31 protein-coding genes, 1 tRNA gene, 3 rRNA genes and 1 pseudogene (2 of these 36 only partly in view) are annotated in these 57,671 nt (G+C 62.1%); 16 read left to right on the top strand and 20 right to left on the bottom strand.

Annotation, left to right across the window (positions count from 1 at the left end; genetic code table 11):
• Window positions 1-778: the 5' portion of a porphobilinogen synthase gene (gene hemB, locus LU688_RS00910; RefSeq protein WP_094011618.1), read on the bottom strand. Its footprint begins 233 nt before the window's first position; 778 of the gene's 1,011 nt are visible here — the first part of the coding sequence; its start codon is at window positions 776-778; the stop codon falls past the left edge of the window.
• Window positions 779-986: 208 nt separating this feature from the next.
• On the opposite strand from hemB, the gene LU688_RS00905 reads away from it, so the two are divergent.
• Window positions 987-1,631 carry a DedA family protein gene (locus tag LU688_RS00905; protein WP_081941314.1) on the top strand — a complete coding sequence of 215 codons (645 nt, stop codon included), beginning with the start codon at window positions 987-989 and terminating at the stop codon, window positions 1,629-1,631.
• 501 nt (window positions 1,632-2,132) lie between these two features.
• Here LU688_RS00905 and LU688_RS00900 read toward each other — a convergent pair.
• A pseudogene (locus LU688_RS00900) lies at window positions 2,133-2,759 on the bottom strand (sterol desaturase family protein); the annotation flags it as partial.
• A gap of 113 nt (window positions 2,760-2,872) precedes the next feature.
• Between LU688_RS00900 and elbB the strand changes: the two are divergent.
• On the top strand, window positions 2,873-3,541 hold the full coding sequence (elbB, locus tag LU688_RS00895; protein ID WP_094011619.1) for an isoprenoid biosynthesis glyoxalase ElbB: 669 nt from the start codon (window positions 2,873-2,875) through the stop codon (window positions 3,539-3,541).
• Window positions 3,542-3,630: 89 nt separating this feature from the next.
• Here elbB and LU688_RS00890 read toward each other — a convergent pair whose 3' ends face one another.
• Entirely contained in the window at window positions 3,631-4,083 is a 453-nt protein-coding gene (locus LU688_RS00890; RefSeq protein WP_023630873.1) for a YaiI/YqxD family protein, read from the bottom strand.
• A gap of 94 nt (window positions 4,084-4,177) precedes the next feature.
• Window positions 4,178-6,121, bottom strand: a complete 1,944-nt coding sequence (locus LU688_RS00885) for a cytochrome c/FTR1 family iron permease (protein WP_094011620.1) — start codon at window positions 6,119-6,121, stop codon at window positions 4,178-4,180.
• A 289-nt stretch (window positions 6,122-6,410) separates the two neighbouring features.
• On the opposite strand from LU688_RS00885, the gene LU688_RS00880 reads away from it, so the two are divergent.
• Genes LU688_RS00880 through LU688_RS00865 form a run of 4 tightly spaced genes read left to right on the top strand, consistent with a single transcriptional unit; the run spans window position 6,411 to window position 9,542 of the window.
• Window positions 6,411-7,802 carry a COG3014 family protein gene (locus tag LU688_RS00880; protein WP_094011621.1) on the top strand — a complete coding sequence of 464 codons (1,392 nt, stop codon included), beginning with the start codon at window positions 6,411-6,413 and terminating at the stop codon, window positions 7,800-7,802.
• A gap of 14 nt (window positions 7,803-7,816) precedes the next feature.
• Window positions 7,817-8,185 carry a YcfL family putative periplasmic lipoprotein gene (locus LU688_RS00875; RefSeq protein ID WP_038707145.1) on the top strand — a complete coding sequence of 123 codons (369 nt, stop codon included), beginning with the start codon at window positions 7,817-7,819 and terminating at the stop codon, window positions 8,183-8,185.
• 22 nt (window positions 8,186-8,207) lie between these two features.
• Entirely contained in the window at window positions 8,208-8,795 is a 588-nt protein-coding gene (gene lpoB, locus LU688_RS00870) for a penicillin-binding protein activator LpoB (RefSeq protein ID WP_023632455.1), read from the top strand.
• A 3-nt stretch (window positions 8,796-8,798) separates the two neighbouring features.
• Window positions 8,799-9,542, top strand: a complete 744-nt coding sequence (locus LU688_RS00865) for a hypothetical protein (protein WP_046857545.1) — start codon at window positions 8,799-8,801, stop codon at window positions 9,540-9,542.
• A 74-nt stretch (window positions 9,543-9,616) separates the two neighbouring features.
• Here LU688_RS00865 and LU688_RS00860 read toward each other — a convergent pair whose 3' ends face one another.
• From LU688_RS00860 to LU688_RS00835, 6 genes are all read right to left on the bottom strand, one after another.
• Complete coding sequence (locus LU688_RS00860) at window positions 9,617-11,035, bottom strand: efflux transporter outer membrane subunit (protein WP_094011622.1); 1,419 nt, start codon at window positions 11,033-11,035, stop codon at window positions 9,617-9,619.
• On the bottom strand, window positions 11,032-11,907 hold the full coding sequence (locus LU688_RS00855; protein ID WP_094011623.1) for an efflux RND transporter periplasmic adaptor subunit: 876 nt from the start codon (window positions 11,905-11,907) through the stop codon (window positions 11,032-11,034). The genes LU688_RS00860 and LU688_RS00855 overlap by 4 nt, the downstream gene beginning before the upstream one ends.
• Window positions 11,904-12,116: a DUF1656 domain-containing protein gene (locus LU688_RS00850; RefSeq protein WP_011531590.1), complete on the bottom strand. Its 213-nt coding sequence runs from the start codon at window positions 12,114-12,116 to the stop codon at window positions 11,904-11,906. Before LU688_RS00850 ends, LU688_RS00855 begins: the two co-directional genes overlap by 4 nt.
• Entirely contained in the window at window positions 12,113-14,200 is a 2,088-nt protein-coding gene (locus tag LU688_RS00845; protein ID WP_038707142.1) for an FUSC family protein, read from the bottom strand. The genes LU688_RS00850 and LU688_RS00845 overlap by 4 nt, the downstream gene beginning before the upstream one ends.
• On the bottom strand, window positions 14,197-14,634 hold the full coding sequence (locus LU688_RS00840; RefSeq protein WP_023630816.1) for a MarR family winged helix-turn-helix transcriptional regulator: 438 nt from the start codon (window positions 14,632-14,634) through the stop codon (window positions 14,197-14,199). Before LU688_RS00840 ends, LU688_RS00845 begins: the two co-directional genes overlap by 4 nt.
• 126 nt (window positions 14,635-14,760) lie before the next feature.
• Window positions 14,761-15,573 carry a tetratricopeptide repeat protein gene (locus tag LU688_RS00835; protein WP_094011624.1) on the bottom strand — a complete coding sequence of 271 codons (813 nt, stop codon included), beginning with the start codon at window positions 15,571-15,573 and terminating at the stop codon, window positions 14,761-14,763.
• A 206-nt stretch (window positions 15,574-15,779) separates the two neighbouring features.
• Here LU688_RS00835 and LU688_RS00830 point away from each other — a divergent pair, with 206 nt between their 5' ends.
• Window positions 15,780-16,337 (top strand): WYL domain-containing protein, encoded by a 558-nt coding sequence (locus LU688_RS00830; protein WP_094011625.1) that lies wholly within the window; start codon window positions 15,780-15,782, stop codon window positions 16,335-16,337.
• Window positions 16,338-16,441: 104 nt separating this feature from the next.
• Here the strand turns inward: LU688_RS00830 and LU688_RS00825 are convergent, their stop codons facing one another.
• From LU688_RS00825 to LU688_RS00815, 3 genes are read right to left on the bottom strand one after another with little or no spacing between them, the layout of a single operon-like run.
• Window positions 16,442-17,800 (bottom strand): HlyD family type I secretion periplasmic adaptor subunit, encoded by a 1,359-nt coding sequence (locus LU688_RS00825; protein ID WP_031315213.1) that lies wholly within the window; start codon window positions 17,798-17,800, stop codon window positions 16,442-16,444.
• Between the two features lie 7 nt (window positions 17,801-17,807).
• Window positions 17,808-19,964, bottom strand: a complete 2,157-nt coding sequence (locus LU688_RS00820) for a type I secretion system permease/ATPase (protein WP_038707141.1) — start codon at window positions 19,962-19,964, stop codon at window positions 17,808-17,810.
• A 45-nt stretch (window positions 19,965-20,009) separates the two neighbouring features.
• Window positions 20,010-21,347, bottom strand: a complete 1,338-nt coding sequence (locus LU688_RS00815; protein WP_094011626.1) for a TolC family outer membrane protein — start codon at window positions 21,345-21,347, stop codon at window positions 20,010-20,012.
• Window positions 21,348-21,816: 469 nt separating this feature from the next.
• Between LU688_RS00815 and LU688_RS00810 the strand changes: the two genes are divergently transcribed.
• The gene (locus LU688_RS00810) at window positions 21,817-23,943 is read left to right on the top strand and encodes a retention module-containing protein (RefSeq protein ID WP_094011627.1); all 2,127 of its coding nucleotides are present in this window, start codon (window positions 21,817-21,819) and stop codon (window positions 23,941-23,943) included.
• Between the two features lie 63 nt (window positions 23,944-24,006).
• Here the strand turns inward: LU688_RS00810 and LU688_RS00805 are convergent, their stop codons facing one another.
• On the bottom strand, window positions 24,007-25,344 hold the full coding sequence (locus LU688_RS00805; protein WP_094011628.1) for a TolC family outer membrane protein: 1,338 nt from the start codon (window positions 25,342-25,344) through the stop codon (window positions 24,007-24,009).
• A gap of 348 nt (window positions 25,345-25,692) precedes the next feature.
• Between LU688_RS00805 and LU688_RS00800 the strand changes: the two genes are divergently transcribed.
• The gene (locus LU688_RS00800; protein ID WP_289678293.1) at window positions 25,693-42,585 is read left to right on the top strand and encodes an immunoglobulin-like domain-containing protein; all 16,893 of its coding nucleotides are present in this window, start codon (window positions 25,693-25,695) and stop codon (window positions 42,583-42,585) included.
• Between the two features lie 160 nt (window positions 42,586-42,745).
• Window positions 42,746-43,087 carry a hypothetical protein gene (locus LU688_RS00795; RefSeq protein WP_023628881.1) on the top strand — a complete coding sequence of 114 codons (342 nt, stop codon included), beginning with the start codon at window positions 42,746-42,748 and terminating at the stop codon, window positions 43,085-43,087.
• Window positions 43,088-43,141: 54 nt separating this feature from the next.
• Here LU688_RS00795 and lapD read toward each other — a convergent pair whose 3' ends face one another.
• Window positions 43,142-45,088 (bottom strand): cyclic di-GMP receptor LapD, encoded by a 1,947-nt coding sequence (gene lapD, locus LU688_RS00790; RefSeq protein ID WP_094012622.1) that lies wholly within the window; start codon window positions 45,086-45,088, stop codon window positions 43,142-43,144.
• 10 nt (window positions 45,089-45,098) lie between these two features.
• Entirely contained in the window at window positions 45,099-45,800 is a 702-nt protein-coding gene (gene lapG / locus LU688_RS00785) for a cysteine protease LapG (RefSeq protein WP_232888295.1), read from the bottom strand.
• Between the two features lie 271 nt (window positions 45,801-46,071).
• Between lapG and LU688_RS00780 the strand changes: the two genes are divergently transcribed.
• From LU688_RS00780 to LU688_RS00755, 6 genes are all read left to right on the top strand, one after another.
• Window positions 46,072-46,764 (top strand): GntR family transcriptional regulator, encoded by a 693-nt coding sequence (locus LU688_RS00780; RefSeq protein WP_023628878.1) that lies wholly within the window; start codon window positions 46,072-46,074, stop codon window positions 46,762-46,764.
• A gap of 72 nt (window positions 46,765-46,836) precedes the next feature.
• Window positions 46,837-47,403 carry a hypothetical protein gene (locus LU688_RS00775; protein WP_023628877.1) on the top strand — a complete coding sequence of 189 codons (567 nt, stop codon included), beginning with the start codon at window positions 46,837-46,839 and terminating at the stop codon, window positions 47,401-47,403.
• A 601-nt stretch (window positions 47,404-48,004) separates the two neighbouring features.
• On the top strand, window positions 48,005-48,781 hold the full coding sequence (locus LU688_RS00770; protein WP_023628876.1) for a DUF3050 domain-containing protein: 777 nt from the start codon (window positions 48,005-48,007) through the stop codon (window positions 48,779-48,781).
• On the top strand, window positions 48,778-49,707 hold the full coding sequence (locus tag LU688_RS00765; RefSeq protein ID WP_160291358.1) for a diiron oxygenase: 930 nt from the start codon (window positions 48,778-48,780) through the stop codon (window positions 49,705-49,707). The genes LU688_RS00770 and LU688_RS00765 overlap by 4 nt, the downstream gene beginning before the upstream one ends.
• A gap of 10 nt (window positions 49,708-49,717) precedes the next feature.
• Complete coding sequence (locus LU688_RS00760) at window positions 49,718-53,149, top strand: amino acid adenylation domain-containing protein (RefSeq protein WP_232888294.1); 3,432 nt, start codon at window positions 49,718-49,720, stop codon at window positions 53,147-53,149.
• Window positions 53,150-53,180: 31 nt separating this feature from the next.
• The gene (locus tag LU688_RS00755; protein ID WP_023630620.1) at window positions 53,181-53,648 is read left to right on the top strand and encodes an SRPBCC family protein; all 468 of its coding nucleotides are present in this window, start codon (window positions 53,181-53,183) and stop codon (window positions 53,646-53,648) included.
• Between the two features lie 343 nt (window positions 53,649-53,991).
• Here LU688_RS00755 and rrf (LU688_RS00750) read toward each other — a convergent pair.
• The 4 genes from rrf (LU688_RS00750) to LU688_RS00735 form a co-directional block, all read right to left on the bottom strand.
• A 5S ribosomal RNA gene (rrf, locus tag LU688_RS00750) occupies window positions 53,992-54,107 on the bottom strand.
• Between the two features lie 110 nt (window positions 54,108-54,217).
• Window positions 54,218-54,333, bottom strand: a 5S ribosomal RNA gene (rrf, locus tag LU688_RS00745).
• A gap of 134 nt (window positions 54,334-54,467) precedes the next feature.
• A 23S ribosomal RNA gene (locus LU688_RS00740) occupies window positions 54,468-57,361 on the bottom strand.
• A 245-nt stretch (window positions 57,362-57,606) separates the two neighbouring features.
• A tRNA-Ala gene (locus tag LU688_RS00735) sits at window positions 57,607-57,671 on the bottom strand (it continues 11 nt past the right edge of the window).

Below are 57,671 nucleotides of genomic sequence, written 5' to 3'. Positions count from 1 at the left end.
TGACCATGACCATGTCGGCGCCTTCGGCAAGGTCGGTGGCCACTTCGTGCAGGGCCTCGTCGCTGTTGGCCGGATCCATCTGGTAGGAGGCCTTGTTGGCCTTGCCCAGGTTCAGCGCCGAGCCGACCGCATCACGGAATGGGCCGTAGTAGGCACTGGCGTACTTGGCCGAGTAGGCCATGATGCGCACGTTGACGTGGCCGGCCACTTCGAGGGCTTCACGGATCGCGCCGAGACGGCCGTCCATCATGTCCGACGGGGCGACCACCTGGGCGCCGGCCTCGGCATGGGACAGCGCCTGACGCACCAGGGCGTCGACGGTGATGTCGTTCTGCACATAGCCTTCCTCATCGAGGATGCCGTCCTGACCGTGGGTGGTGAACGGGTCAAGGGCCACGTCGGTGATCACCCCCAGTTCCGGGAAGCGGGCACGCAGGGCGCGGGTGGCACGCTGGGCGATGCCGTCCGGGTTCCAGGCTTCGGCGCCATCGAGGGATTTCTTTTCGGTCGGGGTCACCGGGAACAGCGCCAGCGCCGGAATGCCCAGCTCTACCCAAGCCTGCGCGGCTTCCAGCAGCAGGTCGATCGACAGGCGCTCGACGCCCGGCATGGACGGCACTTCTTCGCGGCGGCCCTCGCCGTCCAGTACGAATACCGGAAGAATCAGGTCATCGACAGTCAGGGTGTTTTCGCGAACCAGACGACGGGAGAATTCGTCCCGACGGTTGCGACGCAGACGGGTGGCAGGAAACAGACGATTGGCGGGGGTAAAGCTCACGGCAGACTCCTGAGCCCGCGCAGGCGGGCGAGCGCGACAGTTATAAGCGGCCATTATGACGCCTGTGTGACACCCGAGGGCAACCCTGCGACTTGTGGCCGCAGTCATTGTCCTTGTAGGAATTGTTCACGTCGAGACACATTTGGACACTTTCCCGAACGCGCCCGAAGGGGTAGGCTGCGCGTTCATTTCGCCAGCACGCCAGAAAATGCTTCAACAATTCCTGAACGATTTCGGCTACTTTGCCCTTTTTCTCGGCACGTTCTTCGAAGGCGAGACCATCCTCGTGCTCGCAGGGTTTCTTGCGTTTCGCGAATACATGGATATCAAGCTGGTGGTCCTGGTGGCCTTCTGTGGCAGTTATGCCGGTGACCAGTTGTGGTATTTCATGGGTCGACGCCACGGGCGCAAGATCCTCGCCCGCAAGCCTCGCTGGCAAGCCATGGGCGACCGCGCGCTGGAGCATATCCGCCGCCATCCGGACATCTGGGTGCTGAGCTTCCGCTTCGTCTACGGCCTGCGCACGGTGATGCCGGTGGCCATCGGCCTGTCCGGCTACCCGCCACGCCGCTACCTGCTGCTCAACGGCATCGGCGCCGCAGTCTGGGCCCTGGCCCTGGGCCTGGCCGCCTATCACTTCGGCGCCATACTCGAAGGCATGCTGGGCAGCATCAAGAAATACGAGCTATGGGTGCTCGGCGGCCTGCTGGTGCTGGGCCTCGCGCTCTGGCTGCGCCGGCGCTTTCGCAACAGCCGCGCCGAGCGTCGCGCGGCGGCAGAGGGCCAGGCCGCCGAGGCTGAGCAGGCTGTAACCCAGGAGCAGCAGCCAGAACAGGGGCGTGACCAGCACTAAGCCCAACGCGCCGGCCAGGTACAGCGCTGGCGCATTCGATAGCAGGCGCGCCAGCTCCAGGCGCGCTGCCCAGGGTCGATCCTCGAGCGCCACGCCCAGCACGAACAGCCCGAACGCCATTACCGTCCAGCCCAATGCCAGGGCTGCGGGCGTCACCTGGTCCGCCATCTCCATCAGATAACTGCCCAACGCCACGTAGACCGCGAACTGCGCCGTGACGTACAACTGCTGTGCACCGCCCAGCGGGATCGCGAACTTGCGAAACGCGGCGAGGTCCTGCTTGGCCTGTGGATAAGCGGCGGTCACGTCCGCTGGCCGCCAGCCAGTGGGCATGAACCAGATACGCAGCTTGTCCCACCAACGGGCCGTTCGCCGGGCGTCGTCCCACAGCTGGGCGTAGAACTGCACGTTGGCCCACAGCGGGTTCCAGCTCGCCAAAGGCGTGGTCACGCCGAAGATCACCGGCTCGCGATCGTCCTCTTCCTGGAAGGTGCCGAACAGCCGGTCCCAGATTATGAACACGCCGCCGTAGTTGCGATCCAAGTACAGAGGATTCTGCGCATGGTGGACGCGATGGTTGGACGGCGTAATGAAAATCCACTCGAGCCAGCCCAGCTTGGGCACATGGCGAGTGTGCACCCAGAACTGGTAGAGCAGGTTCAGCGAGGCCACGGTGAGGAACACCAGGGGCGGCACGCCCAGCAACGCCAGCGGCAGGTAGAAGATCCAGGAAAACAGAAAACCGCTGCTGGTCTGGCGCAAGGCGGTGGTGAGGTTGTACTCCTCGCTCTGGTGATGCACCGAGTGCGCGGCCCACAAAACGTTGCGCTCGTGGCCCAGGCGGTGCAGCCAGTAATAGCAGAGGTCGTAGAGCACGAAAGCGACCACCCACACCCACCAGGCACCCGCCGGCAGCCGCAGCCAGGCCAGGTGCTCCCAGGCCACGGCATAGGTGATCAGCCCCACCCCTTTGGTCAGAAGGCCGGTGCTGGTGGACAGCGCACCGGTGCTCAGGCTGTTGATCGAGTCGGCAAGCTGGTAGTTGCGGCGCCCGCGTACGCGGTCGGCGATCAGCTCCACCGCGATCAGCACGAAGAAGAACGGCACGGCCAGCAGAATCAGGTCCATGAACGGCCCCCTCCAAGGTTGTCCACGAAGATTAGGCCCGCACTGGGGCAAATCCCATGGCTACATCTGCCAAACTAGAGGACATTTAGCGCCTCGACACTGGAGTATTGAGCATGACGAAAAAAGTTGCGGTGATTCTGTCCGGTTGCGGCGTGTACGACGGCGCCGAAATCCACGAGAGCGTGATCACCCTGCTGCGCCTGGACCAGCGCGGCGCCCAGGTGCAGTGCTTCGCGCCGAACATCGCGCAGATGCATGTGATCGACCACCTGACCGGGGAAGAGATGCCCGAATCGCGCAATGTGCTGGTGGAGTCGGCGCGCATCGCCCGTGGCGAGGTGAAGGACATTCGCGAAGCCAAGGTCGAGGACTTCGACGCCCTGATCGTGCCGGGAGGCTTCGGCGCGGCGAAGAACCTGTCGAACTTTGCCGTCGAAGGCGCCAACTGCACCGTGCAACCGGACGTGCTGGCGCTGGCCGAGGCCTTTGCCGGCGCCTGCAAGCCGGTCGGGCTGATCTGCATCTCGCCGGCCCTGGCGGCGAAGATCTATGGGCCGGGCGTGGTCTGCACCATCGGCACTGACGCCGATACCAGCGCGGCGGTGGTGAAGATGGGCGGCACCCATGAAGAGTGCGATGTGCATGACATCGTCGAAGATACCCAGCGCAAGCTGGTGACTACCCCGGCGTACATGCTGGCCAAGTCGATCAGCGAGGCGGCGGGTGGCATCTACAAGTTGGTGGATCGGGTGCTGGAGCTGACCCACGAGGGTGACAAGTAAGGCCTCGAAGGCCTGCTACGCAGGCCATCGCCGGCAAGCCGGCTCCCACAGGATCACCTACACATGCGGGAACCGGCAACCCCACGTACTCAACGCTTGGAAAGCCGTCCCAGAATCCGGTCCAGGGCATTGGCGAACGCCTGCTTCTCGCGTTCGCCATAAGGTGCCTGCCCGCCACCCACCTGCCCCTGCTCGCGCAGTTCGGTGAACAGGTTGCGCACCGCCAGGCGCTCGCCCATGTTGCGCTCGTCGAACTCGCGGCCACGCGGGTCCAGCGCGGCTACGCCTTTCTTGATCAGGCGGTCGGCCAGCGGCACGTCGCTGCAAATCACCAGCTCGCCGGGCTCGGCGTTGTCCACCAGGTAGTCGTCGGCCGCGTCCATGCCGCTGGGCACCACGATAAGCCGCACGCAGGCGAAAGCCGGCTTGATCTGCGGCTGGCCGGCCACCATCACCACCTCCAGCTTGCGCTTGAGGGCGAACTTGACGATCAGGTCCTTGGCCGCCTTGGGGCAGGCGTCGGCATCGATCCATACACGCATGAGATTAATCCTGTGCTCCGGGCGGACATTATGCCAGCCCCAGCCTCATTGCGGGGCGGGGTGGCGGCACACCACCCCTTCCCACTGCACAGACTCAGCTGGCCGCCGCCCGGCGCTTCTCGGCCAAGCGGCTGCGCCCATAGAGGAACACGATAGCCAGCAACGCCACCGCCTGCGCGCTCAGTGAGTAGAGATCGGCGTGGATCCCCAGCCAGTCGAACTCGAAGAACGCCACCGGCCGCGTACCCAGGACGCCGGCCTCCTGCAGCGCCTTGACGCCATGCCCGGCGAACACCACCGACAGCGCACAGAGCAAAGCCGCGTTGATGCTGAAGAACAGCGACAGCGGCAGCTTGGCCGAGCCGCGCAGGATCACCCAGGCCAGGCCCACCAGCAGCACCAGCGCCGTGGCACCGCCTGCCAGAACCGCCTGGTGGCCAGCCGGCCCGGCCTGCAGCCACAGGGTCTCGTAGAACAGGATCACCTCGAACAACTCGCGATACACCGAGAAGAACGCCAGCACGGCAAAGCCGAAGCGCCCGCCGCCACTGACCAGGCTGCTCTTGATGTAGTCCTGCCAGGCGGCCGCGTGGCGGCGGTCGTGCATCCACACGCCGAGCCACAGCACCATCACCGCGGCGAACAAAGCCGTGCAGCCTTCGAGCAGCTCACGCTGCGCGCCACCGACATCGATCACGTAGGCCGCCAGGGCCCAGGTGGCGAAACCGGCGACCAGCGCCAGGGCCCAGCCGACGTTGACGCTACGCACCGCAGACTGCTGGCCGGTGTTGCGCAGGAAAGCGAGGATCGCCGCCAGCACCAGGATCGCCTCCAGGCCCTCGCGCAGCAGGATCAGCAGGCCGGAGATGTAGCTCAACGACCAGCTAAGGCCATCGCTGCCCAGCAGCTTCGAGGCCTGTTCGAGCTTGACCTTGGCTTCAGCCAGGCGCTGTTCGGCCTGGGCCACCGGCAGGCCGTCCTGCAGCGACTGACGGTAGGCCATCAGCGACTTCTCGGTGTCCTTGCGGGCCTGGGTGTCGATGTTGTCAAGCGAGCTTTCCACCAGCTCGAAGCCTTCCAGGTAAGCCGCCACCGACAAGTCGTAGGCCTGGTCGTGGTCGCCGGCACGGTAAGCCGCCAGGCTCTTGTCCAGGGTGCTGGAGGTGTACTCGAGCAGCTGCGCCGGGCCACGCTTGACCTGCGGCGGTTGCGCCCGCTGGGCGCGGAACGCGCCCACGGCGTTTGCGCCTTCATTGGCGGCAACCTCGGCCGGGGTCTGCCGGGCCAGGTCGGCGAGGTTCCAGGTCTTGTCGCTCTTTGCCGCCTGCGGATCGGCGGTGAAACTGGCGATGTAGGCCGCCACGTCCCAGCGTTGGCGCTCGTCGAGCTGGTCAGCGAACGAGGGCATCTCGGTGCCCTCGATGCCCAGCCCGAGGGTGTTGTACAGGTCGAACAGGCTGAGCTGGTCGAGGCGCGCGGCATCGCGCAGGTTGGCCGGCGCAGGCTCCAGGCCGACGCCGGCCGGGCCATCGCCCAGCCCGGTATCGCCGTGGCAGATCGAGCAATTCTGGGCATACAGCGATGCGCCGCGGGCCGGGTCCGGGGTGATCACCGGTGCCTGGCTTACCTCGTAGGCCACGGCCAGCCGCGCACCCAGCTGGCGGGCCTGACGGGCAACGCCGGCGCCATCCTGACGCTGGTCGATGGCCTGGCGCAGGCTCTGGACACCCTGCTCCAGCGCGCCGCGCTCGGCATGCTCGGGCAGCCCCTTGACCAGCTCGGCCAGCACCCCGCTGAACTCCTGTTGCTCGCGGTATTCCCCGTCGTCCACCACCTTGCCGTCGCGCACGGTCGGTGGGTAGTCGGCACCGATGTAATCCAGCAGATGCAACGCCTTGGTCGCCTCGGCGGGTGCTTCGGCCAGCGTCGGGGTGCTGCACAGCGCCATCACCGGGCCAAGCAACAGGGCAGGCAGCCAGGCAAGCAGACGGGAACGGGAAATCATGGCCAATCTCGACGGAAATACGAAAGAGAACATTGTTCACTTCCACTCTCTCCCGCTCAAGGCTCACTGGCAGATTTCATGAAAAATCTTGCGACAAATTGACCTGTCAACAGCCTGGAAAGCGCTTTTTCGACCGATGGCACGCCTGCAGAAAATGCGAAGCAATTCGCCATCACATAGCTACTACTTTGGGTATAATTCCGCGCCGCCGTAATAGCCATTAGCAATCAAGGCGCCTCCATCGAGAGGTTCTGGCGATAAAACAGAGGGATCTGCCGCCCCCGCCCACGCGGCCAACCGTTTCAGGGAAAGAAGAAGTCCGATGGTATCCCGCGCCCTCACCCTGGCGACCCTGGTCGCCGCCGTGCAGCTTACCGGCTGCTCGGTGTTCCGCAGCTACGACAGCGAACTGCAGGAGACCAACAAGCAGTTGGCCGCCGGCAATGTCGACGCCGCCCTCGCCCTGCTGGAAAGCAACAACAAGGGCGACAAGAAAGACCTGCTCTACTACTTCGAGAAAGGCGAGCTGCTGCGCTCCAAGGGCGACCTCAAGGGCAGCCAGGACGCCTGGCGCTCGGCCGACAGCGTGGTGTTCCAGTGGGAAGAGTCGGTCAAGCTCGACACCGACAAGTACCTGAGCCAGTTTGGCAGCTACTTGGTCAACGACAAGGTGCGCCGCTACGAAGGCTACGACTACGAAAAAGTCATGTTGACCACGCAAATGGCCTTGAACCTGCTGGCGCAGAACGACTTCGACGGCGCCCGCACCGAGATCAAGAAGACCCACGAGCGTGAGGCGATCATCGCCGAGCTGCGCGACAAGGAATACCTCAAGCGCGAGGAAGAGGCCGAGAAGGAAGGCATCAAGACCGAATACAAGGACCTGCAGGGTTACCCGGTCGCCAGCCTCGACGCCCCTGAGGTGGTCGGCCTGAAGAACAGCTACCAGAGCGCCTTCAGCCATTACCTGTCCGGCTATGTCTACGAAGCCCTCGGCGAGAAGGGCCTGGCCGCGCCGGGTTACCGCAAGGCCGCCGAGCTGCGCCCGAATACCCCGCTGCTGGACCAGGCGCTGCTGGAGCTGGACAAGAACAGCGCCAAGGCCGGTGAAAGCGACGTGCTGATCGTGGTACAGACCGGCCTGGCCCCGGCTCGTGATTCGATCCGCATCCCGCTGCCACTGCCGATCCAGGACAACCTGGTGATCACTCCGTTGTCGTTCCCGATCATCAGGGAGGACACTTCGACCGCGCACCTGAGCGAGATTCAGCTCAACGACAAGGTCCTGGCCCTGACCGCGCTCAACAGCACCACTGCCATGTCACGCCGCGCCCTGCGCGACGACATGCCTGGCATCATCCTGCGCACCAGCGTGCGCGCCATCAGCCGCGGCGTGGCGCAGAAGAACTTGAACCAGACCAACCCGATGGCCGGGCTGGTGGTGGGCATTGCCTCCACCGTGCTGGAAGGTGCCGATACCCGTACCTGGCGCACCCTGCCAAACGAAACCCAGGTGGCCCGTGTACGCCTCAAGCAGGGCGAACACCACGTGAGCCTGCCGTCGAGCCTCGGCGGTACCCAGGTCACGGTGAAAGTCGATCGCCCCTACCAGGTGGTCAGCCTGCGCGTGGTCGGCAACCGCGTGTTCGCTGGCGGCCCGTCCGTCGAAGTCGCCCCGCAGGCCGCAGCCACTGCTGTCGCCAGCCTCAAGTAACCCAAGGATCGAACATGCGCAAAACATGCCTCGCCCTGGCCGCCGTCGCCCTCCTGGCCGGCTGCGCCACCCCGCCCCCTGCCCCGGGCAGCGCCGCCAGCAAGGTGGTGACCATGGGCCAGCTGGATGACATCGAGATCGGCCAGATGCGCGTCGCCCGCGAAAACGGCTATCTCACCGTCAACGTGGCGCTGACCAACAGCAGCCGCAGCAACCAGACCCTGTTCTACCGCTTCGCCTGGCTGGGCAGCGATGGTTTCCCGGTGGCCGATGAAGAGAGCTGGAAGGCCCTGCCGCTGTACGGCAAGCAGGCCAAGTTCCTGCCCGCCATCGCACCGACCCCCGCAGCCCGTGACTTCCGCCTCGAAGTCCACACCCGGTAACCCCCTTTCAGGAGCACGTTCGATGTTTGCACGCCTTTCCCTCGCCGCCCTCGCCATCGCCCTGGTCAGCGGCTGCAGCACCCCTTCGCCGGTTCTCGGCGGCAAGAACATCAGCTACGGCGACAGCAAGGCCGTCGAACTGGTGACCAACGAGTTCGGCTCCACCGACCTGCAGATGATAGCCGAGAGCATGACCCGCTCGCTGGCCCAGTCCGGCGTGCTGCACGGCCGCCCGGTGGTGCAGGTGTACGACGTGAAGAACAAGACCAGCGAGTACATCGACACCCGCGAGATCACCACCTCGATCAAGACCCAGCTGATGAAATCCGGCGCCGCCCGCTTCGCCAGCGACAACACCGACATGCAGAGCCAGGTCGACCAGCTCAAGCTGCAGAACCAGAGCGGCCTGTACAAGAAGAAGACCGTGGCCAAGACCGGCAACATGATAGCCGCCAAATACCGCCTGGAAGGCTCGATCAGCTCGATCGTCAAGCGCAGCAGCGACTACAAGGACGTGTTCTACAAGTTCAGCCTGCAGCTGATCGACGTGGAAAGCGGCCTGGCCGAGTGGATGGACGAAAAAGAAATCCGCAAGACCACGGAGCGCTGATCGATGCGTGCATGGATGGCAATAATCGGCCTGGCCTGCGCCTTCGGCGCGCAGGCGGCCCCCAAGGTGGCGGTGACCGACCTGGCCTACCAGGCGCAGGTGGAGGAATACATCCACACCATCAACGCCCAGAGCAGCGGCCAGGCCGGCATGTACCACGCCAGCGGCCAGTCGAGCTACAGCGAGTACGAGAGCCTCAACAGCTACATCGAGCAGACCGAGCTGCGCAAGTTCGGTGGCGACATCAAGGGTGAGATCCTCAAGACCGGCATGTTCCAGCTGGTCCAGGGCCGCCCCTACACCGCCGACTCGAAGGAGGACGTGTACGACGTGATCCGCCGCATCAAGAACGGCGCGTTCAAGGGTGCCGACTACGTGCTGTTCGGCACCCTGTCGGACATCGACTTCCAGCAGGACATCAACTCGCTGGACCACACCGACAGCTACTCGGCGGTGCTGGGCCTGACCGTGGTCGCCGACTTCAGCCTGATCAACACCCGCACCTACGAGATCACCTCGGCGTTCACCGCCATGGGTGAAGGGCAGGACACCAAGCTGGTGAAAAGCCAAGACCGCCGCGTGACGTTGAACCGTCCGCGGGTGGTGCGCGATGTATCGAAGGCACTGGGCGAGGATGTGGCGCAGCAGTTGGCCGAGCAGTTGGGCGGCTCGGTGCCCGGGCAGGCGAAGCAGCCGCGTGGGCGGGACAACCTGCCGCCGGATGAGCCGGCGCGGGTGCTGAACTAAGCCTCTCCCCTAAGGGAAATGGGGGCTTCATAGGGGTTCGTGGGAGCGGCGATGCGTCGCTCCCACACTCTTCCTCAAGGTCTGGCACTGCTTTTCCAGCCGCCACCCAAGGCCAGGAACACGCCTATCTGCCCCATCGCCACCTGACTGTTGGCCGCCGCCAGCTGCGCCCGTGCATCGGTGTAGGTCCGCGTCGCTTGCAGATCCGCCAGGAACGACTCACGCCCCACCTGATAGCGCATGTGGGTCTGGTCCGCCGACTCCTTGGCGGAGCGCTCCGCCTCGGCCAGCGCGTCGCGCCGATCCAGCAGCGCGCTGTATTGCGCCAGGCGGGTCTGGGTTTCGCGAATGGCATTCAGTACCACCCCATCGAAATGTGCCAGCGCCGCTTGGGTCGAGGCCTCGGCCATGCGGATGCGCGCGCGGGTGCCGTTGGTGGGGATGGCCCAACTGACCTGCGGGCCGAAGCCCCAGCGGTTGGTGGCCGGCTCACCGAGGTTGTCGAGGATGCCGATGGTGCCCACCTGGGCGCCGATGCTGATATCCGGGTACAGCGCGCCGGTGGCCACACCGATGGTGGCAGTGGCTGCCGCCAGCTGGCGTTCGGCCTGACGCACATCCGGGCGGCGCTTGAGCAGAGCGGCGCCATCGCCGACCGGAACCAGTTGTGACAGCTGTGGCAGCTCGGCGCAATCGGCGGTGCCGGCAGGCAATTGCTCGACAGGCCTGGCCAGCAACGCGGCCAGCGTGTAGAGGCCCGCCTCGCGCTCGGCCTTGAAGCGCGGCAGCTCGGCGCGCAAGGACTTGAACTGGGTCTGCGACCGGGTGACCTGGCTCTCGTCGCCACGCCCGGCGTCGCGCAGACGCTGGGTCAGTTGCACGCTCTGCTGCTGCAGGTCCAGCGACTCGCGGGCGATGTGGTACTCCTCGTTGGCCGAGCACACCTGGGTGTACGCCTTGACCACATCGGCCACCAGGGTGATGCGCGCGGTGTCGGCGGCGGCTTGCACGGCATCGGCATTGGCCTTGGCGGCCTCGGTGCCGCGCTTGAAGGTGCCCCAAAGGTCGAACTGGTAGCTGGCGCTGATGATCGCCTCGCCAATGTTGGCAACCGGCACTTTCTCCGGCAGCAGGAACGCTTCGCCGGACTCCTGTAGGCGCTGGGCACCCAGCTTGACGCCACCATTGAAGCCACCCTGCGACTCGGCCACCTCCACCTGGGCGCGGGCCTTGGCGATGTTGGCGGCAGCCACGCGCAGCTCGGTGTTGGCGCCGAGCGCCTCGCGCACCAGCTGGTTGAGCCGTTGATCCTGGTACAGCTGCCACCAGTCCTCGGGCACTGGCGCCGAGACCACGCTATCGGCGTCCTGGCGCAGCGGGCCGTTGAGGTCGCCGCGCTGCACGGCGGCCTCCTTGGGCAGCTCGTAGTCCGGGCCGACCATCATGCAGGCGCCAAGGGACAGGCACAGCCCCGCCAGGATCAGCTGTTTCATGGGCGTTGGCCCTCTACGATCGACACCGTGGCGGTGCGCCCGGCGATCATGCGAAAGTCCGCCGGCACTTCGTCGAAGGTGATGCGTACCGGGATCCGCTGGGCCAGGCGCACCCAACTGAACGCCGGGTTGACGTTGGGCAGCAGGTTGGCGCCGCTGCTGCGGTCGCGGTCCTCGATACCGGCGGACAGGCTCTGCACTCGGCCGCGCAGGCGGGTGGGGTCGCCCATCACACGGATATCCACGGCGTCGCCGATATGGATCCCGCCCAGCTTGGTTTCCTCGAAATAGCCATCGACGTGATACGAGGCGCTGTCGACCACCGACAACACCGGGCGCCCGGCGCTGACGAACTCATGAGCGCGCGGGGCGCGGTCGTTGAGGTAGCCATCCACCGGGCTGCGCACCACCGAGCGGTCGAGGTTGAGCTGGGCGACATCCACCTGCACCTGGGCCTCGCTCACCGCCGAACGGGCGCGGGCCTCGCGCGACTGGCTCTCTTCCAACTGCTCGGCCGCCACCAGGTTGCCCAGCTTACGGTTGCGCTGGGCCTCGCGGGAGGCCTGGGCCAGGGTTTCCTGGCGTTCGGCCAGGGTTGCCTTGGCCTGGCGCAGGGCCAGGGTGAAACGGTCCTGGTCGATGGTGAACAGCACGTCACCGCGCTTGATGGTCTGGTTGTCGCGCACCTCGACCTGCTGGATCAGCCCGGAGACATCCGGGGCGATCTGGATCACGTCAGCGCGGATATGGCCGTCGCGGGTCCAGGGGGCGAACATGTAGTACACCACCATCTGCCACACGAGCACGGCGGCGAAGGTCACTACCAGCAAGGTCAGGACCACGCGGCCCAAGGTCAGCAAAGGTTTTTTCATGGCAGCATCAGGCTTCGGCAAAAGTGGTCCACCGCGCCAAGCAGCACGGCATACAGGGCAACGTTGAACAGCGCCCGGTGCCAGACCAGGCGGTAGAAATGCAGGCGCACCAGCACTGCGTGCACCCCCAGGTACAACAGGTAGGTGCCAAACATCATCACCAGCAGCGTGGGCAGGAACACCCCGCTGATATCCAGTTCACCGATCACAGGGGTGCTCCGTCGAGGCCCGGGGGCAGTTGCGTTTGTTCGGCGGGCTCGAGCATCACCTCGACACCTGGCAGCAGCGCCAGGCGCAAACCGGCCAGGGCGTGCAGCAGGTGGGTGCGGGCATCGCCGCGCTCGTAAAGCTCATCGAGGTTCAGCGCCAGGCGCGCGCGCTCCATGTTGCGCAGCAGTGCCGCCGGGGCATGCAGGCGCTCGCCGGCGCGCAGGCAGGCGGCATAGTGCGCGCCGACTTCCTCGATCACCGTCTGCAGGCGCTCGCGAGCCTGGGCGCCGGCGCGCGGCATGTACGCCAGCAGGTCGAGCAGATTCAGGCCCACGCGCAGGTCGCGCAAGGCCACGCCACTGTCCTGGCCGGTCTGCGACAGGCGAGGCAGGTGCTGCATCAGGCGGTCGAGCATCTGCACGCCGACCTGGCGGTGCTCGGCCAGGGTGGCCGGCGCGGTCATCTCGACAATGTCGCGCCAGGCGAAGCGGGTCATGCGCTTGGCCGCCAGTTCCACGCCGAACGGGCGTACCACCAGGGTCCAGATGAAGGCGAACAGCAGCCCCACGGGACCGGCCAGGTTGGAATTGAGGAAGGTGAAAAAGTCAGCGTCGTAGGCACCCTGGATGCTGATGAAGGTCGAGGTGTTGACGATGGTCAGCAAGGTGCCGAGGTAGAAGCGCGGCTGCACGGTCAGGGTGCCGACGCAGATGAACGGCACGGCAAACGCCAGCACCAGCATGGCGAAATCATGCAGGTTGGGCAGCACCAGGAACAGGTACAGGCTGGAGAAGATCACCGACATCAGCGTCCAGAAGAAGAACCGGTAGATCTGCGGCGCCGGGTCGTCCATGGCGGCGAAGAAACTGCACGACACGGCGGCGAGGATCACCGCGCTGGCGCCGTCGTTCCAGCCAAGGCCGATCCACAGGCCGCAGGCGACGACGATGGCGGTGACGGTGGAAAACACCGAGTAGAGCATCAGGCCGCGATCGAAGAACGGCGTCAGCCGGCCCAGGCGCCAGTGACGATAGACCGCGCGCCAGGGCGTGGCGTCGTCCTTGCGCAGGGCGTGCTGCAGGCTGCAGCAGTCCTGCCAGAGGTCGGCCCATTCGGTCAGGCGATAGAGGGCGTTGGACAGCAGCAGCTCGGCGCGCTGGTCGAGGGCGGCGGCGCCCGGCTGCAGGCGGTCGATCTGCTCGTGCAGGGCGGTCCAGCGTGCCACCGAGGCGCTGTCGGCGGTGCCTTCGAGCCATTTACGGGCGCTGTCCAGCACCGGTTGCAGCAAGGCGAACTGCGCCGGGGCACGACCTTCAAGGGCGATCAGGGCATCGTCGAGCGCGTCGATCACCGGCAGCAGATGGATCATCCGCCCGCGCAATTCGCGGGCGTTCTTCAAGGTATGCGGGCCGGCGCCTTCATGGCCGAGCTGGCCGATCATCAGCTCCAGCGAGTTGAAGGTGGCGACCATCGCGCCACGCATGCCGCCGACCTTGTCGGCGCCGGCTTCGCGGGCCAGGTAGGTGTCGCAGTAGCGAATCGCTTCGCCGAACCAGCTGCCGGTGGCGCCGACCACCACAGGTGCCAGCCGGCGCGGCCAGAACACCGCGCCAACCACCGCCGCGCAGACGATTCCCAGGCAGATTTCCTGGGCCCTGGACGAGGCCACGTCAAACACTGCCAGCGGGTTATCGACCACCGCCAGGGCGATCATCGGCAGGGTGTAGCCGGCCAGCATCAGCACGTAGTTGTTGGCCGTGCGCAGGTTCAGCGAGAGGAACAGCAACGTGCCGGTCCACAGGGCGATGGCGATGCTCAGCAGCAGCGGCGATTGCACCAGCGGTGGCACCAGCAGGATCGCCCCGCCAGCGCCCAGCAAGGTGCCCAGGGCGCGGTACAGCGCCTTGGATGTGGTCGGGCCGAGGAATGGGCTGGAGACGATATAGACCGTGGCCATGGCCCAGTACGGGCGCGGCAGCTGCATCAGCAGGGCGATATACAGGGCAATCATCGAGGCGGCGAAGGTGCGCACGCCGTAGAACCAGTCGCGGGCAGGCGGGACCGAGCTGAAGAAGCCACTCATGGCTGCAGGCCTGCCTGTTCGAAGGCATGGATGACCCGCAAGGTGGCCTCCAGGTCGGCCTGGTCTATGCCTCCAAGCACCTCACGACGCAGGCGCACCAGCTCGCCTTCGATGGACTCGGCCAGGGCGCGGCCCTCGACGGTCAGGCTCAGCGCCTTGGCACGACGGTCCAGCGGATCCTCGCTGCGGCATACCAGGCCAGCCTTGCACAGCTGGTCGAGCAGGCGCACCAGCGACGGGCTTTCCAACCCGGCCGCCTGGGCCACCGCCACCTGATGCACGCCATCGCCCAGGCGCACGATCATCAGCAAGGGGACGGCGCAGGCTTCGGAAATACCGTAGCCGGTCAGGGCGCCCTGGCACAGGCGGCGCCAGTGCCGGGCAGCCACAACCATGCCGCTGCTGATTTTCAGGTGCAGTGCGTCGAGGGACATGTGAGAACCGAGGATATTCATAGTTTGCTAACTATCAATATACGCCCTGCCCTCCCCCTGTCGTCAACCGCAGGTGACGGAGGGAAAACATGAAAGGTTGTTCATGATCCCGGCAGGCGCGCTGCGCTAAGGCTGGATCTGGTCTTCCAGCTTCATGGTCAGTGCCAGCGTGCTGCCCAGTTGGATTGCCTGGTCGCGCCAGCCCAGGTAGCGCGCCGCGTCGCGGCTGCTGAAATGCACAGCCAGCTCCTCGGCGGCCTGCATCACCCCGGTTGCCGCCGCCAACTCCAGCCAGTACAGACCGGCCTTGATATCGGCCTCGACGTACAGGCCGTGCAGCAGTCGGTACCCCACTTCGAAGCGGCAGCGCTTCTCGCCACGCTCGGCGCCACGCAGAAACCATTGGTAAGCCTCGAGAGGGTCGACCTGCCACTCCTGTTCGCCGTCGCACACCTCTTCCTCGTACAGATCGCCCAGCGCCGCAGCGGCATGCACCATGCCCCGCTCGAAAGCATGGCGGTAGTATTCGGCCGCGTTAACGTAGGAAACATCGACGCCCTTGCCGAAGTATTGCTGCTGGCCGAGGTTGAACCAGGCGGCAGCGTTGCCCTGCAACGCCGCCATGCGCAACAGGTGCCCCGCCAGCACCGTGTCGCCGCGCCAGTACTTGCCATTGAGCCAGACCCAGCCCAGGTCGTTGAGCGCCGCGACATTGCCCAGCAGGGCCTGGCGGCAGAGGTCGTGGTAGACCGCCTGCAGGTCGACTGCCTCGTCCAGGCGGTCGATCAGGCCAAAGCGCTCGCCGCTCAGGGCCTGTTGGGCGGGCATGCCGACCCCGGCGAACAGCCGGTGGCGCTGCCCCGGGCGAGCCGGCGCCGGGACGATCCGCTCCGGTAGAAGCCGGGCAAGCAGCGAGTGGATATTGCTGGCGGCAGACATGTTCATCCTCATTGAACGACCCACAGCTCCAACCTCCACTGTGATGAGGCGTGATTCTGCGCGATGCCACGACAAAACCTGTCGCGAACGAATTGATCCCAGGCAACCAATTGCATCTTCCTTGATCTGAGCAGGCTGTGGCCAATTGCCATGCCCTGCACGTGCCGCCATCCTATGCCCGCAAGCCTAGACAAGGACGTTTCCTTTTGCCGTTCGCCACCACCCGTGCCACCCTCAGCCGCCAATGGGCATTGCTGCGCCAGTTGCCCAGCCGCTCCCCCGGGATCACCAGTGCCGAACTGGTGTGGCGCCTGCGTGACGTGGGCTTCAATGTCAGCAAACGCACGGTCGAGCGCGACCTCAACGAGCTGTCGCTGATCTTTCCACTGGAGCGCAATGACAAGAGCATCCCGTTCGGCTGGCACTGGTCGGCCAACGCCGGCGGGGAGTTACGCGGAAATTTCGACCTGCAGGGGTATCTGCGCGGCGATACTTTGCAGCCTGGACAAGGTCAGGGCATCGAACTGCAGGCGTGGATCAGCGATTTGCTGGCCCGCCGCCTGCGCGAGACACCGCTGAGCGCGGATATGCGGTTGACCGCCCTGGATCAGGGGCACCGACTGCGAGCGACGGTGGCGGACGGTTGGCCCTTGCGCTGGTGGTTGCTGAGCCAGGGCGATGGACTGGTGGTGGAAGCGCCGCAGACGCTACGTGAAGAGATTGCACGGACATTGGTCAACGCGGCGGCGCAATATCTGGAATGACTGACTGCCCCACCATGGCATCGGACCAAGCAACATCTCTGCTTGCACTTACGCCATCGCGGGCGCAGCCCGCACACAAGCACTGCTGATGCCCCTTGAGGCGATCAGCGCTCACGCAGCGCTTCGCTGCGCGCCTTGATGATCGGCTTGAGCAGGTAGCTCATGATGGTCTTCTTGCCGGTCATGATGTCTACCGTCGCCACCATTCCCGGGATGATCAGCAGCGGCTTCTCGTCGCTGCCCAGGTGGCTCTTCTCGGTGCGCAGCTTGATCAAGTAGTAGGTGGTCTTCTTGTCTTCGTCGGTGATGGTATCAGCGCCGATCTGCTCCAGCTTGGCCTTCATCCCGCCATAGATGGTGTAGTCATAGGCTGTGAACTTGACCGTGGCTTCCTGGCCTGGATGCAGGAAGGCGATATCCTTGGGCAGGATCTTCGCCTCGATCACCAAGGTATCGTCCAGCGGCACGATCTCGATGATGTCGCTGCCCGGTTGGATCACTCCACCGATGGTGTTGACCAGCAACTGCTTGACGATACCTCGCACTGGCGAAGTGACCATGGTGCGGTGCACGCGGTCATCCAGCGCCTTGCTGGTGGCGGTGGCCTTGTTCAGCTCGGTGCGGGCCTCGTTGAGCTGGGTCAGCGCCTCGCTGCGGAACTTGCCGCGGGTCTCCTCGATCTTGCTCTCGACCTCCTTGATCGCCGCCTCGGCCCGCGGGATAGCAAGGGCGGTGGAGTCCATCTGCCCACGGTTCTCAACCTCGGCCCGGCGCAGCCGCAGCACCTCGACCTGAGAGATAGCGCCTTGGGCCACCAACGGCTCGGACATGGCGATCTCCTGGCGCAGCAGCTGCAGGCTGTTGGCGTACTGGGCGCGCTTGGAGTTGAACTCGCGTAGCTCTTGTTGCTTTTGCACGAGTTGCTGTTGCAGACCGCCAATCTCGTCCTGCAGCTGCTGACGCCGACTCAGGTACAGCGACTGCTCGTTGGCCGCCTGGCTTGGGGCGGCTTTGCGCAGTTCCTCGTCAATCTGCAGCGGCTTGTCCTCGACCTCGGCGTTCAGACGCTGCACACGCAGAGCCATGGCCAAGCGCGAGGCCTCGGTCTCGTCGACGTTGGAGGCAAAGCGGGTCTCGTCCAGGCGCAGCAGCGGCTGGCCGACTTCGACGATCTCCCCCTCCTTGGCGAAGATCTCGGCAACGATGCCACCTTCAAGGTTTTGGATTTTCTGCACCTTGGATGACGGGATGGCCTTGCCCTCCCCACGGGTCACCTCGTCGATGGGCGCGACGCTGGCCCAGACGATGAGAAACAAGAAGAACGCGATCACGCCCCAGATGGTCAGACGCACCACTCGCGGCGCGTCCTCGATCAGCGCCTTGTTGACCTCGGGCAGCGGCTGCCCGGCCAGCGACTCGGAGCCCTTGAAGTAGCGGCGCAGGTTGTCCTTGAAACGCCCCATATCCAGCTTATGCAACACTGATCTGCCCCTTCTTCAGCGCATCCATGACGGCGGCTTTCGGGCCATCCGCGACGATCTGTCCACGATCGATGACGATCAATCGATCCACCAGCGACAGCAGCGACGCCCGGTGGGTAACCAGCAGCACGGTCTTGTTCTCGACCACTGCGGCGAGGCGCTGCTTGAGCCGCTCCTCGCCGGTGTTGTCCATGGCGCTCGTGGGCTCGTCGAGCAGCAGAATCTGCGGGTTGAGCAACAACGCACGACCCAGAGCGACGTTCTGCCGCTGGCCACCGGAAAGATTTTGGCCGCGCTCGCCGACCTGCAATTCGTAGCCGTCGGGGTGCAGGCGGGCGAACTCGTGCACGCCGGCCAGTTCCGCGGCCTGGAGAATCAGCTCGTCCTCGATGTAGCGGGCGCCGCTGACCAGGTTGTCGCGCAGGGTGCCGGCCAACAGCTGGATGTCCTGGGGCACGTAGCCGATGTTATGGCGCAGTTCGCTGACGTCGATCTGGCGGATATCCACGCCATCGACCAGCAGCGAGCCGTTATCTGGTTCGTACAGGCCGACGATCAGCTTGGCCAGGGAGCTCTTGCCCGAACCACTGCGACCGATGATGCCAACCTTCTCACCCGGACGGATATTCAGGTTGATGCCCTTGAGCGCCTGGTTCTGCTGGTTTGGATAGGTGAACTCGACGCCGCGGAACTCGATCGCGCCCTGCAGCACCTGACGGCTCAGCGGACGCTCTTCGAAATTGCGCTCCTGGGGCAACTCCATCATCTGGTCGGTGGCAACCATGGTCACCTTGGCTTGCTGATAGCGGGCCAGCAGGCCGTTCAGCGAGCCCAGTGGGCCAAGGGCCCGACCGCTGAGCATGTAGCAGGCCACCAGGCCACCCATGCTGAGATTGCCGTCGATGATCAGGTAGACGCCCACGCAGATCATGGCCACGCCCGCCAATTGCTGGACCAGCGCGGTAATGTTCATGGCCAGGCCCGACAGCACCTTCACCCGCAGTTCCAGTCGGCTTAAGGTGCCTAGGGTCTGCTCCCACATGTACTGACGCTCACTCTCGGCGTTGTTGACCTTGATCCCGTCCAGTCCGGCCAGGGTCTCGATCAAGCTCGACTGCCGCTCGGAGGCCAAAGCCATGGTGCGTTCCATGGTCGCCATCAGCGGTTTCTGCAAGGCGTAGCCAATACCCAAGGCAAGGGGGAACGCCAGGATCGGAATCCATACAAGGTGCCCCCCGATGATGGCGATGACCACCAGGATTAGCAGAGTAAACGGTAGGTCGATCAGGCTGGTCAGTGTCAACGAGGCAAGAAAGTCACGCAGGCCCTGAAACTCATGGATGTTCTGGGCGAAGCTGCCGACCCGCGCCGGCCGGTACTTCATGGCCATGCCGACGATACGCTCGAACAGCGTCGCCGATATGATCAGGTCGGTCTTCTTGCCGGCCAGGTCCAGGCACAGGCTGCGTAGTCCTTTGAGGATCAGGTCGAACACATAGGCCCCGGCGATACCCACCGCCAGCACCCACAGGGTCGAGGTGGCCTGGTTGGGCACCACGCGGTCATAGACGTTCATCACGAACAGCGGCGCTGCCAGGGCGATCAGGTTGATCACCAGGCTCGCGGCGATGGCATCGATGTACAGCCATTTGCTGCGCAGCAGCGTGTCGCGGAACCAGGAGCGCGCGCGAGGGATCAGGTTGCCGTGGTTGACGTCGAACTTGTGCTGGGGCTGGGCGAAGAACACCTTGCCGCTATAGTCGCCCAGCAACGCCTCACGGGTGACATGCACTTCGCCGCCGTCGCTTTCGCTGAGCAGCAGCCGCGCGGTGTCTTCATTTTCCCAGCCCAGCAGCACCGCGCAGCGGCCTTCCTTGAGCAGCAGCATCGCCGGCATGGCGATGCTGGGTATCTGCTCCAGCTTGCGCTGCAACAGGCGCCCCTGCAGCCCGGCCCGTGCGGCCGCACGCGGCAGCAACTCGGCGGTCAGGCGTTGTGAGGGCAAGGGCAGCCCGGTGGTCAGCATGGCCCGGCTGGCGGGTTTCTGATGCAGGACACACAGGGTCAGCAGACTGTCCAGCAGCGGGTCGTCATGCTGACTGCGTGGATCGTGGCTGAGTTGGACTCGACTGACTTCGGATTCCACGCGGCGCTCTCTTCATCCTTGCGGGGGGTGGGTTCAAGGCGCCTTTCAGTTCATGCCTGGCAGGTTCACCTTGGGTTTCAGGTCGTTCTGCACAACGGTGGCCATCGGGGCTACAACACCCTGGCTCTTGAGCAGTTGGCCAATGGTCGCCTTGATTCGGTACTGAGTAAACATTTGTATGTTCTTCACTTCCACCAGACGACGCTGGGCGGTGAAGGTTTCATTCTCGCTGTCGAGCAAGTCGAGCAGGGTTCGCTCGCCCAGGCCGAACTGCTGCTGGTAGGCGCTGCGCACCCGCTTGCTGTGATCGACGTACTGCTGGGCGATCGGCACCTGGGTGTTGGCGTTGTCCAGAGCATTCCATGCCAAGCCTAACTCCTCATTGAGTTGGCGCAAGGCGTTGTTACGAATGTCCAGTGCCTGGTTGGCCAGGTACGACTTCGATTCCAGGTCCGCCTTGTTGCTGCCGCCTGCGTACAGGTTGAAGTTCATGCGCAGCATCGCCTGCCACTCGTTGTTGTGGCCGGTCGCACCGTCTAGGTTGTTGGCTACCGTTCGTCCAATTTCGGCATCGAAGCGCGGATAGAACGTGGACTTTGCCGCTTCGTATTGTTTTTCGGCGGCGGCGATGTCCGACTCGGCCGAACGCAGAATCGGACTGTTCTTGATCAACTGATGACGGGCCTCCTCAAGGGTGGCCGGCAGCAGGTCCAGAAATGGCGCAGGCATGCTTAATTCGTCGGGCATCTGCCCGACGACGCTCAGGTAATTGATATTGGCATCAGCCAGGTTGGTCTGCTCGGTGGTCAGGTTGTTGCGGGCCTGGGCCAGGCGCGCCTCGGCCTGGTCGAGGTCGGCAAGACGGCCGACGCCACGGCTGGTTCGCAACTTGATCTGGTCAAGGATGCGTTCGTGGTTTCGCAGGTTATCTTCGGCCAGGCGCACCATCTCCCGGCGCGACAGCACATCGAGGTAGACCTGGGCAACTGTCAGCGCGGTGCGCTCAGAGGTGCCCAGCAGGGAGTAGGCGCGAGCGTTGACGGTAGCCTGTTGACGCCCGACCTCACTGGAAGTGGCGAAGCCGTCGAAGACCATCTGCCGCAGGCGGATCGCCGATTCGCCACGGTTGAGCGTCTCCCAGCGATTGCGGGTGCCTGGGCTGTCGCTGCCCTCGCGGCCATAGCCGGCGGTCACTTCGACCCGCGGCAAATAGCCGCCTTGGGCTGCACGCAATTGATGGTCCACAGCCGCGCGTGCGTTCACGCCGGCCTGGATTTCCGGGTGCACCTCAAGGGTTTTCTGCATGGCTTCGGGCAACGTCTGGGCTTGAACAAGCGTAGTGATGAAAGTGAAAGGTAGAGCGGCGAACAAGAACACACGCATTCAACTGATTCCCGGAAAAATACTGTCACGACTATAAGAGCTAATTCCTCCTAACCTTTTAAGATGAAAGCTCACTTGTAGCAGTAGGAATATTTACCCAATCATGTACGGCATGTAGGAATACTCTTCAGAAACACGATTTCCGATATGAAGTGCAAAAATTATTGATTAGCATCATCCGAAACATGCCAAGGACTCAGGCAAACCCTAGGGGCATAGTCAGGCCTAGGGTTATCACGAATAGTTGTCGCGCGGCGATCAGGCAAGGCAAAAAAAGGCGAAGAGCGGTCGGGCCGTGCTCGAACCTACAGGCTGTAAAAGTTCAACTCGAGCCTATTTCAACGCAGCATGCCCATCGAGCAGGCAAAGCCTAAAGCTTGCGCCACATATTCAAGCACACCAAGCCCAAGTGACATAACCACATGGCCGCCACTATGGCAGACCCCTGCATAAAAGTTTGGAGAGTTAAATGAGCACTGTTGCCGCCATCGTAAAAAGCCTTGTTGGCCAGGTTATCGCAGTTTCTCCAGAGGGTATCCAGCGTATATTGATCGAAGGCGACCGCTTGCTTGCCGGAGAGCAACTCGACACTGGCATCGGCGGCTCGGTGACCCTTGAACTGGCCGATGGTCGCATCTTCGAACTGGGTGGCGACACCCGGTGGACCGGCACTCCTCCAGGCAGCAGCGACCTCAGCACAGCCGCATCGTCGAGCGAAGCACTGCAGCAAACCACCACGGTGGGCGCAGACGCGACTATCGAATTCGATATCCCAATCGTCGCCCCAAACGCCCCTGATGACGGTGGCCACAGCAGCGTCATGCTAGAAGAAACCGCAGGGATGGTTGCCCCGAGAATCGGCTTCCCAACCGATACTGGCACGCCATCGAGTTGTAGCGATCTCCACGAATCCCCTGGCAATGCATATACCTCAGGCGCTCGGGCGCTCAACACGATCCATGCACCTAACGCGACGTCATCCTTTACTGATCAGCCGCAGGCCTACGTCGGCATCAATCTGAACGAGGGAGATGACACCTACGCCCTCACCGCTGATCACAATATCGTTGTGGCAGACATTGCGGGCTGGCGTGTCCTGCCCGGGCAGAACTACAACCTTGCGTTCATCGTGGACACCTCTGCCAGTATGAAAGAAGAAGGCGTCGGTGCAGCGAAAAAGTCTCTCGAGACAGTGTTCAAGGTATTGGCCGCCAGCGCCCAGAGCGCCCACTCAGGCAGCGTGAACATCCTCCTGGTGGACTTCTCCTCCAACGTCAACAGCATCGTTTCGGTTACCCTGAACGAAGAAGGCTTAAAGCAATTGCTCGATGCCTTGAACACCCTCAAACCGGGAGAGGGCGATAACGCTGGCACAAACTATGAAGATGCATTCAAGACAACTGCCAATTGGTTCAATAATCTCCAGAGTGCTGGCAGCTGTGCCAGTAACCAGACGTTCTTCCTCACCGATGGCGTACCAACCCATTATCAAGAAGAGCGCATCAACCCGATACTGGGTGACTCAGGCACTACTCTGGATAGTTTCCTGAGCACTATAGATTATCAGAAGGGCATGACATACAACGGCCACCTTGGCAGCGGCACTTCCACTATAAATATCGATAGCGATGGCAGCCTGACGCTGAGCTATTACAGCGATAAAACATGGAAGCATGAGCCACTTGGGAAATTGTACGCAAATGGCCATGGCGGTTACGAACTGTCTACTGTCGTACATGAAAACCCAAAGCAGGGCCCTAACTCCCTCCTCAACGCACTTGCCAGCTTCGAACTGCTGAAAGACCTGTCCAATGTCGAGGCCATCGGCATAAATGACAGTATCCAGCTTGTGGAACTGAACCCTTTTGATTCCGACGGCGTGCCGCAGGCCAATATCGACCCGAGCAAGCTGGCCGAGGCTATCTTCGGAACCACCGAGTCTGTCCGACCGGGTAACGATACCGTCAATGGTGGTGGCGGCAACGACATTCTTTTCGGCGACCTGATCACCTTCGACGGCATCGCCAGCGCTGGTGTTCATGCAATTCAAGATTACGTCGCCGACAAATTGAACATGCCGGTGAATGCTGTAAATACCGAAACCATGCACAATTTCATCACCGAGCACAGCGCCGAATTTAACGTTTCGGGCAGAAATGATGGAGCCGACACACTGCTGGGCGGTGCTGGCCAGGACATTATCTTCGGCCAGGGTGGCGACGATCACATAGAGGGTGGCAAAGGTGACGACGTGCTGATCGGAGGCAAAGGGGCCGATACCTTCGTGTGGAGGGCCGGCGACGAAGGTAACGATGTGATCCGGGACTTCAACGTCCAGGAAGGCGACCGACTCGACCTGCGCGATCTGCTACAGAGTGAGGAGGACATTGCCATCGACAACTTCCTCAGAATCACCACTGTCGACGGCGAGACCACGCTACAGGCGAGCAGCGACGGCAAACTGAACGCTGCCGGCGGCTTGGCAAATGCCGATGTCAGCATCAAGCTCGAGGGTGTCAACTGGTCGAACACCACGATCCAGTCACTGATCAGCGGTGCCGATCCGACCATCAAGGTCGACCATTCCAACAGCTGAACCCGCTCCAACCAACGGCCTGCAGCCACCGTCGGAAGGAGCCAGGGATACTCAAGACTTCCCTCAGTTCATGCCCGGCAGGTTCACCTTGGGCCTCAGGTCGTTCTGCACAACCGTCGCCATCGGCGCGACGACACCCTGGCTCTTGAGCAGCTGGCCGATGGTCGCCTTGATTCGGTACTGAGTAAACATTTGTATGTTCTTCACCTCCACCAGGCGGCGCTGGGCGGTGAAGGTTTCATTCTCGCTGTCGAGCAAGTCGAGCAGGGTTCGCTCGCCCAGGCCGAACTGCTGCTGATAGGCGCTGCGCACCCGGTTGCTGTGATCGACGTACTGCTGGGCGATCGGCACCTGGGCGTTGGCGTTTTCCAGAGCATTCCATGCCAGGCCTAACTCCTCATTGAGCTGTCGCAAGGCGTTGTTGCGGATGTCCAGTGCCTGGTTGGCCAGATACGACTTCGATTCCAGGTCCGCCTTGTTGCTGCCGCCGGCGTACAGGTTGAAGTTCATGCGCAGCATGGCCTGCCATTCGTTGTTGTGGCCGACCGCGCCGTCGAGGTTGTTGTCGGCCGTTCGTCCGAGTTCGGCATCGAAACGTGGATAGAACGTAGACTTTGCCGCTTCGTATTGCTTCTCGGCAGCCGCGATGTCCGACTCGGCCGAACGCAGGATCGGGCTCTCTTCGACCAACTGGTGGCGAGCTTCATCGAGGGTCGCCGGCAACAGGTCGACAAATGGCGCGGGCGTGCTTAACTCGTCGGGCATTTGCCCGACGACGCTCAGGTAGTTGGTGTTGGCATCGGCCAGGTTGGTCTGCTCGGTGATCAGGTTGTTGCGGGCCTGGGCCTGGCGCGCTTCGGCCTGGTCGAGGTCGGCCATGCGGCCTACGCCACGGCTGGTGCGCAACTTGATCTGGTCGAGGATACGATCGTGGTTGCGCAGGTTTTCTTCGGCCAGGCGCACCATCTCACGGCGCGATAGCACGTCCAGGTAGACCTGGGCGACGGTCAGCGCGGTGCGCTCGGAGGTCCCCAGCAGGGAGTAGGCACGTGCGTTGACGGTGGCTTGTTGACGCCCGACCTCGCTGGAGGTGGCAAAACCGTCAAAGACCATTTGCCGCAGGCGGATCGCCGATTCGCCACGGTTGAGCGTCTCCCAGCGGTTGCGGGTGCTTGGGCTGTCGGTGCCCTCGCGGCCATAACCGGCCGTCACATCGACCCGCGGCAAATAGCCGCCCTGGGCTGCACGCAGTTGATAGTCCGCGGCCGTGCGCGCGTTCACGCCGGCCTGGATTTCCGGGTGTACCTCGAGGGCCTTCTGCATGGCTTCGGGCAAGGTTTGTGCTTGAACGAAAGAGGCGGCGAGAGCGAAAGGAAGAGCGGTGAACAGTGACGCACGCATTTTTACTGGTTCCCGAGAGAGCTGTTGTCCCAAATCACAGCCGAAGCCGTGCCTGCCTTGGAAAATGGCGAACCCTGATCTGTATGTAGGAAGCTTCCGAATAGGCAGTGCGATTAATACAAAAGAAAGGGGTTGGCTGGCCAAATATCAATGTGACATTACCTTGGCGATTGTTTAGGATGGCAGCCAGAAGGTCAATAGTTTGGCATAAACTTAATAGCCAGAAATTATAGACGTAAAATTGACGCAATTATGCGTCAAAAACATTATTGAAACATTCCATCAGTCGCCGCCTTCGAATGCCGGCCGGGCATGGAAGCCAACTGAACGGGTAGTCCGGAGAGTCCAATGAGCACTGTTGTTGCCATCGTCAAAAGCATTGTTGGCCAAGTCATCGCAGTTTCCCCAGAAGGCATCCGGCGCGTTCTGATCGAAGGCGATCGCCTGCTTGCCGGTGAACAGGTAGACACCGGCACTGGCGGCGCGGTCACTCTGGAGCTGGCCGACGGCCGTTTGCTCGACCTCGGTCGCGACACCCAGTGGAGTGCCGACGCCCCCGACAGCAGTATTGACCTGAGCCAGGCCACCGCCCAGGCGGCGCCCTCGGTCGAAGAGCTGCAGCAAGCCATTGCCGCCGGCGTCGACCCAACCACCGAACTTGAAGCCACCGCAGCCGGCCCGGCCGCGGCGGGCGGCGGTTCGGTAGGCGGCGGGCATAGCTTCGTCCTGCTTCAGGAAACCGCCGGAGTGGTCGACGCGACCATCGGCTTCCCCACCGGCCCGATAGGCTTCGGCAACGGCCTGGCGGTCGAGGAGCTGGGCGGACTGGACGGCAACGCTGCCAGCACCAACACGGCCAACGTCCCGCTCACCACCGGTCTGACCCTGAGCGCCACCCCCACGATCACCGAGGCGGGTGGCGTCATCGTCTATACCGCCACCGTCGGCCAGCCTCCGCTGACCAACCTGACCGTGACCCTGTCCAACGGCGCCGTCATCGTGATCCCGGCCGGCCAGACTACCGGCACCGTCAACGTCAATATCCCGGCCAACGACACGCCCTACATTGATGGCGGCCAGATTTCCGCGACCATCACCGGTACAAGCGGCGGCAATGGCCTGATCGTCACGCCGAGTACCACCCCGGCGGTGACCCAGGTCACCGACACCATCGACACCACAACTGCCACGCTGACCGCCAATCCAAGCGTGACCGAAGGTGGCGTGATCACCTACACCGTGACCCTGACCAACCCGGCCCAGACCCCGGTCACCGTCACCCTGTCCAATGGCCAGACCGTCACCATCGAAGCCGGCAAGTCGTCAGGCAGCGTTGATTTCCAGACCCCGGCCAATGACGTTTATAACAATGGCAGCACTGTAAGCACCACGATCACGGGGGCAACGGGCGGCAACTTCGAGAATCTGGTGGCGAACCCAGCACCAGCGGAAACGAAGATCAACGACTCCGTCGACACTACCACCGCCACCCTGACCGCGACCCCAAGTGTGACCGAAGGTGGCGTGATCACCTACACCGTGACTCTGACCAACCCGGCCCAGACTCCAGTCACCATCACCCTGTCCAACGGACAGACCGTCACCATCGACGCCGGCAAGTCGTCCGGCAGCGTTGACTTCCAGACCCCGGCCAATGACGTCTATAACAATGGCAGCACTGTAAGCACCACGATCACGGGCACAACGGGCGGCAACTTCGAGAAACTGGAGCCGAACCCGGCACCAGCGGAAACGAAGATCAACGATTCGATCGACACTACCACTGCCACCCTGACCGCGACCCCAAGCGTCACCGAAGGCGGCGTGATCACCTACACCGTGACTCTGACCAACCCGGCCCAGACTCCGGTCAGCGTCACTCTGTCCAATGGCCAGACTATTACCGTCAAAGCCGGCGAAAGCGCTGGCAGCGTCGACTTCCAGACCCCGGCCAACGATGTGTTCGTCAACGGCAGCACGGTCAGCACCAGCATCACCGGCGCCACCGGCGGCAACTTCGAAAAACTGGTGCCCGACACCACGCCAACCCAGACCGTGATCAGCGACAGCATCGACACGGTGACCGTCAGCATCGCCAGCAATGGCAACGTGACCGAGGCCGAACAGCCGACCTTTACTGTTTCAGTCAGCCAGAAGCTCGACCATGACCTGACCGTGACCCTTTCCAATGGCGCCACTGTGGTTATCGGCGCCGGCCAGACCCAGGCCACCTACAGCCTGCCGGCCCAAGGCGACGACGTATTCAAGGACGCCGGCTCCGTGACCCTCGGCGTGACCGATGCCAGCGTGACGGGCAAGACCTTCGAGAACCTGCAGTTGGGTGGCGATGCCACCGTGCAGATCACCGACACCGTCAGTGAAGTAGTAGCGACCCTCACCGCCGACAAGACCACTGTGTCGGAAGGTGGCCAAATCACCTACACCGTGACGCTGACCAACGCCCAAGGTCTGCCGGTCAACGGCCACAATGGCCTGACCTTCACCCTGACCGATGGCACCAAGGTCACCATCCCGGCCGGCAGCGCCAGCGGCACCTTCACCATTACCGCACCGGATGACGTGTTCGTCGGTGGCCAACCGACCATCACCAACAAGCTGGAAGGCGTCACCGGCGCCGACAACTTCGAAAAACTGACCCTGGTTCAGGACGAAGTGAAGACCTCCGTCACTGACGAACCGGGCACTGGTACTCCTGGTACCGATAACCAAGGCGACAAGGTCACCGTCACCATCGTCGGCAAGGGCGATGTCACCGAAGACCAGCAACCCGCCTTCACGGTCAAGGTCAGCCAGAAACTCGACCACGACCTGACCGTCACCCTGTCCAATGGCGACAAGGTCGTGATCCCGGCCGGCCAGACCGAAGCCGAATACAAGGCCAAGGCCCAGGGCGATGACGTATTCAAGGATGGCGATACCCTCACCGTCGGCATCACCGATGCTGCCGTTGACGGCAAAGCTTTCGAAAATCTGGAGCTGGGTGGCAACGCCTCGGTTCAGATCACCGACACCATCAGCGAAGTCGTCGCAACCCTCACCGCCGACAAGACCACCGTGTCCGAGGGCGGCCAGATCACTTACACCGTGACGCTGACCAATGCCCAAGGTCTGCCGGTCAACGGCCACAATGGCCTGACCTTCACCCTGACCGATGGCACCAAAGTCACCATTCCGGCGGGCAGTGCCAGCGGCACCTTCACCATCACGGCCCCGGACGACGTGTTTGTCGGTGGCCAGCCGAGCATCGTCAACAAGATCGAATCGGTTGCCGGTGGCGACAACTTCGAGAAACTGACCCTCGGCGACAACACGGTCACCACGACCGTGAACGACGAGCCAGGTACTGGCACTCCAGGCACTGATAACCAAGGCGACAAGGTCACCGTCACCATCGTCGGTAAAGGCGATGTTACCGAAGACCAGCAGCCAGCCTTCACCGTCAAGGTCAGCCAGAAGCTCGACCATGACCTGACCGTCACCCTGTCCAATGGCGACAAGGTCGTGATCCCGGCCGGCCAGACCGAAGCCGAATACAAGGCCAAGGCCCAGGGCGATGACGTATTCAAGGATGGCGATACCCTCACCGTCGGCATCACCGATGCTGCCGTTGACGGCAAAGCTTTCGAAAATCTGGAGCTGGGTGGCAACGCCTCGGTTCAGATCACCGACACCATCAGCGAAGTCGTCGCAACCCTCACCGCCGACAAGACCACCGTGTCCGAGGGCGGCCAGATCACTTACACCGTGACGCTGACCAATGCCCAAGGTCTGCCGGTCAACGGCCACAATGGCCTGACCTTCACCCTGACCGATGGCACCAAAGTCACCATTCCGGCGGGCAGTGCCAGCGGCACCTTCACCATCACGGCCCCGGACGACGTGTTTGTCGGTGGCCAGCCGAGCATCGTCAACAAGATCGAATCGGTTGCCGGTGGCGACAACTTCGAGAAACTGACCCTCGGCGACAACACGGTCACCACGACCGTGAACGACGAGCCAGGTACTGGCACTCCAGGCACTGATAACCAAGGCGACAAGGTCACCGTCACCATCGTCGGTAAAGGCGATGTTACCGAAGACCAGCAGCCAGCCTTCACCGTCAAGGTCAGCCAGAAGCTCGACCATGACCTGACCGTCACCCTGTCCAATGGCGACAAGGTCGTGATCCCGGCCGGCCAGACCGAAGCCGAATACAAGGCCAAGGCCCAGGGCGATGACGTATTCAAGGATGGCGATACCCTCACCGTCGGCATCACCGATGCTGCCGTTGACGGCAAAGCTTTCGAAAATCTGGAGCTGGGTGGCAACGCCTCGGTTCAGATCACCGACACCATCAGCGAAGTCGTCGCAACCCTGACCGCAGACAAGACCACCGTCACCGAAGGTGGCCAGATCACCTACACCGTGACGCTGACCAATGCCCAGGGTCTGCCGGTCAACGGCCACAATGGCCTGACCTTCACCCTGAGCGATGGCACCAAGGTCACCGTACCGGCCGGCAGCGCCAGCGGCACCTTCACCATTACCGCACCGGACGACGTGTTTGTCGGTGGCCAGCCTTCGATCGTCAACAAGATCGAATCCGTTGCCGGTGGCGACAACTTCGAGAAACTGACCCTCGGCGACAACTCGGTCACCACGACCGTGACCGACGAGCCAGGCACCGGCACTCCAGGTACCGATAACCAGGGCGACAAGGTCACCGTCACCATCGTCGGCAAAGGCGATGTGACCGAAGACCAGCAGCCTGCCTTCACCGTCAAGGTCAGCCAGAAGCTCGACCACGACCTGACCGTAACCCTGTCGAACGGCGACAAAGTCGTCATTCCAGCCGGCCAGACCGAAGCCGAGTACAAAGCCAAAGCTCAAGGTGATGACGTCTTCAAGGACGGCGATACCCTGACCGTCGGCATCACCGATGCTGCCGTTGACGGCAAAGCTTTCGAAAATCTGGAGCTGGGCGGCAACGCCAGCGTTCAGATCAACGACACCATCAGCGAAGTCGTCGCGACCCTGTCTGCCGACAAAACCACCGTCAGTGAAGGCGGCCAGATCACCTACACCGTGACGCTGACCAACGCCCAAGGTCTGCCGGTCAACGGCCACAATGGCCTGACCTTCACCCTGAGCGATGGCACCAAGGTCACCGTACCGGCCGGCAGCGCCAGCGGCACCTTCACTATCAACGCTCCGGACGACGTGTTCGTCGGCGGCCAGCCTTCGATTGTCAACAAGATCGAAAGCGTCAGCGGCGCGGATAACTTCGAGAAGCTGACCCTCGGCGACAACTCGGTCACCACGACCGTGACCGACGAGCCAGGCACCGGCACTCCAGGTACCGATAACCAGGGCGACAAGGTCACCGTCACCATCGTCGGCAAAGGCGATGTGACCGAAGACCAGCAGCCTGCCTTCACCGTCAAGGTCAGCCAGAAGCTCGACCACGACCTGACCGTAACCCTGTCGAACGGCGACAAAGTCGTCATTCCAGCCGGCCAGACCGAAGCCGAGTACAAAGCCAAAGCTCAAGGTGATGACGTCTTCAAGGACGGCGATACCCTGACCGTCGGCATCACCGATGCTGCCGTTGACGGCAAAGCTTTCGAAAATCTGGAGCTGGGCGGCAACGCCAGCGTTCAGATCAACGACACCATCAGCGAAGTCGTCGCGACCCTGTCTGCCGACAAAACCACCGTCAGTGAAGGCGGCCAGATCACCTACACCGTGACGCTGACCAACGCCCAAGGTCTGCCGGTCAACGGCCACAATGGCCTGACCTTCACCCTGAGCGATGGCACCAAGGTCACCGTACCGGCCGGCAGCGCCAGCGGCACCTTCACCATTACCGCACCGGATGACGTGTTCGTCGGTGGCCAACCGACCATCACCAACAAGCTGGAAGGCGTCACCGGCGCCGACAACTTCGAAAAACTGACCCTGGGTCAGGACGAAGTGAAAACCTCCGTCACCGACGAGCCAGGCACCGGTACTCCAGGCACCGACAACCAGGGCGACAAGGTCACCGTCACCATCGTCGGCAAAGGCGATGTCACCGAAGACCAGCAACCCGCCTTCACCGTCAAGGTCAGCCAGAAACTCGACCACGACCTGACCGTAACCCTGTCGAACGGCGACAAAGTCGTCATTCCAGCCGGTCTGACCGAAACCGAGTACAAAGCCAAGGCCCAAGGTGATGACGTCTTCAAGGACGGCGATACCCTGACCGTCGGCATCACCGATGCTGCCGTTGACGGCAAATCCTTCGAGAACCTGGAGCTGGGTGGCAACGCCTCGGTTCAAATCACCGACACCATCAGTGAAGTGGTCGCGACCCTGACCGCCGACAAGACCACTGTCACGGAAGGCGGCCAGATCACCTACACCGTGACCCTGACCAATGCCCAAGGCCTGTCGGTCACCGGCCACAATGGCCTGACCTTCACCCTGAGCGATGGCACCAAGGTCACCGTACCGGCCGGCAGCGGCAGCGGTACCTTCACCATCACCGCCCCGAGCGACGTATTCGTCGGCGGCCAGCCCTCGATCGTGAACAAGCTCGAAGGTGTCAGCGGCGCGGACAACTTCGAGAAGCTGACGCTCGGCAAGGAGACACTCACCACTACCGTCACTGATGATCCGGATACCGGCAACAAGGTATCTGTCACCATCGTCAGCAACGGCGATGTCACCGAGGACCTGCAGCCATCCTTCACCGTCAAGGTCAACCAGAAGCTGGACCAGGATCTCACTGTCACCCTGAGCAATGGTGCCAAGGTGGTGATTCCGGCTGGCCAGACCCAGGTCGAGTATAAGGCGGATGCCCAGGGCGATGACGTCTTCAAGGATGGCAGTTCGCTGACCGTCGGCATCACTGATGCAGTCGTTGATGGCAAGACCTTCGAGAACCTGCAGCTGGGTGGCGATGCCACCGTGCAGATCACCGATACCGTCAGCGAAGTCGTCGCGACCCTGACCGCCGACAAGACCACTGTGTCGGAAGGTGGCCAGATCACTTACACCGTGACCCTGACCAATGCCCAGGGCTTGTCGGTCACTGGCCATAACGGCCTGACCTTCACCCTGACCGATGGCACCAAAGTCACCATTCCGGCGGGCAGTGCCAGCGGGACCTTCACCATCACGGCCCCGGACGACGTGTTTGTCGGTGGCCAGCCGAGCATCGTCAACAAGATCGAATCGGTTGCCGGTGGCGACAAATTCGAGAAGCTGACCCTCGGCGACAACACGGTCACCACGACCGTGAACGACGAGCCAGGTACTGGCACTCCAGGCACTGATAACCAAGGCGACAAGGTCACCGTCACCATCGTCGGTAAAGGCGATGTTACCGAAGACCAGCAGCCAGCCTTCACCGTCAAGGTCAGCCAGAAGCTCGACCATGACCTGACCGTCACCCTGTCCAATGGCGACAAGGTCGTGATCCCGGCCGGCCAGACCGAAGCCGAATACAAGGCCAAGGCCCAGGGCGATGACGTATTCAAGGATGGCGATACCCTGACCGTCGGCATCACCGATGCCGCCGTCGATGGCAAGGCCTTCGAGAACCTGGAACTGGGTGGCAACGCCTCGGTTCAGATCACCGACACCATCAGCGAAGTCGTCGCAACCCTGACCGCAGACAAGACCACCGTCACCGAAGGTGGCCAGATCACCTACACCGTGACGCTGACCAATGCCCAGGGTCTGCCGGTCAACGGCCACAATGGCCTGACCTTCACCCTGACCGATGGCACCAAGGTCACCATTCCGGCCGGCAGCGCCAGCGGCACCTTCACCATCACCGCTCCGGACGACGTGTTTGTCGGCGGGCAGCCTTCGATCGTCAACAAGCTCGAAAGCGTCAGCGGCGGGGATAACTTCGAGCAGCTCACGCTCGGCAAGGACACCCTCACCACGACCGTGACCGATGAGCCAGGTACTGGCACTCCAGGCACTGGCAACGAAGGCGACAAGGTTTCCGTGACCATCGTTGGCAACGGCGCGGTCACCGAAGACCAGCAACCAAGTTTCACCGTCAAGGTTAGCCAGAAACTCGGTCAGGACCTGACCGTAACCCTGAGCAACGGCGATAAAGTGGTTATCCCAGCGGGTCAAACCCAGGTTGAGTACAAGGCTACCGCCCAAGGCGATGACGTCTTCAAGGATGGCGACACCCTCACCGTCGGCATTTCCGATGCGTCGGTCACCGGCAAGACCTTCGAGAACCTCGAGCTCGGTGGTAACGCCTCGGTGCAGATCACCGACACCATCAGCGAAGTCGTAGCGACCCTCACCGCCGACAAGACCAACGTCACCGAGGGCGGCCAGATCACCTACACCGTGACCCTGACCAACGCCCAGGGCCTGTCGGTCACCGGCCACAACGGCCTGACCTTCACCCTGAGCGATGGCACCAAGGTCACCATCCCGGCCGGCAGCGCCACTGGCACCATCACCATCAATGCGCCGGACGACGTATTCGTCGGCGGTCAGCCGACCATCACTAACAAACTGGAAGGCGTGACTGGTGCCGACAACTTCGAAAAACTGACCCTGGGTCAGGACGAAGTGAAAACCTCCGTCACCGACGAGCCAGGCACCGGTACTCCAGGCACCGACAACCAGGGCGACAAGGTCACCGTCACCATCGTCGGCAAAGGCGATGTGACCGAAGACCAGCAGCCTGCCTTCACCGTCAAGGTCAGCCAGAAGCTCGACCACGACCTGACCGTAACCCTGTCGAACGGCGACAAAGTCGTCATTCCAGCCGGCCAGACCGAAGCCGAGTACAAAGCCAAAGCTCAAGGTGATGACGTCTTCAAGGACGGCGATACCCTGACCGTCGGCATCACCGATGCTGCCGTTGACGGCAAAGCTTTCGAAAATCTGGAGCTGGGCGGCAACGCCAGCGTTCAGATCAACGACACCATCAGCGAAGTCGTCGCGACCCTGTCTGCCGACAAAACCACCGTCAGTGAAGGCGGCCAGATCACCTACACCGTCACCCTGACCAATGCCCAAGGTCTGCCGGTCAACGGCCACAATGGCCTGACCTTCACTCTGAGCGATGGCACCAAGGTCACCGTACCGGCCGGCAGCGCCAGCGGCACCTTCACCATCAATGCGCCGGACGACGTATTCGTCGGCGGTCAGCCGACCATCACTAACAAACTGGAAGGCGTGACTGGTGCCGACAACTTCGAAAAACTGACCCTGGGTCAGGACGAAGTGAAGACCTCCGTCACTGACGAGCCAGGCACCGGTACTCCAGGCACCGACAACCAGGGCGACAAGGTCACCGTCACCATCGTCGGCAAAGGCGATGTGACCGAAGACCAGCAGCCTGCCTTCACCGTCAAGGTCAGCCAGAAGCTCGACCACGACCTGACCGTAACCCTGTCGAACGGCGACAAAGTCGTCATTCCAGCCGGTCAGACCGAAACCGAGTACAAAGCCAAAGCTCAAGGTGATGACGTCTTCAAGGACGGCGATACCCTGACCGTCGGCATCACCGATGCTGCCGTTGACGGCAAAGCTTTCGAAAATCTGGAGCTGGGCGGCAACGCCAGCGTTCAGATCAACGACACCATCAGCGAAGTCGTCGCGACCCTGTCTGCCGACAAAACCACCGTCAGTGAAGGCGGCCAGATCACCTACACCGTCACGCTGACCAATGCCCAGGGCCTGTCGGTCACCGGCCACAACGGCCTGACCTTCACCCTGACCGATGGCACCAAGGTCACTATCCCGGCCGGCAGCGCCAGCGGTACCTTCACCATCACCGCACCGGACGACGTGTTCGTCGGCGGACAGCCTTCGATCGTCAACAAGATTGAATCCGTTGCCGGTGGCGACAACTTCGAGAAACTGACCCTCGGCGACAACTCGGTCACCACGACCGTGACCGACGAGCCAGGCACCGGCACTCCAGGTACCGATAACCAGGGCGACAAGGTCACCGTCACCATCGTCGGCAAAGGCGATGTCACCGAAGACCAGCAACCCGCCTTCACCATCAAGGTCAGCCAGAAGCTCGACCACGACCTGACCGTAACCCTGTCGAACGGCGACAAAGTCGTCATTCCAGCCGGTCAGACCGAAACCGAGTACAAAGCCAAGGCCCAAGGTGATGACGTCTTCAAGGACGGCGATACCCTGACCGTCGGCATCACCGATGCTGCCGTCGATGGCAAGACCTTCGAGAACCTGGAACTGGGTGGCAACGCCTCGGTGCAGATCACCGACACCATCAGCGAAGTCGTAGCGACCCTCACCGCCGACAAGACCACTGTGTCGGAAGGTGGCCAGATCACCTACACCGTGACGCTGACCAACGCCCAAGGTCTGCCGGTCAACGGCCACAATGGCCTGACCTTCACCCTGACTGACGGCACCAAAGTCACCATTCCGGCCGGCAGTGCCAGCGGCACCTTCACTATCAACGCTCCGGACGACGTGTTCGTCGGCGGCCAGCCAAGCATCGTCAACAAGATCGAAAGCGTCAGCGGCGCGGATAACTTCGAGAAGCTGACCCTCGGCGACAACTCGGTCACCACGACCGTGACCGACGAGCCAGGCACCGGCACTCCAGGTACCGATAACCAAGGCGACAAGGTCACCGTCACCATCGTCGGCAACGGCAATGTCACTGAAGACCAGCAGCCGTCGTTCACCGTCAAGGTCAGCCAGAAACTGGCGCAGGACCTGACCGTGACTCTGAGCAACGGCGACAAGGTGGTGATCCCGGCCGGTCAAACCCAGACCGAGTACAAGGCTGCCGCCCAGGGCGACGATGTGTTCAAGGATGGCAGCTCGCTGACCGTCGGCATCACCGATGCCGCAGTCACCGGCAAGACCTTCGAAAACCTGGAGCTCGGTGGCAACGCCACTGTGCAGATCACCGATACCATCAATGAAGTCGTCGCGACCCTCACCGCCGACAAGAGCACTGTGTCCGAAGGTGGCCAGATCACCTACACCGTGACGCTGACCAACGCCCAAGGTCTGCCGGTCAACGGCCACAATGGCCTGACCTTCACCCTGAGCGATGGCACCAAAGTCACCATCCCGGCCGGCAACGCTACCGGCACTGCCACCATCAATGCACCGGACGATGTGTTCGTCGGCGGCCAGGCGACCATCAGCAACAAACTGGTGACCGTCAGCGGTGCCGACAACTTCGAGAAACTGACCCTCGGCCAAGGTGAGGTGCAGACCTCCGTGACCGACGAGCCGGGCACTGGAACCCCGGGCACCGACAACCAGGGCGACAAGGTGTCCGTCACCATCGTCGGCAATGGCAATGTCACCGAGGACCAGCAGCCCTCGTTCACCGTCAAGGTCAGCCAGAAGCTTGGATACGACCTGACTGTCACCCTGTCCAACGGCGACAAGGTGGTGATCCCGGCCGGTCAGACCCAGACAGAGTATAAGGCTGCAGCCCAGGGCGACGACGTGTTCAAGGACGGCAGTTCACTGACCGTCGGCATCACCGATGCCACGGTTCCGGGCCATACCTTCGAGAACCTGGAACTGGGTGGCAATGCCACCGTGCAGATCACCGACACCATCAGTGAAGTGGTCGCCACGCTGTCCGCCGACAAGACCACTGTGTCCGAAGGTGGCCAGGTCACCTACACCGTGACCCTGACCAATGCCCAGGGCCTGTCGGTCACCGGCCACAACGGCCTGACCTTCACCCTCACCGACGGCACCAAGGTCACTATCCCGGCCGGCAGCGCCACTGGCACCGCCACCATCAACGCGCCGGACGACGTGTTCGTCGGTGGTCAGCCGACCATCAGCAACAAGATCACCAGCGTCACCGGCGCGGACAACTTCGAGAAGCTGACCCTGGGTCAGAACGAAGTGAAGACCTCCGTCACCGACGAGCCAGGTTCGGGCACGCCCGGCACCGGTAACCAGGGTGACAAGGTCTCGGTCACCATTGTCGGCAACGGAGATGTCAACGAAGCCCAGCAGCCATCGTTCACCGTCAAGGTCAGCCAGAAGCTCGACCAGGACCTGACCGTCACCCTGAGCAATGGCGCCAAGGTAGTGATCCCTGCTGGCCAGACCCAGGTCGAGTACAAGGCGCCGATCCAGGGCGACGACGTGTTCAAGGACGGCGGCCCGCTCACCGTTGGCATCAGCGATGCCAGCGTAGTCGGCAAGACGTTCGAGAACCTCGAGCTTGGCGGCAATGCTACCGTGCAGATCAACGACACCATCAGTGAAGTGGTTGCCACGCTGTCTGCCGACAAGACCACCGTCACCGAGGGCGGCCAGGTCACCTACACCGTAACCCTGACCAACGCCCAGGGCCTGTCGGTCACCGGCCACAACGGCCTGACCTTCACCCTGTCCGATGGCACCAAGGTCACCATCCCGGCCGGCAGCGCCACTGGCACCGCCACCATCAACGCGCCGGACGACGTATTCATCGGTGGCCAGGCCACCATCAGCAACAAGATCACCGGTGTCACCGGCGCGGAAAACTTCGAGAAGCTGACCCTGGGTCAGAACGAAGTGAAGACCTCCGTCACCGACGAACCGGGCTCTGGCACTCCAGGTACCGGTAACCAGGGTGACAAGGTCTCGGTCACCATCGTCGGCAACGGAGATGTCAACGAAGCCCAGCAGCCATCGTTCACCGTCAAGGTCAGCCAGAAGCTCGACCAGGACCTGACCGTCACCCTGAGCAATGGCGCCAAGGTAGTGATCCCTGCTGGCCAGACCCAGGTCGAGTACAAGGCGCCGATCCAGGGCGACGACGTGTTCAAGGACGGCGGCCCGCTCACCGTTGGCATCAGCGATGCCAGCGTGGTCGGCAAGACGTTCGAGAACCTCGAGCTTGGCGGCAATGCTACCGTGCAGATCAACGACACCATCAGTGAAGTCGTGGCCACCTTGTCCGCCGACAAGACCACCGTGTCCGAAGGTGGCCAGGTCACCTACACCGTGACCCTGACCAACGCCCAAGGCCTGTCGGTAGTCGGCCACAACGGCCTGACCTTCACCCTCACCGACGGCACCAAGGTCACCATCCCGGCCGGCAGCGCCACTGGCACCGCCACCATCAACGCGCCGGACGACGTGTTCGTCGGTGGTCAGCCGACCATCAGCAACAAGATCACCGGCGTCACCGGCGCGGACAACTTCGAGAAGCTGACCCTGGGTCAGAACGAAGTGAAGACCTCCGTCACCGACGAGCCAGGTTCGGGCACGCCCGGCACCGGCAACCAGGGTGACAAGGTTTCGGTCACCATCGTCGGCAATGGCAACGTCACCGAAGACCAGCAGCCGTCGTTCACCGTCAAGGTCAGCCAGAAACTGGCGCAGGACCTGACCGTGACCCTGAGCAACGGTGCCAAGGTAATCATTCCGGCCGGCCAGACCCAGGTCGAGTACAAGGCTGCAGCTCAAGGCGACGACGTGTTCAAGGACGGCAGCTCGCTGACCGTGGGCATCACCGATGCCGCAGTCACCGGCAAGACCTTCGAGAACCTCGAGCTGGGTGGCAACGCCACCGTGCAGATCACCGACACCATCAGTGAAGTGGTTGCCACCCTGTCTGCCGACAAGACCACCGTCAGCGAAGGCGGCCAGGTCACCTACACCGTGACCCTGACCAATACCCAAGGCCTGTCGGTAGTCGGCCACAACGGCCTGACCTTCACCCTCACCGACGGCACCAAGGTCACCATTCCGGCCGGCAGCGCCAGCGGCACCTTCACCATCACCGCCAAGGACGACCCGTACCTCGGTGGCCAACCGAACATCGTCAACAAGATCGAGTCGGTCGCCGGTGGCGACAACTTCGAGAAGCTGACCCTGGGCAGCAACACCGTCACCACCAGCGTCACCGACGAGCCGAGCGGCCAGGGCGACCTCACCACCGTCGGCATCAGCGGCGACACCTCGGTGACCGAAGGCGACACCGCCCACTACAACCTGACCCTGAGCAACCCGTCGAAGTCCGAGGTGACCATCACCCTGACCTACAGCGGCACCGCCACCGACGGCCAGGACTTCACCGGTGTGGTCACCGTGAAGATCCCGGCCGGCAGCAGCGGCACCAGCTTCGACATCAAGACCATCGACGACAAGCTGGTCGAGGGCTCGGAGAACTTCACGGTCAAGATCAGCGGCGCCACGGGCGGCGGCTTCGAGAACCTGCAGGTCGACTCGAGCAAGTCCAGCGTCACAACCACCATCATCGACAACGACCACGCGCCGGTGTCGACCGGTGGTGCGGTGACTGGCAGCGAAGACACCGACTACGTGTTCAAGTGGGGCGACTTCAACGTCAGCGACGCCGATGGCAACACCGGCCTGTCGGTGACCATCAGCAAGCTGCCGGACCTGGGCAGCCTGAAGTTCTTCAACGGCACCTCGTGGGTGGATGTCTCGCTCAACCAGAACATCAGCCAGGCCGACATCGCCGCCGGCAAGCTCAAGTTCGTGCCGCTGGCCAACCAGTCGGGCGTCGACGGCTATGGCGGCAGCGGCGTGGGCAACAAGCAAGCCGACTATGCGCAGATCAAGTACAAGCCCAACGACGGCACCAACGCCGGCGGCGAAGTGACCCTGAAGGTCGATATAGCCCCGGTGGCCGACAAGCCGGACTTGAGCATCGGCAACAACAACGTCAACTCGATCGGCCTGCTCAAGGAAACCTGGAACAGCCTCACCGGCCTGGGTAGCAACGGCAACGGCATTACCGGCGATGCACTGAAGAACGTCTTCGCCAACTCTGGCAATGCCAGCAAGAGCGAAACCGTCACTGGTGTCGACACGGTCGCCACCGTGACGCCTGGCACAGGGTCGAAGACCTCCGGCCTGATCTACCTGGAAGCCGGCAAGACTTATTCGTTCAGCGGCACCGCCGACGATAGTCTGCAGATCGTCGTCGGTGGCAAGAACGTCGCCAGCGGCACCTGGGGCTCGGCCAGCGGCGCCATTTCCGGCAGCTTCACCCCGACCACCAGCGGCTACTACACCCTGGAGATCTACAACGCCAACCAGGCCGGCCCCGGCAGCCTGGACGTCAACATCAAGGTGGGCAACGGCGCGGTCACCGACCTCAACAGCTCGAACATCCCGATGTACCCGAGCGTCAAGGACCTGACCAACGCCGGCGTGACCGTTGGCGACCTGCACGGCAGCAACAACCAGGGCTACTACGACGGCTACAAGCTCAACGAAGGCAGCGAGAACGGTGCCCCGGTCAAGCTGGTGGGCATCAGCACCAACCTCACCGACACCGACGGCTCCGAGTCCCTGAGCGTCAAGCTCAGCGGCATCCCGGCAGGCTCGGTGCTGGCCGATAACGCCGGCCATACCTTCACCGTCGGCAAGGACGCGGTGGACGTCACCGGCTGGAACCTGGGTAGCCTGACCATCAAGCCGCCGGCTTACTACCAAGGCCAGTTCGACGTGAAGGTCAGCTCGACCTCCACCGAGAGCGTCGGCGGCAGCACGGCGACCAGCGAAGGCACCATCAAGGTCACCGTCTACCCGCAGTCCTACACCACCAGCAACCTGTCCTCGGACAGCGACAACATCACCGGCACCGACGGCAACGATGTGGTGGTTGCCGACGTCACCGGCCTGCACGTGGTGCCGGGCCAGGACTACAACCTCGCCTTCATCGTCGATACCTCGGGCAGCATGGGTTCATCCGGCGTGGATGCGGCGAAAAAGTCTCTGGAATCGGTGTTCAAGACCCTGGCCGCCAGCGTCAAGGGCGACCAGTCGGGTACCGTGAACATCCTCCTGGTGGACTTCGCCACCCAGGTCAAGAGCAGCGTTGCGGTGACCCTGAACGATGCCGGCCTGCAGCAGCTGCTCAACGCCCTGAACAATCTGCGGGCAGATGGCGGCACCAACTACGAAGACGCCTTCAAGACCACCGCCAACTGGTTCCAGAACCTCAAGGATGGTGGCAATACCGGCAGCAACCAGACGTTCTTCATCACCGATGGCAAGCCGACCTACTACCAGACCAACGAGAACTCCAACCCGACCCTGGGCACCTCTGGCATCACCCTGGACACCTTCCTGGCTTCGATCAACTACAAGCCGGGCATGGCGTACAACGGCTACATCGACAGCAGCAACACCAACTACGTCAGCATCGACAACGCCGGCAACCTGCAGGTGCAGTACTACCGCAACGGTTGGAAATACGGCGTATCGGGCGAGCTGCACGCGGAAGGTAACGGCACTTACGAGCTGTCTTCACGGGGTGGCCTGGGCTACGACACCAACAGCGCCACCACGAGCAACTCGCAGGACAGCTTCAAGTTGCTCTCGGGCCTGTCCGAGGTCGAGGCCATCGGCCTCAACAACGGCGTCAACACCAACGACCTGAAACCGTACGACACCGACGGCAAGCCGCAGACCAACATTGACCCGAGCAAGCTGGCCGAGGCCATCCTAGGTCATACCGAAGTCACACAGCCGGGCAACGATACAGTCAGCGGTGGCGACGGCAACGACATCATCTTCGGCGACCTGATGGTCTTCGACGGTGTTGCCGGCACCGGTGTCGAGGCGATCCGCGGCTATGTCGCCGACAAGCTCGGCGTAGACGCGGGCAGCGTGGACGCGCGGGCGATGCACAAGTACATCACCGAGAACTATGCCGAGTTCGATGTCTCGCGCAGCAACGACGGTGCCGATACCTTGCTGGGCGGCAACGGCAACGACATCATCTTCGGCCAGGGTGGCAATGACTACATCGACGGCGGCAAGGGTAACGACATCCTGCTCGGCGGCACCGGCAATGACACCCTGCTCGGCGGTGAAGGCAACGACATGCTGTTTGGCGGTGCTGGCAATGACATTCTCATTGGCGGCAAGGGCGATGACATCATGACCGGTGGCAGTGGTGCCGACACCTTCGTGTGGAAGGCCGGCGACCTGGGCAACGACGTGATCAAGGACTTCAAGGCAAGCGAAGGCGACCGCCTCGACCTGAGAGATCTGCTGCAGGGCGAAAAGGCCAGCACCATCGACAACTTCCTGAAGATCACCACTGTGGGAGGCGAGTCGACCCTGCAGGTTAGTACCGAAGGCAAGCTCAACGCCGCCGGTGGCCTGGCCAACGCCGATGTGAGCATCAAGCTCGAAGGGGTCAACTGGTCCAACACCACGATCAACTCGTTGATCAGCGGTGCCGACCCGACCATCAAGATCGACAACTCCAACAGCTGAGTTCCCTCCCCCGCGGCAGCCGGCAACGGCCGCCGCGTCGGGGCGGGCTTTCCCCGCCAACGCTTCACGCGCATACTCGTGCACCGGGCCTACACGCCCGGTGAACTTTGCCTATGCTGCTGACTACCAACAAGGAATCATCGTGACGAGGGACGCCGCCATGTTCTACGTGCAACGCGACGCTGACGGCCGTTTGCTGCGAGTGGAAGCCGCCGGGTTTGATGGATTTACGGACATGGTCCCCGCCGACAGTGCCGAGATCCAGGAATGGTTCGCCGACGATGTCGTTGAGAACAGCCTCAGGCAGCTCAAGCAGAGCGATCTGGACATGATCCGGGTGCTGGAGGACCTGATCGAGGTGCTGACTGCCAAAGGCGTGTTCAGCATCACCGACCTGCCGCCCGGCGCCCAGGCCAAGTTGCTCAACCGCTCCACCGCGCGCAAGGCGCTGGGTAGCCTGAACAACCTGATAGAGGAAGACGAGGAAGGCGGGTTGATCTGACCAAGCTGGCGGCGTATTGCAGTGCGAGTTGCCTCGCACTGATGACACGGCTGGTCAACGCCAGGGGGCCGGCCCACCAACCAGTTGGCCCTGGATGCCCTGCACACCCATGTCCCGCAGCACCTTCAACTCCCCCTCGGTCTCCACCCGCTCAGCGATCAGCGGCAGGTCGATACTGTGTGCCGCCCGCTGGATAGCTTCGATGAAGAGGCGCTTGTGGCGTTCCTGGTCAATGTTGCGGATATAGCCACCATCGATTTTCAAGTAGGCCAGCCCCAAGTGAGCCAGGTTTCCGATCATGCTGAAGCGCCCACCGAAACGCTGCAGCGCCAGGCTGAAGCCCAATGTTCGCAGGCGCCGGGTCAGGAGCTCCAGCACCGACTGCTCGGGCAGCTGCTCCTCGCCGATCTCGAAAGTCAGCCGCGGTCCCAGTGCACTGTGCTGCCCCAACAGGTCATAGATCCGCTGCAGCGCCTTGGGATCGGCCAGTGTCGCAGCCGACAAGTTCAGTGCCAACGCTTCGCCATGCCCGTGCAGGTGCTTGAGCACCTTTTCCAGCACCAGCAAGTCCAGCCGTGGCATCCAGCCGAAGCGCTCCAGCCAAGGTAGGAAACGGCCGGCCGCCAGGGCTTCGCCCACTTCGTCGTGCAAGCGCGAGATGACCTTGTAATGCAGCACTCGCTCGGGCGCCCGGGCATCGACGACGGGCTGGAAGAACAGCTCGAACTGCCCTTGGCCCAGCGCCTGGTCCAGGCGCGTATGCCAGACATGGTGGCTGTCGGCGGCTTGGTCTGCGGCGCCCTGTTCCAGGCATACCCAACCCGGTGCGGGCTGACTCTCGGCGCGGGCCAGAGCTTCGTCGGCGAGCTTGAGGAGCCCTTGCGGCGCATCACCTGGACTGAAGGGGGCAAGGCCAATGCAGGCCACCGGGTCAACATCGCTGGCTCCGGTCTCGTGCAGGCTCTGCAAGGTGCCTTCCAGGGCTTGCGCCAGTTGGATTGCCTCATCATGAACCATGCCCGGCGCCAATACCGCGAACTCGCCGCCACGGCTGCGCGTGATCAGGTCGTTTGTCTCGGGGTAGTTCGCACAGGTGCGAAGCAATTGCTCCCCCACCGCCTGCAGTAATTGGTCGGTACGCTGACCACCCAGCCGGGCATTGAGCCCGGCCAGGTCCTGAACCCGCAGCAACAGCAGGTAGCCGCTCCGGGCCTCCTCCAAGTTGCTGACCCGGGCATTGAGCTGCATTTCGAAGTAACGGCGGTTGGCCAGGCCGGTGAGGCTGTCCTGGTAGGACTCCGCACGCAGCTTCTCGCTGCGCTCGGCCTGCTCGGTGAACAGAGCCTTGAGTTTCTCGACCATCTGGTTCATGGCCTGTACCACTCGGCGCAGTTCGGGGGTGCGTGGCAGCTCGGGCAGACTGAGGAACTCACGACGGGCGATGGCGTGGGACTGCGCCACCATATAGTCGAGCGGACGCAACTGGCGGCGCAGCAGCAGCGCCCCGAGCACCGCGCTCACGGCGCCGCACAGCAGCAGCCAGCCAAGGCTGCCCAAGGCGCTCTGCCAGAGCTTGGCCAAGGCGAACATCGGGTGGCTTATCACCTCTACCCGCGCCGCCTGCTGCCAGCCCCGGCTGACGAGGGCATCGCCACCGGCCGGCTCCAGGCCGATGAGCTGGATGAACCAGCCCGGCACGCCGCCGGTGTCGGGCTCTGCGTGACGCTCGACCAGCACGGCATTGGAGTCCAGGTCGATAACCTTGATACTCGAGTAGTAGCCACTGTCGAAAATCGAGCTGACCATCAGCTCGACCATCGCCGGGTCATCGATATTCGGCGTCAGCGACAACGCCAACGCGGTCGCGGCATCCTGGGCATGAGAACGCAGCTGGTTGACATACTGGCTGCGCGAGCTCTCCAGGCTGACCATGAAACTGCCACTGAAGGCGATCACCAGGAACAGGCAAATGGCTAGCAGCAATTGTTTGAACAGTGACATCTGTGCTCCTTCAGTAAACCGGTTCGGCCGGGAACCCTTCGGCCTGCATTTTCTTCAGCAAGTCCTGCCAACGCGACAGGCGCTTGGTGTCGCCGACCTTCCTGTTGCCGCCTGCGCCGGTCAGCCACAAGCCTTCACCGTTGAAGGCGTACACCGGCAGCAGGTCAGTGCGCTGGCTGGCCGGCTTGATCGCGTCCATCAGGCTGTCGAGCACCAGCGGCTGCGCCTGTGGGCTTGAATAATAGGTCAGGACCATGTGCGCACGATTCTGGCGCAGGGCTTTGACGTAAGTGATGCGCAGCTTCTCCGCCGGAATGCCGATACGCCGCAGGCTGAAGTACTTGGCGATGGCGTAGTCCTCGCAGTCGCCCGCTCCTTTGATCAGCGATTGGACCGGCGTGGCCCAGTAGTCAACCTCGTGCCATAGGTCTATGTCCTCGACGTAGCGCAACTGCTTGTTGAAGAACAGATTGACCACTTGCAACTGCTCCATCTCGCTGCCCTGCTTCTGTGTCGACAGCAGGTTCTGCCAGGCATCGATACGCCCCTGGCCCGGGCCTAATGGGCCATAGAGCGCCTGGGCACGGCGGCTGATCTGCGAGAAGTCCCAATCCGCCTGCGTGATGCCCAGCCACAAGCAGCCGAGCAGCACGGCAAGGCCGAGCCGGCGAACGATCGCGTTGAGAGGCCAAGGTATCGCCACTGCGAACACCTGTTCAGATCAGTCGAAAGCAGCGATGGTGCGGGCTGGCGCGAGAAAAGACAATGGCGCCGGCTGCCAGTGCTGCCAACTGTCGGCAAAGCCGCTTCGTACAAGGGCTGGCGACCTTGACCATCTTCCCAATGCCGGCAACTTGCTTCACGATAGCCGCGTTTCGTGAGTGCGCCACGGCGCAACTGCCTGATCAATCCGTTTGACAAGCGCCCCCTTCCCTCACTAGGGTTATTGGATCCAATTTTCATGTTGCCGAGGCGAACCCCGCGTGGCTGAGAAACCCAAACTCCTGAGCACCGTGCTAGGCAGCGAGCAGGTACCGCCGCACCTGGCGCGCGGTGTCATCGAAGAGCGTCTGCGCAGTGCCATCCTCGACGGCCGACTGCCACCGGGGACCGCGGTGCGCCAGCAAGAGCTGGCGACCCTGTTTGGCGTCAGCCGCATGCCCGTGCGCGAGGCGCTACGCCAATTGGAGGCCCAGTCCCTGCTACAGGTGGTGATGCACAAAGGCGCCGTGGTGGCACCGCTGATCGGCGAGGACGCCGTCGATACCTACGCCCTGCGCGTACTGCTCGAGACTGAGGCACTGCGCCAGTCAATCCCCTCGCTCGACGCTGACGACATCGCCCAGGCCAGATCGTATATCCGCCAACTGGAGAACGAGACCCGCCACGCTGAAATCGGCAGGCTCAACCGTCTGTTCCACATGGCCCTCTATAGCAAGGCAAAGAACCAGAAACTGCTGCGCATGATCGAGATCGAGCTCAACGAGGAGGAACGCTTCCTGCGCTTCCATCTGTCCTCGATGGGGCTGGGCAAGCTCACCCAGGACGACCACATCGCGTTGGTCGACGCTGCCAGCGACAAACTGGTTGACGAAGCCATCAAGCTCCTGGAAGAGCACCTGAACCACGCCGCGCGAACCATCAGGAACTACCTCGACAAGCAATCGGGCAACTGATTCTGCTCAACCGCGCAGCCGACCTCAGCGACCGCGTCGCTGCGCAGACACGATCCGCCACAAGGAACGGCAGTGCACGTGCAGACGCGACAGGAAACCACGCCCGACCAGCCCCCCAGGATTCGCTTGATCTGCCTGGCAAGCACCCGACAGCAACTTGCCCAATACCGCACGTGGGCAAGGACCCTGGGCGATCCCATCGAACTGGTCGCGGTCGATGTGCCCTCCATCGCCGACCCCGAACAATTACTGCCCATTTCTGGGCATCTGACTCAGGTGCTGCTTGAACAGCTCCAACCCTACCTCGTGCAGCCGCACGCCTTGTTTGCCCAAGGGCTAGGCGCGCATATCGCACTGGCCCTGATACAGAAGGTGCAGGGTGCTTGCCCAGGGCTGACCCGTCATTTGTTTGTTTCAAGCTGTGACAGCCCACAATTCAGTACCACCCACCTGCCCCTTCATATCCCCACGACTGTGCTCTATCCGCCAGGCTCCCTGGCGGCAATGCTTGGTTGGCACAGGCTGGTTCGTCGGGAGCTGGAGCTGATTGAGCTACCGCTGCAAGCGGTGGATAGTTCGTTGCTGAACCAGCGCCTGGTGCGCATCTTCAACGCCCATCTCGGGTTGCTGAGTTTCTAATCCTCCCCCTGCCATCCCTGTGCTGATCAAGGCTTTTCCGTGGCCCGGTCAGTGCCTGGCCATGGCAGTGCCAGCTTTTTGGGGACACTCTACTCCCCGCAGCGGCCGCTGATCATCAGACGTGGACCTGGCCGTCTGCCTCCCCATTAACTTGCAGAAGGAACCTGGCACCGGGGCAAGGACCGCAAGCGATCAGCCGCCCCTCAATAGTTACTCTCCCCCTCTCCGTTCATTCGTGCTCCGAGTGAGGCATTCACTCTGTGACATTTTTTCTGATCGTTAATTATCGGAAGGAGTACGTATTGCCAAAATAAAACTTACTCAAAGTTTTATTCAGAACCGTATATTTCAAGAAAAGTCCGAATATAAATTAATCAAAAAAACAATTGCGGCAAACTTTGAAGTTGTTCTAACTTTTATATCGCCAGCCAAGGAGCGGCCCTGCGCCTCCGTGAGCGCTTAGCCAGACGAGCCCTGCCGGCCTCTGCCTGTTGTTCGAATTCGAGTTTCCACTCGAGGCCTTCATTCGCCCGGCATTTATCTGCCTTGCAACTTTCAGAGTAATACCAACCCTGTATTTCAACCCTAAACGGAGCTCATCATGAGCACATTGAAGCGCACACTTTCCGACAAGAAACATAAACTCTCCCTGCACCCGCTATTTTCCGAAATCGATTCTCTGGAGACGCTCCGGGGGTTCATGGAAACCCATGTGTTCGCTGTCTGGGACTTCATGTCTCTGACCAAACGCCTGCAGCAGGAGCTGACCTGCGTCAGCCTGCCCTGGCTGCCACCAAGGGACCCGGCCGCAGCGCGTCTGATCAACGAGATCGTTCTGGGCGAAGAATCAGACGAGCGCCTGGATCATGGTCACTACAGCCACTTCGAGCTGTACCTGGATGCCATGCGCGAAGTCGGTGCAAGCACCCAGGCCATCGAACGCTTCGTCAGCCTGCAGCAACAAGGCGTCGCGGCATTCGACGCGCTGCAACGCTGTGGCGCCAGTGAAGCGGCACAGCGGTTCGTTCGTGACACTCTCGAAGTGGCCATCGAGGCACCGGCCCACCAGGTTGCCGCCGCCTTCCTGCACGGGCGGGAAAGCGTCATTCCATCGATGTTCCAGCAGATTCTCGACGAGTGGGGCATCGGCACCGAGCAGGCACCGACCTTCCGCTACTACCTGCAACGTCACATCGAGGTCGACTCCGAGGACCACGGCCCCGCCGCCGAGCAATTGCTGGCACGCCTGGTCGATCACGATCCGCTGCGCCAGGAAGACGTCTACGTGGCCGCCATCGCCGCGGTGGACAGCCGCATGGCCCTGTGGGACCGCCTGCGTACGTCGCTGAAAACGGCTGTTGCCGAGGTCACCCCATGAATGCCCTCGAGTATCGCTCCTTTGCCGAGGCCTGGGAGGCCAGGGCGACCATTCGCACTCGGCCACGACGCCAGGTAGAGGATGACCAGCGCCTGATCTACCCCCTGAGCCGCCAGCCCCTGGTGCTCGGCGCGACGTTCCAGCGCGAGTGCCCGCAGTTGCGCGACTTCGTGCTGGTACAGAGCCTCTACAAGTTCATCAATGACGTGGTGATCTTCGAGACCGAGATCGTCGACCGTACCGCCCGGCGCATCGCCAAGGACCGCTTTGCCGTGCGTTTCCCGTTCGCCTGCCGCTACGACGCGATGACCGTGGTGGTGGACGAGGACTATCACGCCCTGGTGGCGATGGACTTCCTGCAACAGAGCATCGCCCTGACCGGGATCGAGCCGATCGCCCTGCCCCAGGAAATCGAACTCAGCCGCGCCATTCCAGCCGTGCTGGAACAGGTGCCCGAGGCCCTGCGTGACGCCCTGGAGCTGATCTGCGTGGGCATCGCCGAGAACACCCTGACCGACGATGTCGCGGCCTTTGCCCGCGACGACTCGGTCAAGCCCTCGGTGAAGGGCCTGATGGCCGATCACCTGCTAGACGAAGGTCGTCACTCGAGCTTCTGGGCGCGCCTGACGCGCATCTACTGGCATACCGCGCCTGAGGCGGATCGCCAGATGATCGCCAAGGTACTCCCGTTGTTCCTGCGCCAGTACCTGACCAACGACATCCAGCAGGCTTTCGACTGCGCCCTGATCGACGCCTTGCCGGTGAGCGATTCGGTGCGCCAGGCCCTGCGCGAGGAAGCGCTGGGCCTGGCCTACCCGATCAACCGCCAGCATCCGCTGCTGGGCAACATCCTGCGTTTCTTCCGCAGCAGCTCGATGCTCGAGTCTCCCTGCGTACAGGACGCCCTGCGCGACTATCTGCCCTGAGGACTTAGACATGAGACGCCTCGACATACTCCTGGTGGGCACCAGCCCGCCCCTGGAGGAGTTCGCCCGCCTGCTCGCCGAGCACGGACATGGCTCGGCCAGGGCCGATAGCGCCCAGGCCGTCCCCCGGCAGTTGTCGGCCCAACCCGACCTGGTGGTGGAGGATGGCAGCCTGGCACTGCGCAGCAGTGATTGGCAGCCCCTTGGCGGCACGCCGCTGCTCAGGCTGCGCCTGGGTGCGAGCTACGCCGACACCCTGCCTCAACTGGAGGCCCTGTGCTGGTGCGGCAGTGCCAGCGCCCAGCGGCTGATCCATCGCGTGCCGATACACACGCCGCGCTCCGGCAATGGCCAACAGCTGCGTGAGGACACCTTGCAAGCCCTGTGCGAGCAACTGGCGCTGCAGGTCACCCGCTTCGCCCGCAACCCGTTGCATCTGCAGGAAACGCCTGCGGTGAGCCCGGGAGACCTGGAGCGTGAGCACGGCCTGGACTGGCTGGATACTTTGGCCTACCGCCATCCGTTCAACCGCACACTGCGCGCCGATTTGCTGGAGAAGGCCGAAACAGGCCTGATCGGCGGCCTGGAGCACAGCCTGCGTGTGCACGCAGGGTCTCCCGCCGTGAACCACAACGGCCAGCGTTGCTCTTATGAGCAACTGCACGCCCGCGCCGCCATCATCCAGCAGGCCTTGTTGCCGCTGCTGCCCAACGCCGGGGAACAGCCGCCTGTGGTCGCCGTGTGCATGGGCAAGTCACCCGAGCTCTACGCCAGCTTGCTGGCGGTGCTGGGCTGCGCCGCCATCTACCTGCCACTGGATCCGGCCACGCCGGCCGAGCGCCGCCAGCTGATCCTCGACGACGCTGGCGCCTGCGTCATGCTGCACGACGGCCAGACGCCTGTGGATATCCCTGATGTGGATGTGCGCAACCTTCCTTTGGCGCAGGACTTGCCGCCGCCCAGCCTGGCGTTGCGCCAGGCTGCCGCCGAGCAGGCCTGCGTGGCGATCTACACCTCCGGCACCACCGGCCAACCGAAAGGCGTGTTGCTCAGCCAAGGCAACCTGGCGCACTTCATGGCCTGGTATCGCGAGCATGTGGACCTGGACCGGCACAGCCGGGTCCTGCAGTTCTCCACCATCGGCTTCGATGCCTCGCTGCTGGATATCCTGCCAACGTTCGCCTGTGGCGCGGAACTGGTCCTGCCCAGTGAAGACCAGCGTCGCGATCCGCAACTGCTGGTACAACTTATCCACAGAGAGGAGGTGAGCCACGCGTTCCTGCCACCGGCGCTGCTGAGCATCCTGCCCCGGGATCTCCATCTGGGCCTGCGCCATCTGGTCACCGGCGGCGACGTCTGCGAACCGGAGGTCATCGCCCGATTGGCCGGGCAATGCCGGATGCACAATATCTATGGGCCGACCGAAACCACCGTGCTGGCCACGACCCGGGTGTTCGGTACGGGCGACGACAACCGCAACCTGGGGCTGCCAATCGCCAACACCCAGGTGTTGATCCTCGACCAACACCTGCAGCCGGTTTGTGAGCAGACCCCGGGCGAGCTGTACATCGTCGGGCCAGGTGTCGGCCTGGGCTACCTGAACAACCCCGAACTGAGCGCCGAACGCTTCGTCGAGCTGAGCTTGCCCGCGGGCCGCACACTGCGCGCCTACCGCACGGGAGATATCGGCAAATGGACGGACCAAGGTATCGAGCTGTGCGGCCGGCGAGACAACCAGGTGAAGATCCGTGGCTTCCGGGTCGAACCCGAAGAAATCGAGCACTGCCTGCGCGATAGCCAGCTGTTCGCCCAGGTGGCGGTGGTGATCGACGCCCAGCGGCGGGTCCTGGCCTTCCTTGCCCACCCGCAACGGGCCGATGGCGAAACCTTGCTGCGCGAGCATGCCGAGCGACACCTACCCGACTACATGCGCCCGATGTTCTATCAGGTACTGCAGCAGATGCCCTATACCGCCAACGGCAAGGTGGATCGCCGGGCGTTGTCGTTGCGTCCACTGGCGTTGCCAACCAGCCAGCGCATCGAACCGCAGACAACCACCGAGGAGCGCCTGCGCTGCCTGTGGAGTGCGCTGCTGGAGCTTCCACACAGCGAGATTTCCGTCGACGAGAGCTTCTTCAACCTCGGCGGACACTCCATCCTGCTGTCGCGCCTGCTCCTGGAGGTCAGGGAACACTTCGGCCAGGGGGTGGCCATCAACCGCTTCATCGAACAGCCGACCCTGCAACGCCTGGGCGCGCTGCTCGATGGCGATCACGAGGCGTTGCAAACCTCCCTGGTACGCCTGGAGCAGGACGCCAACCGCGAACTGGGCCTGCAAGTGCAACCGCTGGAGCGCCTGGGCGATGTGCACAAGGTAATCGTCACCGGGGCCAACAGCTTCCTTGGCGTGCATCTGGTCGAGGCCCTGCTGGAGTGGGGCGCGAGTGAAGTCGCTTGCCTGGTACGCAGCGCCGCAGGGCTATCCGCCGATGAGCGTTTCTCCCAGGCCCTGCAGGACAACCACGTCACCCTGGACCGCAGCCGCGTGCGGGTATTCGAAGCGGACCTGCGCAAGCCACTGCTGGGTTTGGCCCAGGCCGACTACGACTACCTGGACAGTAACTATGGCGCGTTGCTGCACAACGCCGCGCAGGTCAACCATGTGCTCGACTACGAGGTCCTGGCAGCCGACAACATCGAGCCCTTGTTCGAGTGCCTGCGATTATGCGAAGGCCGGCGCAAAAAGATCTTTAACTTCATCTCGACCCTGTCCGCTTGCAGCGCGGTGGACATTGACGGTCGCGTGCTGGAGAGCGATCCGACCAGTACCCCGCCAATCTACATCCGCAACGGCTACAACCTCAGCAAATGGGTCGGCGAGCGCATCCTCAGCCGCGCCCGTGAGCAGGGCGTGTGGGTCAACCTGTTCCGCCCCGGCAACATCACCTTCGATAGCCGCACCGGGGTCTGCCAGCCGCAGCGCAACCGGCTGATGCTGATGCTCAAGGGCTCGCTGCAGTTGGGCCAGGTGCCGGAGCTCGAAATCGACTTCGACCTCATGCCGGTGGACTTCCTGTCCCGCTTCATCGCTTTCCACAGCAGCCGTCACCTGGCCGGCCAGTGTGTGTTCAACCTGCACAACCCCGAACCCCTGCGCTGGCGTGACTACCTGGCTTCGTTCCATGCCCAGGGCCATGCCTTCGAACTGGTCAGCATCGAGCAATGGCAGCGCCAGTTGGCCAGGGTCGATAGCGACAACGCGCTGTACGACGTCCTGGGCTTCTACCTGGACGGTTTCGAGGAAGACATCGGCGACATCTCCGGCATCGCCCACGACAACGCCCGCGCCGGGGTGCAGCGCATGGGCGCCCGTTACCCGAGCAAGGACCCGGCGCTGCTCAGCCGTGGCTGCCGCTACCTGGCCGACATCGGCTTTATCTGATCCCTTTCATACACAACAGGAGCAACATCCAATGCAAGCACTCAAACCCGATACCCTGATCCGCAACCCGCAAGGCTGCCTGGTGGTTTCCAGCGTGGAGATCGCCGCGCCGGCCGCCAACGTATGGAACATCGTCGGCAACTTCGCTGGCTTCCCGGTGTTCATTCCTGCCCTGGCGCATATCGAGATGACCGGCAGCGGTGTGCGCTCGGTGCGCAAGAAGCTGTTCAAGGATGGCAACGTGGTGATTGAGCAGTTGAACAGCCGCGACGATCAGGCCATGAACATGACCTGGAGCCTGATCTACACCAGCTTGAACATCGGCAATCTGTGGGCGGCCATGCAAGTGCAGGCGATCGACGCCAGCCGCAGCCGTGCGACCTGGACCATCCAGGCCGAGCCATGGGAGGGCGGGCCGGAGGCTCTGCCGGGCTTCCAGGCATTCCTGCAGGGGTTTGCCGATGAGGCGATGGGCAATGTGCGTAACCTGCTGAGCTGATAGCACTGGCAGGGACGTATGCCCCGATAGCAAAAAGGCCGCTCCCAACCGGGAGCGGCCTTTTTTTGTCTTGAAGATCAGGGGTCGGGCTGTGCTGTTGCACAGCGAAAAGAGATATCTGTAGGAGCGGCTTTAGCCGCGATGCAAGCAACTCGGTGCCTGGCACCCGCTTCGCGGGTGATCGCGGCTGAAGCCGCTCCTACAGGGACCGTGCTGTGCTTGTGAATACTGTTCCCTTCGTGCCAGCGCAGGGAGCTGGACGATTTCATACGGGAACTTCAGGCATTGATACCTGAAAGACAAAGCCCCTGATCGCATCGCGATCAGGGGCTTTGGAATTGAATCTTGACGATGACCTACTCTCACATGGGGAAACCCCACACTACCATCGGCGATGCATCGTTTCACTGCTGAGTTCGGGATGGGATCAGGTGGTTCCAATGCTCTATGGTCGTCAAGAAAATCTGTGTGCTGGTCCGTCCTGTGGGACGTACCTGCGAATCTCTATAGTCTCTACTTAAAGACAAAACCCCTACCTGCTCGCGCAGATAGGGGTTTTGCGAAATGAATCTTGACGATGACCTACTCTCACATGGGGAAACCCCACACTACCATCGGCGATGCATCGTTTCACTACTGAGTTCGGGATGGGATCAGGTGGTTCCAATGCTCTATGGTCGTCAAGAAATTCGGTTGCCAGTACGTCCTTGCAGACATGCCAGCCAATTCGGATATGTGATCTTTGTGGTTCGTCGCGAACTTTCGGTTCGTTTCGTCTTCACCACCGCAATCTGCGTGAGCAAATTGCTTGGGTGTTATATGGTCAAGCCTCACGGGCAATTAGTATTGGTTAGCTCAACGCCTCACAGCGCTTACACACCCAACCTATCAACGTCGTAGTCTTCGACGGCCCTTCAGGGAGCTCAAGGCTCCAGTGAGATCTCATCTTGAGGCAAGTTTCCCGCTTAGATGCTTTCAGCGGTTATCTCTTCCGAACATAGCTACCCGGCAATGCCACTGGCGTGACAACCGGAACACCAGAGGTTCGTCCACTCCGGTCCTCTCGTACTAGGAGCAGCCCCTCTCAAATCTCAAACGTCCACGGCAGATAGGGACCGAACTGTCTCACGACGTTCTAAACCCAGCTCGCGTACCACTTTAAATGGCGAACAGCCATACCCTTGGGACCGGCTTCAGCCCCAGGATGTGATGAGCCGACATCGAGGTGCCAAACACCGCCGTCGATATGAACTCTTGGGCGGTATCAGCCTGTTATCCCCGGAGTACCTTTTATCCGTTGAGCGATGGCCCTTCCATACAGAACCACCGGATCACTAAGACCTACTTTCGTACCTGCTCGACGTGTGTGTCTCGCAGTCAAGCGCGCTTTTGCCTTTATACTCTACGACCGATTTCCGACCGGTCTGAGCGCACCTTCGTACTCCTCCGTTACTCTTTGGGAGGAGACCGCCCCAGTCAAACTACCCACCATACACTGTCCTCGATCCGGATAACGGACCTGAGTTAGAACCTCAAGGTTGCCAGGGTGGTATTTCAAGGATGGCTCCATGAGAACTGGCGTCCCCACTTCAAAGCCTCCCACCTATCCTACACAAGCAAGCTCAAAGTCCAGTGCAAAGCTATAGTAAAGGTTCACGGGGTCTTTCCGTCTAGCCGCGGATACACTGCATCTTCACAGCGATTTCAATTTCACTGAGTCTCGGGTGGAGACAGCGCCGCCATCGTTACGCCATTCGTGCAGGTCGGAACTTACCCGACAAGGAATTTCGCTACCTTAGGACCGTTATAGTTACGGCCGCCGTTTACCGGGGCTTCGATCAAGAGCTTCGCTTGCGCTAACCCCATCAATTAACCTTCCGGCACCGGGCAGGCGTCACACCCTATACGTCCACTTTCGTGTTTGCAGAGTGCTGTGTTTTTAATAAACAGTCGCAGCGGCCTGGTATCTTCGACCGGCGTGGGCTTACGCAGCAAGTGCTTCACCCTCACCGGCGCACCTTCTCCCGAAGTTACGGTGCCATTTTGCCTAGTTCCTTCACCCGAGTTCTCTCAAGCGCCTTGGTATTCTCTACCTAACCACCTGTGTCGGTTTGGGGTACGGTTCCCAGTTATCTGAAGCTTAGGAGCTTTTCTTGGAAGCATGGCATCAACCACTTCGCGCTCTAATGAGCACTCGTCATCAGCTCTCGGCCTTGAGATCCCGGATTTGCCTAAGATCTCAGCCTACCACCTTAAACTTGGACAACCAACGCCAAGCTGGCCTAGCCTTCTCCGTCCCTCCATCGCAATAACTGGAAGTACAGGAATATTAACCTGTTTTCCATCGACTACGCTTTTCAGCCTCGCCTTAGGGACCGACTAACCCTGCGTCGATTAACGTTGCGCAGGAAACCTTGGTCTTTCGGCGTGCGAGTTTTTCACTCGCATTGTCGTTACTCATGTCAGCATTCGCACTTCTGATACCTCCAGCAAGCTTCTCAACTCACCTTCACAGGCTTACAGAACGCTCCTCTACCGCATCACCTAAAGGTGATACCCGTAGCTTCGGTGCATGGTTTGAGCCCCGTTACATCTTCCGCGCAGGCCGACTCGACTAGTGAGCTATTACGCTTTCTTTAAAGGGTGGCTGCTTCTAAGCCAACCTCCTAGCTGTCTAAGCCTTCCCACATCGTTTCCCACTTAACCATGACTTTGGGACCTTAGCTGACGGTCTGGGTTGTTTCCCTTTTCACGACGGACGTTAGCACCCGCCGTGTGTCTCCCATGCTCGGCACTTGTAGGTATTCGGAGTTTGCATCGGTTTGGTAAGTCGGGATGACCCCCTAGCCGAAACAGTGCTCTACCCCCTACAGTGATACATGAGGCGCTACCTAAATAGCTTTCGAGGAGAACCAGCTATCTCCGAGCTTGATTAGCCTTTCACTCCGATCCACAGGTCATCCGCTAACTTTTCAACGGTAGTCGGTTCGGTCCTCCAGTCAGTGTTACCTAACCTTCAACCTGCCCATGGATAGATCGCCCGGTTTCGGGTCTATACCCAGCGACTAAAGCGCCCTATTAAGACTCGCTTTCGCTACGCCTCCCCTATTCGGTTAAGCTCGCCACTGAATATAAGTCGCTGACCCATTATACAAAAGGTACGCAGTCACCTAACAAAGTAGGCTCCCACTGCTTGTACGCATACGGTTTCAGGTTCTATTTCACTCCCCTCTCCGGGGTTCTTTTCGCCTTTCCCTCACGGTACTGGTTCACTATCGGTCAGTCAGTAGTATTTAGCCTTGGAGGATGGTCCCCCCATGTTCAGACAAAGTTTCTCGTGCTCCGTCCTACTCGATTTCACTGGCAAGAGATTTTCGTGTACGGGGCTATCACCCACTATGGCCGCACTTTCCAGAGCGTTCCACTAATCTCAAACCAGCTTAAGGGCTGGTCCCCGTTCGCTCGCCACTACTAAGGGAATCTCGGTTGATTTCTTTTCCTCAGGGTACTTAGATGTTTCAGTTCCCCTGGTTCGCCTCTTGCACCTATGTATTCAGTACAAGATAACCAGCTTGTGCTGGCTGGGTTCCCCCATTCAGAGATCTCTGGATCACAGTCTGTTTGCCGACTCCCCAAAGCTTATCGCAGGCTACCACGTCTTTCATCGCCTCTGACTGCCAAGGCATCCACCGTATGCGCTTCTTCACTTGACCATATAACCCCAAGCAATCTGGTTATACTGTGAAGACGACATTCGCCGAAAATTCGCACGTCGCTCTTTCGAGCAGAACTCACAAATTTTACCTTAGCCTGATCCACCAGCAGTGAAACTGGTGTTCAGTCTATTTCTATCACATATCCGAATTTTTAAAGAACGATCTGACAAAAGTCAGAAATCAACATTCATCACCGAATGTTCATTTCTAAGTTCTGAGCAGTGCTGCGAAACCTGAAAGAGTGGTGGAGCCAAGCGGGATCGAACCGCTGACCTCCTGCGTGCAAGGCAGGCGCTCTCCCAGCTGA

The sequence above is a fragment of the Pseudomonas soli genome (assembly GCF_021283165.2).
Classification (GTDB): Bacteria; Pseudomonadota; Gammaproteobacteria; order Pseudomonadales; family Pseudomonadaceae; genus Aquipseudomonas; species Aquipseudomonas soli.
The sequence above is the reverse complement of the archived record's forward strand: the minus strand, read 5'-3'. Positions and strand labels throughout refer to the sequence as shown.

Coding starts and splice junctions, on each gene's coding strand:
- LU688_RS00755 (WP_023630620.1), top strand. CDS start 53,181: ATGCAAGCACTCAAACCCGATACCCTGATCCGCAACCCGCAAGGCTGC.
- LU688_RS00885 (WP_094011620.1), bottom strand. CDS start 6,121: ATGTTCTCTTTCGTATTTCCGTCGAGATTGGCCATGATTTCCCGTTCC.
- lpoB (WP_023632455.1), top strand. CDS start 8,208: ATGTTTGCACGCCTTTCCCTCGCCGCCCTCGCCATCGCCCTGGTCAGC.
- LU688_RS00805 (WP_094011628.1), bottom strand. CDS start 25,344: ATGCGTGCGTCACTGTTCACCGCTCTTCCTTTCGCTCTCGCCGCCTCT.
- LU688_RS00835 (WP_094011624.1), bottom strand. CDS start 15,573: ATGTCTGCCGCCAGCAATATCCACTCGCTGCTTGCCCGGCTTCTACCG.
- LU688_RS00765 (WP_160291358.1), top strand. CDS start 48,778: ATGAATGCCCTCGAGTATCGCTCCTTTGCCGAGGCCTGGGAGGCCAGG.
- lapD (WP_094012622.1), bottom strand. CDS start 45,088: ATGTCACTGTTCAAACAATTGCTGCTAGCCATTTGCCTGTTCCTGGTG.
- LU688_RS00860 (WP_094011622.1), bottom strand. CDS start 11,035: ATGAAACAGCTGATCCTGGCGGGGCTGTGCCTGTCCCTTGGCGCCTGC.
- LU688_RS00825 (WP_031315213.1), bottom strand. CDS start 17,800: ATGGGGCGTTTCAAGGACAACCTGCGCCGCTACTTCAAGGGCTCCGAG.
- LU688_RS00880 (WP_094011621.1), top strand. CDS start 6,411: ATGGTATCCCGCGCCCTCACCCTGGCGACCCTGGTCGCCGCCGTGCAG.
- elbB (WP_094011619.1), top strand. CDS start 2,873: ATGACGAAAAAAGTTGCGGTGATTCTGTCCGGTTGCGGCGTGTACGAC.
- LU688_RS00905 (WP_081941314.1), top strand. CDS start 987: ATGCTTCAACAATTCCTGAACGATTTCGGCTACTTTGCCCTTTTTCTC.
- LU688_RS00875 (WP_038707145.1), top strand. CDS start 7,817: ATGCGCAAAACATGCCTCGCCCTGGCCGCCGTCGCCCTCCTGGCCGGC.
- LU688_RS00855 (WP_094011623.1), bottom strand. CDS start 11,907: ATGAAAAAACCTTTGCTGACCTTGGGCCGCGTGGTCCTGACCTTGCTG.
- LU688_RS00770 (WP_023628876.1), top strand. CDS start 48,005: ATGAGCACATTGAAGCGCACACTTTCCGACAAGAAACATAAACTCTCC.
- LU688_RS00890 (WP_023630873.1), bottom strand. CDS start 4,083: ATGCGTGTATGGATCGATGCCGACGCCTGCCCCAAGGCGGCCAAGGAC.
- LU688_RS00840 (WP_023630816.1), bottom strand. CDS start 14,634: ATGTCCCTCGACGCACTGCACCTGAAAATCAGCAGCGGCATGGTTGTG.
- LU688_RS00760 (WP_232888294.1), top strand. CDS start 49,718: ATGAGACGCCTCGACATACTCCTGGTGGGCACCAGCCCGCCCCTGGAG.
- LU688_RS00800 (WP_289678293.1), top strand. CDS start 25,693: ATGAGCACTGTTGTTGCCATCGTCAAAAGCATTGTTGGCCAAGTCATC.
- LU688_RS00845 (WP_038707142.1), bottom strand. CDS start 14,200: ATGAGTGGCTTCTTCAGCTCGGTCCCGCCTGCCCGCGACTGGTTCTAC.
- LU688_RS00815 (WP_094011626.1), bottom strand. CDS start 21,347: ATGCGTGTGTTCTTGTTCGCCGCTCTACCTTTCACTTTCATCACTACG.
- LU688_RS00795 (WP_023628881.1), top strand. CDS start 42,746: ATGTTCTACGTGCAACGCGACGCTGACGGCCGTTTGCTGCGAGTGGAA.
- LU688_RS00865 (WP_046857545.1), top strand. CDS start 8,799: ATGCGTGCATGGATGGCAATAATCGGCCTGGCCTGCGCCTTCGGCGCG.
- LU688_RS00810 (WP_094011627.1), top strand. CDS start 21,817: ATGAGCACTGTTGCCGCCATCGTAAAAAGCCTTGTTGGCCAGGTTATC.